Source organism: Clostridium folliculivorans (assembly GCF_024341905.1).
GTDB lineage: Bacteria > Bacillota > Clostridia > Clostridiales > Clostridiaceae > Clostridium_AR > Clostridium_AR folliculivorans.
Map to the genome: position 1 here is coordinate 230687 of NZ_BQXY01000005.1, position 57671 is coordinate 288357.

General features: G+C 32.0%; 54 protein-coding genes (2 of these 54 running past the window's edge). 34 read left to right on the top strand and 20 right to left on the bottom strand.

The window, feature by feature from the left end; genetic code table 11:
- The 7 genes from OCU55_RS15810 to argF all read left to right on the top strand — a co-directional run.
- Positions 1–773, top strand: partial view of an argininosuccinate synthase gene (locus OCU55_RS15810; RefSeq protein WP_261853262.1) — the 3' portion only. It extends 433 nt beyond the left edge of the window; the window shows 773 of its 1206 coding nt (coding positions 434–1206); its start codon lies beyond the left edge, outside the window; it ends in the stop codon at positions 771–773.
- 10 nt (positions 774–783) lie between these two features.
- On the top strand, positions 784–2166 hold the full coding sequence (argH, locus tag OCU55_RS15815) for an argininosuccinate lyase (protein WP_261853263.1): 1383 nt from the start codon (positions 784–786) through the stop codon (positions 2164–2166).
- A gap of 118 nt (positions 2167–2284) precedes the next feature.
- Positions 2285–3328: an N-acetyl-gamma-glutamyl-phosphate reductase gene (argC, locus tag OCU55_RS15820; protein WP_261853264.1), complete on the top strand. Its 1044-nt coding sequence runs from the start codon at positions 2285–2287 to the stop codon at positions 3326–3328.
- Positions 3329–3515: 187 nt separating this feature from the next.
- Complete coding sequence (argJ, locus tag OCU55_RS15825; protein WP_345795597.1) at positions 3516–4739, top strand: bifunctional glutamate N-acetyltransferase/amino-acid acetyltransferase ArgJ; 1224 nt, start codon at positions 3516–3518, stop codon at positions 4737–4739.
- 160 nt (positions 4740–4899) lie between these two features.
- Positions 4900–5757 (top strand): acetylglutamate kinase, encoded by an 858-nt coding sequence (gene argB / locus OCU55_RS15830; RefSeq protein WP_427847063.1) that lies wholly within the window; start codon positions 4900–4902, stop codon positions 5755–5757.
- 133 nt (positions 5758–5890) lie between these two features.
- The gene (locus tag OCU55_RS15835; RefSeq protein WP_427847065.1) at positions 5891–7063 is read left to right on the top strand and encodes an aspartate aminotransferase family protein; all 1173 of its coding nucleotides are present in this window, start codon (positions 5891–5893) and stop codon (positions 7061–7063) included.
- A gap of 134 nt (positions 7064–7197) precedes the next feature.
- Positions 7198–8130 (top strand): ornithine carbamoyltransferase, encoded by a 933-nt coding sequence (argF, locus tag OCU55_RS15840; RefSeq protein WP_261853267.1) that lies wholly within the window; start codon positions 7198–7200, stop codon positions 8128–8130.
- A 334-nt stretch (positions 8131–8464) separates the two neighbouring features.
- On the opposite strand, the gene namA is transcribed toward argF, so the two are convergent.
- Positions 8465–9481: an NADPH dehydrogenase NamA gene (gene namA, locus OCU55_RS15845; protein ID WP_261853268.1), complete on the bottom strand. Its 1017-nt coding sequence runs from the start codon at positions 9479–9481 to the stop codon at positions 8465–8467.
- Positions 9482–9623: 142 nt separating this feature from the next.
- Between namA and OCU55_RS15850 the strand changes: the two genes are divergently transcribed.
- Positions 9624–9959: a winged helix-turn-helix transcriptional regulator gene (locus OCU55_RS15850; RefSeq protein ID WP_261853269.1), complete on the top strand. Its 336-nt coding sequence runs from the start codon at positions 9624–9626 to the stop codon at positions 9957–9959.
- Between the two features lie 201 nt (positions 9960–10160).
- Here the strand turns inward: OCU55_RS15850 and OCU55_RS15855 are convergent, their stop codons facing one another.
- From OCU55_RS15855 to OCU55_RS15915, 13 genes are all read right to left on the bottom strand, one after another.
- Positions 10161–11339: an acetyl-CoA C-acetyltransferase gene (locus tag OCU55_RS15855; RefSeq protein WP_261853270.1), complete on the bottom strand. Its 1179-nt coding sequence runs from the start codon at positions 11337–11339 to the stop codon at positions 10161–10163.
- Between the two features lie 165 nt (positions 11340–11504).
- Entirely contained in the window at positions 11505–12074 is a 570-nt protein-coding gene (locus tag OCU55_RS15860) for a TetR/AcrR family transcriptional regulator (protein WP_261853271.1), read from the bottom strand.
- 105 nt (positions 12075–12179) lie between these two features.
- Positions 12180–13022: an alpha/beta fold hydrolase gene (locus OCU55_RS15865; protein WP_261853272.1), complete on the bottom strand. Its 843-nt coding sequence runs from the start codon at positions 13020–13022 to the stop codon at positions 12180–12182.
- A gap of 2 nt (positions 13023–13024) precedes the next feature.
- A complete protein-coding gene (locus OCU55_RS15870; RefSeq protein WP_261853273.1) occupies positions 13025–13501 on the bottom strand; it encodes a helix-turn-helix domain-containing protein in 477 nt (158 codons plus the stop codon).
- A gap of 430 nt (positions 13502–13931) precedes the next feature.
- Complete coding sequence (locus OCU55_RS15875) at positions 13932–15227, bottom strand: IS30 family transposase (RefSeq protein ID WP_261853274.1); 1296 nt, start codon at positions 15225–15227, stop codon at positions 13932–13934.
- Positions 15228–15571: 344 nt separating this feature from the next.
- Positions 15572–16228, bottom strand: coding sequence for a 7-cyano-7-deazaguanine synthase QueC (gene queC, locus OCU55_RS15880; protein ID WP_261853275.1), 657 nt, complete (start codon positions 16226–16228; stop codon positions 15572–15574).
- A 31-nt stretch (positions 16229–16259) separates the two neighbouring features.
- Positions 16260–16850 carry a GTP cyclohydrolase I FolE gene (folE, locus tag OCU55_RS15885; protein WP_261853276.1) on the bottom strand — a complete coding sequence of 197 codons (591 nt, stop codon included), beginning with the start codon at positions 16848–16850 and terminating at the stop codon, positions 16260–16262.
- 4 nt (positions 16851–16854) lie between these two features.
- Positions 16855–17520, bottom strand: a complete 666-nt coding sequence (queE, locus tag OCU55_RS15890) for a putative 7-carboxy-7-deazaguanine synthase QueE (protein ID WP_261853277.1) — start codon at positions 17518–17520, stop codon at positions 16855–16857.
- A gap of 1 nt (position 17521) precedes the next feature.
- Positions 17522–17953, bottom strand: a complete 432-nt coding sequence (gene queD, locus OCU55_RS15895) for a 6-carboxytetrahydropterin synthase QueD (RefSeq protein ID WP_261853278.1) — start codon at positions 17951–17953, stop codon at positions 17522–17524.
- 15 nt (positions 17954–17968) lie between these two features.
- Positions 17969–18730: an acyl-CoA dehydratase activase gene (locus tag OCU55_RS15900; RefSeq protein WP_261853279.1), complete on the bottom strand. Its 762-nt coding sequence runs from the start codon at positions 18728–18730 to the stop codon at positions 17969–17971.
- A complete protein-coding gene (locus tag OCU55_RS15905) occupies positions 18730–19728 on the bottom strand; it encodes a 2-hydroxyacyl-CoA dehydratase family protein (RefSeq protein WP_261853364.1) in 999 nt (332 codons plus the stop codon). Before OCU55_RS15905 ends, OCU55_RS15900 begins: the two co-directional genes overlap by 1 nt.
- Before the next feature lie 445 nt (positions 19729–20173).
- The gene (locus OCU55_RS15910) at positions 20174–20620 is read right to left on the bottom strand and encodes an ImmA/IrrE family metallo-endopeptidase (RefSeq protein WP_261853280.1); all 447 of its coding nucleotides are present in this window, start codon (positions 20618–20620) and stop codon (positions 20174–20176) included.
- Between the two features lie 11 nt (positions 20621–20631).
- Complete coding sequence (locus tag OCU55_RS15915) at positions 20632–21072, bottom strand: helix-turn-helix domain-containing protein (RefSeq protein WP_261853281.1); 441 nt, start codon at positions 21070–21072, stop codon at positions 20632–20634.
- Between the two features lie 224 nt (positions 21073–21296).
- Between OCU55_RS15915 and OCU55_RS15920 the strand changes: the two genes are divergently transcribed.
- The 3 genes from OCU55_RS15920 to OCU55_RS15930 all read left to right on the top strand — a co-directional run bounded on the left by OCU55_RS15920 (position 21297) and on the right by OCU55_RS15930 (position 22751).
- The gene (locus OCU55_RS15920) at positions 21297–21479 is read left to right on the top strand and encodes a sporulation protein Cse60 (protein ID WP_261853282.1); all 183 of its coding nucleotides are present in this window, start codon (positions 21297–21299) and stop codon (positions 21477–21479) included.
- A 181-nt stretch (positions 21480–21660) separates the two neighbouring features.
- On the top strand, positions 21661–22095 hold the full coding sequence (locus tag OCU55_RS15925; protein WP_261853283.1) for a sigma-70 RNA polymerase sigma factor region 4 domain-containing protein: 435 nt from the start codon (positions 21661–21663) through the stop codon (positions 22093–22095).
- Positions 22096–22379: 284 nt separating this feature from the next.
- A complete protein-coding gene (locus OCU55_RS15930) occupies positions 22380–22751 on the top strand; it encodes a ribosomal maturation YjgA family protein (protein ID WP_261853284.1) in 372 nt (123 codons plus the stop codon).
- 110 nt (positions 22752–22861) lie between these two features.
- Here OCU55_RS15930 and OCU55_RS15935 read toward each other — a convergent pair whose 3' ends face one another.
- Entirely contained in the window at positions 22862–24151 is a 1290-nt protein-coding gene (locus OCU55_RS15935; protein ID WP_261853285.1) for a tetratricopeptide repeat protein, read from the bottom strand.
- 373 nt (positions 24152–24524) lie between these two features.
- Here OCU55_RS15935 and OCU55_RS15940 point away from each other — a divergent pair, with 373 nt between their 5' ends.
- A complete protein-coding gene (locus OCU55_RS15940; protein ID WP_261853286.1) occupies positions 24525–27173 on the top strand; it encodes an SH3 domain-containing protein in 2649 nt (882 codons plus the stop codon).
- A gap of 170 nt (positions 27174–27343) precedes the next feature.
- On the opposite strand, the gene OCU55_RS15945 is transcribed toward OCU55_RS15940, so the two are convergent.
- A complete protein-coding gene (locus OCU55_RS15945) occupies positions 27344–27973 on the bottom strand; it encodes a hypothetical protein (protein ID WP_261853287.1) in 630 nt (209 codons plus the stop codon).
- Between the two features lie 365 nt (positions 27974–28338).
- Here OCU55_RS15945 and OCU55_RS15950 point away from each other — a divergent pair, with 365 nt between their 5' ends.
- Positions 28339–28770 (top strand): phage holin family protein, encoded by a 432-nt coding sequence (locus tag OCU55_RS15950; protein ID WP_261853365.1) that lies wholly within the window; start codon positions 28339–28341, stop codon positions 28768–28770.
- Positions 28771–28929: 159 nt separating this feature from the next.
- A complete protein-coding gene (locus tag OCU55_RS15955) occupies positions 28930–29970 on the top strand; it encodes an N-acetylmuramoyl-L-alanine amidase (RefSeq protein WP_261853288.1) in 1041 nt (346 codons plus the stop codon).
- Between the two features lie 189 nt (positions 29971–30159).
- Here the strand turns inward: OCU55_RS15955 and OCU55_RS15960 are convergent, their stop codons facing one another.
- On the bottom strand, positions 30160–31395 hold the full coding sequence (locus OCU55_RS15960) for a chitosanase (protein WP_261853289.1): 1236 nt from the start codon (positions 31393–31395) through the stop codon (positions 30160–30162).
- Positions 31396–32413: 1018 nt separating this feature from the next.
- Between OCU55_RS15960 and OCU55_RS15965 the strand changes: the two genes are divergently transcribed.
- From OCU55_RS15965 to hisJ, 4 genes are all read left to right on the top strand, one after another.
- Positions 32414–32572, top strand: a complete 159-nt coding sequence (locus OCU55_RS15965) for a hypothetical protein (protein WP_200267822.1) — start codon at positions 32414–32416, stop codon at positions 32570–32572.
- Between the two features lie 490 nt (positions 32573–33062).
- Positions 33063–34343, top strand: a complete 1281-nt coding sequence (locus OCU55_RS15970) for a helix-turn-helix domain-containing protein (protein ID WP_261853290.1) — start codon at positions 33063–33065, stop codon at positions 34341–34343.
- Positions 34344–34428: 85 nt separating this feature from the next.
- Positions 34429–34572, top strand: coding sequence for a hypothetical protein (locus OCU55_RS15975; RefSeq protein WP_261853291.1), 144 nt, complete (start codon positions 34429–34431; stop codon positions 34570–34572).
- A gap of 342 nt (positions 34573–34914) precedes the next feature.
- Positions 34915–35757, top strand: coding sequence for a histidinol-phosphatase HisJ (gene hisJ / locus OCU55_RS15980; RefSeq protein WP_261853292.1), 843 nt, complete (start codon positions 34915–34917; stop codon positions 35755–35757).
- 114 nt (positions 35758–35871) lie between these two features.
- On the opposite strand, the gene OCU55_RS15985 is transcribed toward hisJ, so the two are convergent.
- Positions 35872–36717, bottom strand: a complete 846-nt coding sequence (locus OCU55_RS15985; protein ID WP_261853293.1) for a hypothetical protein — start codon at positions 36715–36717, stop codon at positions 35872–35874.
- A 396-nt stretch (positions 36718–37113) separates the two neighbouring features.
- Complete coding sequence (locus tag OCU55_RS15990) at positions 37114–37293, bottom strand: hypothetical protein (protein ID WP_261853294.1); 180 nt, start codon at positions 37291–37293, stop codon at positions 37114–37116.
- 231 nt (positions 37294–37524) lie between these two features.
- Here OCU55_RS15990 and OCU55_RS15995 point away from each other — a divergent pair, with 231 nt between their 5' ends.
- From OCU55_RS15995 to OCU55_RS16055, 13 genes are all read left to right on the top strand, one after another.
- A complete protein-coding gene (locus tag OCU55_RS15995; RefSeq protein ID WP_261853295.1) occupies positions 37525–37887 on the top strand; it encodes an ArsR/SmtB family transcription factor in 363 nt (120 codons plus the stop codon).
- Between the two features lie 121 nt (positions 37888–38008).
- Positions 38009–40357, top strand: coding sequence for a heavy metal translocating P-type ATPase (locus OCU55_RS16000; RefSeq protein ID WP_261853296.1), 2349 nt, complete (start codon positions 38009–38011; stop codon positions 40355–40357).
- Positions 40358–40853: 496 nt separating this feature from the next.
- Complete coding sequence (ilvN, locus tag OCU55_RS16005; protein WP_261853297.1) at positions 40854–41381, top strand: acetolactate synthase small subunit; 528 nt, start codon at positions 40854–40856, stop codon at positions 41379–41381.
- A gap of 307 nt (positions 41382–41688) precedes the next feature.
- Positions 41689–43284, top strand: a complete 1596-nt coding sequence (gene cimA, locus OCU55_RS16010) for a citramalate synthase (RefSeq protein ID WP_261853366.1) — start codon at positions 41689–41691, stop codon at positions 43282–43284.
- Between the two features lie 14 nt (positions 43285–43298).
- The gene (leuC, locus tag OCU55_RS16015) at positions 43299–44558 is read left to right on the top strand and encodes a 3-isopropylmalate dehydratase large subunit (RefSeq protein WP_261853298.1); all 1260 of its coding nucleotides are present in this window, start codon (positions 43299–43301) and stop codon (positions 44556–44558) included.
- A 14-nt stretch (positions 44559–44572) separates the two neighbouring features.
- Positions 44573–45061 (top strand): 3-isopropylmalate dehydratase small subunit, encoded by a 489-nt coding sequence (gene leuD / locus OCU55_RS16020; RefSeq protein ID WP_261853299.1) that lies wholly within the window; start codon positions 44573–44575, stop codon positions 45059–45061.
- Between the two features lie 431 nt (positions 45062–45492).
- Positions 45493–46572: a 3-isopropylmalate dehydrogenase gene (leuB, locus tag OCU55_RS16025; protein WP_261853300.1), complete on the top strand. Its 1080-nt coding sequence runs from the start codon at positions 45493–45495 to the stop codon at positions 46570–46572.
- 136 nt (positions 46573–46708) lie between these two features.
- Positions 46709–48367 carry a dihydroxy-acid dehydratase gene (ilvD, locus tag OCU55_RS16030; protein WP_261853301.1) on the top strand — a complete coding sequence of 553 codons (1659 nt, stop codon included), beginning with the start codon at positions 46709–46711 and terminating at the stop codon, positions 48365–48367.
- 9 nt (positions 48368–48376) lie between these two features.
- Entirely contained in the window at positions 48377–50038 is a 1662-nt protein-coding gene (gene ilvB / locus OCU55_RS16035; protein ID WP_261853302.1) for a biosynthetic-type acetolactate synthase large subunit, read from the top strand.
- A gap of 171 nt (positions 50039–50209) precedes the next feature.
- Positions 50210–50347, top strand: coding sequence for a hypothetical protein (locus OCU55_RS16040; protein WP_261853303.1), 138 nt, complete (start codon positions 50210–50212; stop codon positions 50345–50347).
- Positions 50348–50418: 71 nt separating this feature from the next.
- Positions 50419–51945, top strand: a complete 1527-nt coding sequence (locus OCU55_RS16045; RefSeq protein ID WP_261853367.1) for a 2-isopropylmalate synthase — start codon at positions 50419–50421, stop codon at positions 51943–51945.
- A 1-nt stretch (position 51946) separates the two neighbouring features.
- On the top strand, positions 51947–52948 hold the full coding sequence (gene ilvC / locus OCU55_RS16050) for a ketol-acid reductoisomerase (protein WP_261853304.1): 1002 nt from the start codon (positions 51947–51949) through the stop codon (positions 52946–52948).
- 497 nt (positions 52949–53445) lie between these two features.
- On the top strand, positions 53446–54018 hold the full coding sequence (locus OCU55_RS16055; protein ID WP_261853305.1) for a manganese efflux pump MntP: 573 nt from the start codon (positions 53446–53448) through the stop codon (positions 54016–54018).
- A gap of 297 nt (positions 54019–54315) precedes the next feature.
- On the opposite strand, the gene OCU55_RS16060 is transcribed toward OCU55_RS16055, so the two are convergent.
- The gene (locus OCU55_RS16060) at positions 54316–54837 is read right to left on the bottom strand and encodes a ferritin (RefSeq protein ID WP_261853306.1); all 522 of its coding nucleotides are present in this window, start codon (positions 54835–54837) and stop codon (positions 54316–54318) included.
- A gap of 512 nt (positions 54838–55349) precedes the next feature.
- Between OCU55_RS16060 and OCU55_RS16065 the strand changes: the two genes are divergently transcribed.
- From OCU55_RS16065 to OCU55_RS16075, 3 genes are all read left to right on the top strand, one after another.
- Positions 55350–55985, top strand: a complete 636-nt coding sequence (locus tag OCU55_RS16065) for a redox-sensing transcriptional repressor Rex (RefSeq protein ID WP_261853307.1) — start codon at positions 55350–55352, stop codon at positions 55983–55985.
- Positions 55986–56237: 252 nt separating this feature from the next.
- Positions 56238–57020 carry a short-chain-enoyl-CoA hydratase gene (locus OCU55_RS16070; protein ID WP_261853308.1) on the top strand — a complete coding sequence of 261 codons (783 nt, stop codon included), beginning with the start codon at positions 56238–56240 and terminating at the stop codon, positions 57018–57020.
- A 258-nt stretch (positions 57021–57278) separates the two neighbouring features.
- Positions 57279–57671, top strand: the start of a protein-coding gene (locus OCU55_RS16075; protein ID WP_261853309.1) for an acyl-CoA dehydrogenase. The gene runs 747 nt beyond the window's last position; the window shows 393 of its 1140 coding nt (coding positions 1–393); it begins with the start codon at positions 57279–57281; its stop codon lies beyond the right edge, outside the window.

Here is a 57671-nt window from a genome sequence, read left to right on the forward strand (position 1 = left end):
CTTGGAGAGAATGGGATATTAAGTCAAGAGACGAAGAAATAGATTATGCTATAGCAAAGAATATTCCTATAACTTTAACAAGAGAAACAAACTATAGTAAGGATAAGAACTTATGGCATTTAAGCCATGAAGGTTTAGATTTAGAAAATCCAGAAAATGAACCAGACTATGATAAGATACTAGAACTTTCAGTATCTCCTGAAAAGGCTCCAGATGTTCCTACTTATGTAACTTTATCTTTTGAACAAGGTATTCCTACGAAGATAGATGGAGTCGAATATGGTCCAGTTGAACTTATCAAAAAGCTTAATGAAATAGGCGGCAAAAACGGAATTGGTATCATAGATCTTGTTGAGAATAGACTAGTAGGTATGAAATCAAGAGGAGTATATGAAACTCCAGGTGGAACGATTTTATATTATGCACATAAAGAACTAGAAACCTTATGTTTAGATAGAGAAACATCCCACTATAAAGAATTAGTTGCAACTAAGTTTGGAGAATTGGTTTACTTTGGTTTATGGTTTACTCCTTTAAGAGAAGCACTAAGTGCCTTTGTAGATAAGACACAAGAAACAGTTACTGGAGATGTGAAGTTAAAGCTTTATAAAGGAAATATAATTAATGCTGGAATAACATCACCATATTCTCTTTACAGTGAAGAAATAGCAACCTTTGGAGAAGATCAAGTTTATAACCAAAAGGATGCAGAAGGATTTATAAATCTATTCGGATTACCAATTACAGTTAAGTCAATGCTTTCAAAAAAATAGGAGGTAAGTTATGAAACTTTGGGGTGGAAGATTTCAAAAGGAAACAAACAGTTTAGTTAATGCATTTCATTCCTCTATATCTTTTGATTATAGATTATATGAAGAAGATATAAAGGGAAGCATAGCTCATGCAAAAATGCTTGCAAGCTGTAATGTTATTTCTTTTGATGATATGGAGAAGATTGTTGAAGGGCTTAAAAATATTTTAGCAAACATAGAAAATGGAAAAGTTAATTTTTCAGAAGATGCTGAAGATATACACATGAATGTAGAAACAATGCTTATAAGCAGCATAGGTGAAGTTGGTAAAAAGCTTCACACAGGAAGAAGTAGAAATGATCAAGTAGCATTGGATTTAAGAATGTATGTAAAAAAAGAAATTGATAAATTGAAAAACTTAATATTGAAGCTTGAAAATTCAATATATAAGATAGCATCTGAAAATGTTGATACCATAATGCCTGGATATACACATCTTCAAAAGGCACAGCCCATAACCTTTTGTCATCATTTGTTAGCTTATGGAGAAATGTTTAAAAGAGACTATTCAAGACTTGTGGATTGCTATAACAGGATGAATGTATCCCCACTTGGAAGTGGGGCTTTAGCAACTACCACTTATCCTCTTGACAGATACATGGTAGCGGAAGAATTGGGGTTCGATGACGTTACTATGAATAGCTTAGATGGTGTATCTGACAGAGATTATGTAATAGAACTTAATAGCGCTTTAGCAATAATAATGATGCATTTATCGAGGTTTTCCGAGGAAATAATTCTTTGGTGTACTGGAGAATTTGGTTTTATAGAGCTTGATGATGGATTTTCTACAGGTTCCAGCATAATGCCACAAAAGAAAAATCCAGATGTAGCAGAGCTTGTTAGAGGAAAGACAGGAAGAGTTTATGGGGGGCTTATAACTCTACTTACAATGATGAAGGGACTTCCTCTAGCTTATAACAAGGATATGCAGGAAGATAAAGAGGCTATTTTTGATAGTTTAGATACAGTTAAGTTATGTATAGATGTATTTAGTGATATGCTTTCAACGGTGAAGGTTAATAAGGGTAGAATGAGAGATGCAGCTGGTGAAGGATTTACCAATGCTACCGATGGAGCAGATTATTTAGTTAAAAAAGGGATGCCTTTTAGGGATGCTCATAAGGTGATTGGACAGCTGGTTTTTTATTGCATTGAAAAGAAAACAAAATTGGAAAATCTAACTTTAGAAGAATTCAAGGAGTTTTCAAGTTTATTTGACAAAGATATTTATGAAGCTTTAGATCTTAAAAATTGTGTTGAAAGAAGAGAAGTTGTAGGAGGACCGAGCAAGTCATCCGTGAATATACAATTAGATAATTTAAAATATTTTATTAAAAAAGAGCAGAAATAGAAATGTAACATTTCAGTTTGAAGACTATTTTTAAAACTCCTCTTAGTTTTAAGAGGGGGATTTAAAAATATGAATTTGTATATGAAGTTGATACATTTATAGATAAGGGGGACGTTAAGTGAACAAGTTAAGGGTTGGAATAATAGGTGCTACTGGATATGTTGGGATAGAGCTTTTAAGACTGCTTCTTACTCATAATGAGGTTGAGGTTACAGCAATAAGCTCTTCCTCTTTTGAGGGGAAAAATATAACAGACGTATATCCAAATCTTTTGGGATATACTAATTTGAAATGTGAAAATACTGATGAGGTTGTAGAAAATAGTGATCTACTTTTCTTAGCACTCCCTCATGGATTAAGTGAAGAAATAGCAAATACTGCAATAGCAAAAGGTAAAAAAGTAATAGATTTAGGAGCAGATTTTAGACTTGAAGATGAAAGCGAATATGAGAAATGGTATGGAAAGAAATATTTATATGGAAGTCTTCATGAAAAATCTGTTTATGGACTTTGTGAAGTAAATAGAGAACTTATTAAAAAATCACCTATAATAGCTAATCCGGGGTGTTTTCCAACATCTATAGCATTAGCTTTAACTCCCTTACTAAAGCATAAGCTTATTAAAAAGGATGGAATAATAATTGATTCTAAATCTGGAGTAACTGGAGCAGGAAGAGGGCTTTCATTAACTTCTCACTACCCAGAAAGTAATGAAAATATATCTCCTTACAAGGTTGGAGGAGTTCATAGACATATTCCTGAGATAGAGCAAAGCTTAGGTAAAGCCTATGGTGAGGAAATAAGAATTGTATTTACACCACATCTTATACCAGTAAATAGAGGAATACTTTCAACTATATACTGCGAATTGAATGAAGAAGTGAGCTATGAAAAAGCTTACGACACTTTAGTGGAAGCGTATAAAAGTGAGAAGTTTGTTAATATAGTACCTAAAGGACAGACAGCTTCGATAAAGTCAGTGACCTTATCAAATAACTGTCAAATATCAATTCATTTTGATGAAAGAGCAAATAAGCTTATCCTATGTTCTGTGATAGATAATATGCTAAAGGGAGCCGCAGGTCAGGCTATACAAAATATGAATATAATGATGGGCTATGAAGAGAATAAGGGGTTAGAATTTTTAGCACCAGCATTTTAACTTTTTAAGAAGTTATATTCTAAGATGTACCACTTCGATCTGAAATCTATTATTAAAACTCTCACGTGTTCTGGTGATGGAATTTAAAAATAATAGATTTTATTACGAAGTGGTACATACATAGATAAATTTGTGGATAAGTATACTTTATAATGAAAATTTGTTAGTGATTTTTTTAAGAGGAGGAATAGAAATGGATATATTAAAGGGTGGAGTTACAGCACCGAAAGGTTTTGTAGCTTCAGGTATACATTGCGGATTAAAGAAGAAAAAAGAGAAAAAGGATTTGGCACTTATATATTCAGAAAAGATATGTGATGCAGCGGCAGTTTATACTCAAAATAAAGTTAAAGGAAGCCCTATATTAGTTACTGAAAAGAACTTACTTGATTATAAGGCTCAAGCAATTATAGTAAATAGCGGTAATGCAAATACCTGCACAGGAGAAGATGGAATAATAAAAGCTAATAGAATGGCTGAAGTAACTGGTGAGAGACTTGGAATAGACAAGGAGAATGTTATTGTTGCATCTACTGGAGTTATAGGTGTTCCTCTTAATATAGAAGCAATAGAAAACGGAATGGATGAGCTTGTAAACAGCGTAAATAGAAACGGAAACATAGATGCAAGAGAAGCTATAATGACTACTGATACGATAAAGAAAGAAGTAGCGGTATCAATAAAGGTTAGTGATAAAAAAGTTACTATAGGTGGTATGGCAAAAGGATCAGGAATGATTCACCCTAACATGGCTACTATGCTAGGATTTATAACTACTGATGTCAATATAGATGGAAAATTGTTAAAAGAAGCTATTTTACATGCTACTAACAAAAGCTTTAATAGAGTAAGTGTTGATGGAGATACAAGTACAAACGATATGGTAGCAGTTCTTGCAAATGGTATGGCAGGAAATGAAAAGATTACAGATAAAGATGAGAGCTATTATAAATTTTTAAACGCATTGACTTTTGTATGTACAGAACTTGCTAAACTTATAGCTAAAGACGGTGAAGGTGCAACTAAGATGATTGAATGCTATGTTAAAGGTGCTTTAAATGAAGAGCATGCAGTAGCTTTAGCAAAATCAGTAATTCAATCAAGTTTAGTTAAGACTGCTGTATTCGGTGCAGATGCAAACTGGGGAAGAATATTATGCGCTCTTGGATATTCAGATGAACCTTTAGAGGTAGAAAAGGTTGATGTATCTTTTGATAGCATAAAAGGATATTTAGAAGTTTGCAAAAATGGTATGCCAGTACCTTTTAGTGAGGAAAAAGCAAAACTAGTACTTGGAGAAAGCGAAATATCTATAATAATTGACTTAAAGATGGGCGAAGAAGAAGCTGTCGCTTGGGGCTGTGACCTAAGTTATGAATATGTAAGAATCAATGGAGATTATAGAACTTAAAACTATTCGTAAGTGCTTTAGTACCATATTGAAATTAAGGTATCACTCCATCTGGTGCCTCAATGAGCTTGCTCATATAGTATCACCTGTAGTAACACCTTAATTTCAAGAATTAATCCTAAGAATAGTTAGAACTTATTATTATAAAGAGGTGACAGCTGTGAGCAGTATAGATTTTAAAAAAGCCAATACGCTTATCGAAGCTCTTCCATATATAAAAGAATATTATGGTAAAACTATAGTAATAAAATATGGTGGAAGTGCAATGAAAAACAAGACTCTTAAAGAAGCAGTTATAAATGACTTGATACTTATGAGTTGTGTTGGAATAAATGTAGTTTTAGTACATGGCGGTGGTCCAGAGATAAATATATTTCTAGAAAAAATGGGGAAAAAGCCAAAGTTTATAAATGGTTTAAGATACACTGATGAAGAGACAATGGATATAGTTCAAATGGTGCTTGCAGGTAAAGTAAACAAAGAGCTTGTATTTCTTATAAATTCTTTAGGTGGAAAAGCTATTGGATTATGTGGTATTGACGGAAATATGCTTATAACTGAAAAAGTAAAAAGTGAAGAGGATTTAGGTTTCGTTGGAGAAGTAAAAAAGGTGAATACAGAAATAATAGACAACAGTTTAAAGCAAGGATATATATCCGTAATAGCAACTGTTGGTATAGGTGAAGATGGAAAAGCCTACAACATAAATGGGGATATAGCTGCAGCTAATGTAGCTTCAGCTCTAAAAGCAGAAAAACTTATACTTCTTACTGATGTACCTGGACTTCTAAGAGATCCAAGTTCAGAAGAAACTCTTATTTCAGATATTAGAGTAGGAGAGATTCCGGAGCTTATGGAAGAGAAGATAATAAGCGGAGGAATGATACCTAAGATAAACAGTTGTGTTGAGAGTATTAGAAATGGAGTTAAGAGGGTTCATATTCTAGATGGAAGAATGCCGCATTCTGTTCTTATAGAGTTGTTCTCAGATGAAGGTATAGGGACTATGATTCACTAATATAGTACATCACTGACATTAATCAGCAGTTAATATTATTAATTAATATCATATAGCAGTTTAGATCTTTTAGAGACTCTTTGTATTAAAATGGTTTTGATTTAATAGAGTCTTAAAGTAAATAGGAGGTGCAATAAAAATGGATTTTAAAGAGAAATGGAATGAGTTCTTCATGGATACTTATGGACAATTACCTATAGCTCTTGTTAAAGGTGAAGGTAATTATCTTATAGATTCTGATGGAAAAAAATATATAGATTTTACTAGTGGTATAGGGGTATCTTCTCTAGGCTATGGTAATGAACAATTAAAGAAGGGATTAAAGGATCAGATTGATTTACTTTTGCATACTTCAAATATATTTTTTAATCCAGTAGCTATAGAAGCTGCAGAAAAGCTAGTAAATGCAAGTAAATTAAAGAAAGTTTTCTTTGCAAACTCTGGAGCAGAAGCAAATGAAGGTGCTATAAAGCTTGCAAGAAAATATAGTTTTGATAAATATGGTGAAGGAAGAGGAAAGATAATTTCTTTAAAGCAATCTTTCCATGGAAGAACTCTTGCGGCATTGAAGGCAACAGGACAAGAGAAATTTCATAATTATTTCTTTCCATTTCCAGAAGGTTTTGTATATGTAGAAAAAAATAATATAGAAGCCCTAAAGGAACAGCTTGATGGAACTGTATGTGCTGTAATGATGGAAGCTATACAAGGAGAAGGCGGAGTATTTCCTTTGGATGAAAACTTTGTAAAAGAAGCAGTTGCATTATGTAAGGAAAAAGATGTGTTAGTAATATTTGATGAGGTTCAGTGTGGTGTAGGAAGAACAGGAAAATTCTTTGGTTTCGAGCATTTTAATGTTAATCCAGACATAGTAACCCTAGCCAAAGGATTAGGTGGTGGACTTCCTATCGGAGCAATTTTAGCTGGTGAAAAAACTGCTGGAGTATTCAAAAAGGGAGATCACGGTTCAACTTTTGGAGGAAATCCAGTAGCACTTAAAGGTGCAAGTGTAGTTCTTGATGTGGTAACCAGTGAAGGCTTCATAGATGAAGTTGCTAAAAAGGGTGAACTTATAAAGAACATAATAGAAGGTTTTAATATTCCAGGAGTAAAAGAAGTTAGAGGAAAAGGGCTTATGTTAGGTATTGAACTTGAAGGTGAAAGCAAAGATGTTCAAGAAAAAGCTTTGGCTAAAGGAATATTGACTCTTACTGCAGGAGCAAAGGTTTTAAGACTTCTTCCACCATTAACTATAACTGAAGAGGAAATAAAAGCTGGATTAGAAATTCTTAAAGAATGCTTTTAGTGTAAAACTAAGGCTACATTTAATGGGTGAGTTGAAATTTAGGTGTCATACATCCAATACTTTAATGAGCTGTGCAAAGAATTAATATTATTAAATTATTGCTTTATAAATAAAATATCTTGGGGGGATGAGTTATGGAAAATAAGCATTTACTAAAGCTAAATGATTATACAAAAGAAGAAATAATGGAAATACTAGAACTTGGGGAACAGCTTAAGTATGAAACAAAGCATGGTATACCTCATGATCATCTGTTAAAAGGAAAGACTTTAGGAATGATATTTGAAAAATCCTCTACAAGAACTCGTGTATCCTTTGAGGTTGGTATGTACCAGTTAGGCGGTTCAGCTTTGTTCCTAAGCTCACATGATATACAACTTGGAAGAGGAGAACCAATAAAGGATACAGCGAGAGTTCTATCTAGATATTTAGATGGAATAATGATAAGAACCTTCTCCCAAAAAGATGTTGAAGATCTAGCAGAATATTCAAGAGTACCTGTAATAAATGGACTTACTGATGAAGAGCATCCATGCCAAGTACTAGCGGATTTACTTACAATAAAAGAGTTTAAAAGGAAATTTGAAGGGCTTAAGGTTGCTTTTATAGGTGACGGAAACAATATGGCAAATTCTTTAATGGTTGGATGTTTAAAAGTGGGAATGAGTATAGGTATCGCAACTCCAAATGGTTATGAGCCACCTGAACACGTAATAAAAAATGTAAAGGAAATAGAAGCGTCTTCAAAAGGAATTGTTACCTTTGCAAGCGATCCAGTGGATGTTGTAAAAGATGCAGATGTAGTTATAACAGATGTTTGGACTAGTATGGGGCAAGAGCAAGAAACAATTAAAAGAAAAGAAGCATTTAAGGGATATCAGATAAATAGTGATCTTATGGGAATAGCTAAGAAAGATGCTATGGTCCTCCACTGTCTTCCAGCTCATAGAGGAGAGGAAATAACAGAGGACATACTTGAACAGCATGCAAAAGAAATATTTGAAGAGGCAGAAAATAGACTTCATGCACAAAAGGCTGTTATGGTTAAGTTGATGGCAAATAAATAAGCTAGGATACTTTTATAAGTAATAATATTAAAGCGGTAATGCATAATTTTATATGCAAACTATGATTATATAAATAGAACTTTGAGATTAATGAAAATTAGTCACAAAGTTCTATTTTTTAGGGGAAAGTATAGTGGATTATATTTCCATAGTTGTGGATAAATTTTAATATGAAACCATAAACATATGAATATAAAAAGAAGAATATGTCGCTTGTAAGATTCCTCATATGTATTTGGAAGGGTAGATACACAAAAATGCCCTATATGATAGAAACTTTTATATCGTCTATCATATAGTGTACATTTTAAGTGGATTCAGAGATTTTTTTATATTAGTTGAAGGATCTTAGATATTGCTTAGGATAATCAATCTCTACATGTTTTTCTCTGGCTTCATTTAGAACCAAGTAAGGATTTCTTAAAAGTTCTCTTCCAATTGCAACTAAGTCTGCTCTTTTATTAGATATTATTTCTTCTCCCATATTAAGATCTGTTATTAAGCCAACAGCTATAGTTGGTATGTTGCATTTTTTTCTAATTTCATTTGAATAATTAACTTGGTATCCAGGGTATACAGCTATTTTTGCTGGAACTAATCCGCCAGTACTTACATGGACTATATCAATATATTTTTTAACTTCGTTTATTATTTCAACCATATCATCTAAGGTTATGCCACCTGCAGTATAATCATCTGAAGATACTCTAAGTGAAATCGCCTTATTTTCTGGCCAGACTTCTTTAATAGCATGCAATATCTCTTTAAGGAATTTAGTTCTGTTTTTAACATTACCACCATATTCGTCTGTCCTTAGGTTTGAAAGTGGTGATAAGAATTGATGTATTAAGTAACCATGAGCTCCATGTATTTCAATTGCATCAAATCCAGCTTTATCAGCTCTTTGAGCAGCTTCTTTAAACTTTGTTATGATTTGTTTTATATCGTTCATAGTTAATTCTCTAGGCAATAAGCTAGCTTCATCAAATCCAATTTTACTTGGAGCAACTGCTTCACTAAAATTTCCTGTATATTTTCTACCTGCATGATTGAGTTGTATAGCTATTTTAGAACCATATTTTTTTACACCATCAACAATGTTTTTTAACCCTTCGATGTGATAATCATTCCAAATACCTAAATCATTATCTGAGATTCTACCATTTTCAGTTATGCCACTAGCTTCTACAATAATGAAGCCCACTCCACCTATTGCTCGAGTTATATAATGAGTATAGTGGAATTCATTAGCTTTGCCATCTGTATCTGCAGAGTACATACACATAGGTGGCATAACAATTCTATTTTTTAAAGTGGTATTTTTTAAGTCATAATTACTAAAAATATTCATGTATTTCATCTCCTTAATATAAAGTTATTGATTAATGTTATTATAGTATATATACTATAAATTAGGAAGTAGTGATATATTAATCATATAATTTCAAAAAAGTAAGTAATGTGGTAAATCAATGCATGAGGAGAGAAAAAATATGTCTGAAATCAAACTGGAGCGAGGAAACTCTTCAGATAAATGTCCAATAGGAGCAGCAATAGATATAATAGGTAGTAAGTGGACGTTTTTGATAATAAGAGATTTATTAATAGATGGAACTTTGCGATTTGGTGATCTATTACGCTCACTAGATGGAATAAGTCCTAAGACCTTATCTGTAAGGCTTAGGGAATTAGAAAAAGTAGGATTGGTAGATAGGATGGTATATGCAGAGATTCCACCTAAGGTAGAATATAAGCTTACTGAAAAAGGAAAAAAATTAGAAACTGTATTTATAGAATTAAAAAGATGGGGACTTACAATCGTTGAATAGCTTCATGAAATAAAGAAAGCACATATATTGATTTTAAATATATATGTGCCTTTAAAAATTATCATTATATAGTGGATTTTATATAATAAATAGTCTTTATAATTTTATTCAAAAATATTTGTGGGCATTATTAAATTCATGATTGTATAAGTATGCCTATTAGATAAGTGGATTTATCTAATTTATTTAAGCTAGAATAGTTTATTCTCTTTCTACTATCATTGCAGTTCCTTGTCCGCCACCTATACATAAAGTTGCTAGTCCTCTTTTTGCATCTTTGTTTTTCATAGCGTGAAGTAGTGTAACCAGTATTCTTGCACCTGAAGCTCCAATTGGATGACCTAGAGCTATGGCTCCACCGTTGACATTTACTTTACTCATATCAAGATTTAAATCTTTAGCGATAGCAATACTTTGTGATGCATAAGCTTCATTAGCTTCAATTAAATCTAAATCTTCTGCTTTTAAATTAACCTTATCTAAAGCTGCTTTTGTTGCATAGAAAGCACCATAACCCATTATTGCTGGATCAAGTCCTGCAGAACCATAAGATGCTATTTTAGCAAGAGGTTTTATTCCTAATTCTTTAGCTTTATCAGCACTCATTATAACTAGTGCTGCAGCACCATCATTAAGTCCTGAAGCATTACCAGCAGTTACAGTACCATTTTCTTTAAATATTGGTTTAAGTTTAGTTAGAGCTTCTATAGTGTTTCCGAATCTAGGGAATTCATCTGTATCAAATATAATTTCACCTTTTTTAGTTTTTATAACAACTGGAACTATCTCTTCCTTAAATTGACCACTCTTAATAGCTTCTTCAGCTTTTTTTTGAGAAGAAAGTGAGAATTCATCTTGTTCTTCTCTAGTTACATTCCATTGTTCTGCTACATTTTCGGCAGTTACTCCCATATGATAATCATTGAAGGCATCCCATAACCCGTCTTTTATCATTTCATCTACTAAGTTATTGTGGCCCATTCTGTAACCCCATCTTGCATTTTCAAGTATAAATGGAGCTGCAGACATGTTTTCCATACCACCAGCCACTATAACGTCAGCGTCACCAGCTTTAATTATTTGCGCTGCTAGGCTTATGCTTCTTAGGCCAGAACCACAAACTTTATTAAGAGTTAAAGCTGGAATTTCTACTGGCAAACCTGCTTTTACAGCGGCTTGTCTTGCTGGGTTTTGTCCAAGACCAGCTTGAAGAACATTACCAAATATAACTTCGCTAATTAATTCAGGTTTTATTCCAGCTCTTTTTACAGCTTCCTTTATTACAACAGCTCCTAAATCAACAGCAGGAACATCCTTAAGAGTTTTTCCGTATGCTCCTATAGCAGTTCTTACAGCACTAACGATTACTACATCTTTCATAATAAAATACCTCCAAAAGTTTATTTTTTTTATAATATTGAAATAAAATACGCCTATCATAATAGACTGGTCTGTCTGTTATTGTGAAATTAATTAGCACTCAAATTACTGAGAGCCAATTAATAAATCTTATGTATATTTATATTAGGATTAAAGAGAGTTTCTTTAGTCTTTATAGATTGAAATTAGATCATCTGACATTCTTCTTAATGTATTTATATCTTTGCTTAAACGATAATACACTAGATATCCTTCGTATATAGCAAATGCACGGTTGGATAGAGTAAGTACTTTTTCTTCAGGAACTTTAGAAAATCTAAGAACCTCAGCGAAAATATAAATTAAGTTATTCATGGACTTAGTATAGTATTCTGCAAGATCTGGTTCAGAAAATGCTATCTCAAGTCCTAGTACTGCAAAAGGGCATCCAAAATGCTTGTTATTTTCTGCACCAGAGATCATTGTATTTGTTAGAGTTTTTATAAAAGCTTCCCACTGATTACCCTTAGCAGAGTTTAATACCATCTCACCAATTTTTCTTTCATAATAATCAGAAACACTTATCGCCAAATCTTTTTTACTTTTAAAGTGAAAGTAGAAGGAGCCTTTAGGCAATCCTGTGCCTTCTAAAATGTCGTTTATTCCAGTAGCATTATAGCCTTTTTGTATAAATAAATTAGCTGCACATTCTATTAAGTTATTTTTTGATTGTTCACCTTTTGTGTTCTTAACCATGGTTTTGTCTCCTAATTAGAAATATATCTTACAATTCATATAATAGACCAGTCTGTCTACTAAGTCAAGTTAAATTTTTAACAATAAAACACTAATCGATAAAGATTAGTGTTTTATTGTTAAAAAATCTATTATATCTGATTTGATGTTGGTTATTGCGTGACCAGTATTCATCAAAAAATTTATATCTGCTTTAGGAAGCAGTGTTTTTAAGCGGTCAGCAGTTTTAATTGAGTGTAACATTATATCTTTATCTCCTACGAATAGGGCAAGTGGCATCTTGAGTTTCAATAGCGCTTCATCAGAAAATATAGGTATTGGCTCATAACGAAAATTGAAGCTTTTCCTAATGATTTTTTGATATTTAAGCATTGTAGTTGGAATAGGTTTATTTCCATTTACTTTAGTATATAGTTTTTCCATGCCTTTCTCACCTTGAAGACTATGTAGTATTGCTTTAAACATAAAAGATGTTTTTTGAGGGCCAATTCCAGAAGGAGATATTAATATAAGTTTATCAACTCTGTTTGGATAATTTACTGCAAACTTTATTGATAACCATGCACCTAAAGAAATTCCTATAATACTTGTAGTACTTATAGAAAGAGAATTAAGCACTGCATAAAGCCAGTCTGAATAAGCTGAGCTTTTTAAAGAAAATTGTCTTTCATCACTTTTACCAGGGTCACCGGGTATATCAATTGCATACACCCTATAATTCTTAGAATACTCACCTATATCACCTACCCACATAGCTGAATTCATACCTGCGCCATGGAGTAATATAAGGGGAGGGGAATCTATTTTTCCTGAAGCTATTATAAAAGTACTACCATAATTAGTATCGATATAAAGCTCTTCGTAATTCAAATTAGAAGCTTTTAGTATTTTATCATACTGTTCAATAACTTGTTTTTTCATAATATTTGATTTAAATGCTGTTTTCATTTTCATTTCTCCGTTAATAGTTTTATGAAGCTTAATACTTCTTCTGTAAATTTGATATCACCCCATAATAGTACTCTTAATCTATTTTCTTTTTCCGAATACTGCATTTTTATAGTTGAAAGTCCTAAATTAGGGTCTTTGCTGTTCATTAGGGCTAAAAGAGAATTTGATATTCTGTTATATTCATCTATATTCAACTCGTTTATGTCAACAACTGAAGATACATTAATTTTATTTTGACTGTTAGATGAAGTTGATTTACTTGTAGAGAATTCTATAAGATTTTCTTCCTCTTTCGTTCTATCTATTTGAATATCACTGTTCTCCATGAATAAGCTTAGATCATGACCAGAGATTCGCCATTGCTTACCAACCTTAGCAGCTCTAAGTTTTCCTTCGGTTATAAATTTTCGTATTGTTTTGTGGTGCATACCAAGTATTTCAGCAACCTGGTCAATGGTATAAAGTTTTTCTTCCATAATAATCATTCCTTTGCTAATTGAGTATGGCTTAATTATAGATTAGTTAAATGTATAAGTCAATAAAAATACTGCTATTTATTATACTTTGTTGCTATTTGTTGTGCTTTGAGGATTGAAAGAGTAGTGAATGGTGAATTGTAATCCGAACTTCCCATTTGTAGCCCAAGAATCCCATTTTGAAAACGAAGTTCTCGTTTTGTAACCAAAAGTCCCGTTTTGAAAACGAATATCCAATTTTGTAAGCCAAAATCCTGGGTAAGATACTCTTTTTTTGAGAAATTCTGCTATAATTATGATACTAACACGTAAAAAAGTGCATACTAAAGAAAAGGTCGTTTTTCGTTCGATTTTTTGTAATCGGAAAATCCACCCTTACTGCAGTCATATAGAATGTAAAGTATGCTGGTGGCAATTGGTTGTTTACGTGTTATTGTTTGAGAAGTACTGGTTTTAAAATGATTTTCTCAGCGGCTACTGAGAAGCAATTTAACCGGTGTAGTAAATCTTCTCCATAGTAAAAGCTGAATGCCTCATATGGGCTCTTGTTGTTCAGCTTTTTTCTTTTGTATGAATTTACATGGTTCATCATAAGACATATGTCATTTTGGGTTAATGATTCGAAATGAGTCCCTTTAGGGACAATCCTCCTCACCAATTCATGATTAACCTCTATTGAACCCTTTTGATATGGACTACTTGGATCGCAGTAAAATATATTAGTTCTTCTAAGCCCATCTGGGCCAAATTCAATGGCTTTAGGATTAGAAAACTCACTGCCATTGTCTGTCAGGATGACTGGGAACAGGTTTTTAAATTCTTCTTTTCCTATTGCTTTATAAATGTGTTGAAACACATCAATAACTGACTGCGAGGTGTTTGAATCACGCAAGAATGCCAGCATAAGACTGGTATCCACGAAGTGAAGAGTTAATAGAACCTTTCCACCTTTGCTTCCAATGACGGAATCCATTTGGACTACAGAAAGCTCTGGATGCTTTTCCATAAAAGCTTGAAAATCTTTATAGTTACGATTAACGCGGCATCCTTTATCAACTTTAAATTCTGGTTTCTTATAGCGAGGGCGATATTTTACCTTACGGGGTAAGTCAATGTTACGTACATCGAAGAGACATGCATCTATGTAGTTATAGAGCGTTTTTTCGCTGCACATGAGTTTATCAACATGATTGACATAAATCTGGTGTATCGACTGCCCTTGTTTAATCAGTGGTGAAATCAAAGTATTCAGTCTTGCAAGCTCCGCTTCACTAGAGAGAATTCCGCTTCTAGACTCTGATATGGTTTCTTTAAAGGTAGACTGAGCATCCTCTGCATAATACATCGTCTTTCTAAGGGTACATTTAGTTAACTGTCCACATGCGTTGCAAACATAAGGTGGTTTAAATTGACTTGAGCAAATTTCTTCTTCAAAGTCCAAACATTTGTCGTTACAATTCCGGCAAAGTTTGCAATACTGTGCAGAAGGATGAGTGCAATCTTCTTTTTTACAAATCCGCTTCTGTTTGCAGCCCGAACGGCCCTTACAGGCATTGTACGGCCACCCGCTACATCCAGTTTTTATTTCGATTGCATGCTTTTTAATCTCCTTAGCAATAGTAGTACTATCTTTCTTCAATCTCTGAGCTATTGATCCAAAAGAAAGATTTTCTTTCAAACACGCCTGAATATCAAGGCGTTCTTCGTAAGTCAAATACTTAGACATGATTGCCTCCTTATCTGCCACCAGCACAACAAGGATATCAATCACAATAAATCATTTCAATCATCAAACAAAAAGAAGACCAACCATTAATCTTGATTAGTCTTCTAAATATTAACATTTGTAAATGAAAAATCTATACCGTACTTTACAATACAAACTCTATAAACTTGATTAGAAATAAATTCTGCACTATGGAATTTCATTTTACAATTAAGGAAAATTTGCAAAATAAAAAGCTTACACTAAAGCTATAATAGTGTAAGCTATAATTTATATTGTAGTTTCTCTTATTAAGTTTTTATGCTCAAATAGATTATTGAAATTAAGTGGTTATGCAGGAGTTTTTATAAAAAGTTATTCTTAAACTCTAAATAACCATTCTTTCTAAGTTTGCAGGCAGGGCACTCTCCGCAGCCATTTCCTTTAACACCATTATAACAAGTTAAGGTTTCATTTTTCACTATATCTAGAACCCCTAAGTCATAAGCCATCTTCCAAGTCTGAGCCTTGTTTATCCACATCAAAGGTGTAAAGATCTCAAATTGATAATCCATAGCTAAGTTTAAAGTTACATTTAGAGATTTTATAAATACATCTCTGCAGTCTGGATATCCGCTGAAATCACTTTGAGAAACACCAGTTATAATTGTATTTATTCCTCTTTGTTTTGCAAACACAGCTACAAAAGTTAAGAATAATAAGTTTCTTCCATCTACAAAGGAATTAGGAAGTCCTTCAGTAGGTGCGTTTTTATCAACAGTTATGTCTTGTCTAGTTAATGAATTAGGAGCTAATTGGTTTAATAGGTTAAGGTCTAGGATATGATGTTCGATGCCATGTTTTTTACATATATCTTTTGCACATTCTAATTCTAATTTGTGTTTTTGATTGTAATCAAAAGAAACTGCTATAACTTCTTTGAATTTTCTCTTTGCCCAAAATAAACAAGTTGTACTATCTTGTCCACCACTAAATACTACTACTGCTTTTTGCTTATTCATAATTACACCATCCTCTTAATCTTATATATTTTTACTTAGTATAAAGCATCATAAGTTTATTATTTAAAATTGGATCAGTATTAAATCTACCTCGTAGGGTAGTAGTTATAGTTTTAGTTCCAGGTTTTTCTATCCCTCTAGTAGTCATGCAGCCATGTTCACCTTGAATTATTACAGCTACATCCTCTGATTCGGTTATTTTTTGAAGAATTTCAGCTATATCAGTTCCAATTCTTTCTTGAAGCTGAAGTCTTCTTCCTACAATATCAGCTATTCTGGCTATTTTGCTTAAACCTATCACTTTTTTGTTAGGAACATAGGCTACTGCAACCTTCATATTGTACATTAAAGCTAAGTGGTGTTCGCAGTGACTAAATATTTCTATGTCTTTCATAAATACTAAATCGTTATTGTTGTTCTTTATATCTAAATCATCTTCAAAAGTAACATTGAACATAGATGCAATATCATCATTTGTATAGTTCATACCGTTAAAAACATCTTCATACATTTTAGCCACACGTTTTGGTGTATCCTTTAAGCCTTCTCTTTCAGGATTGTCACCAAGGGCTATTAAAATACCTCTTATATGTTCTTCAATTGCTTTTATATCAATTGCCATATTTTTATACCCCTCTCTTTGATGGCTCCCAAATTATTTTGTGAAGCTGAACTTGAAGATTAACACCATTCATCTTGTTGTTCTTCATAAACTCTACAATACTATCTAAGGAGATTTGTCCAAATACGGGACTAATATATACGTTTGTTTTTTCAACTAAATCATATCTATCAATTATTTCTTTAGCCTTTTCTAAATCTTCAGAACTTCCAGAAACAAATTTAACAGTATCGTTTTTTGTTAGGAATTTAAAATTATCTAAGTTCATTTGCTTTTCCATATTGCTTGACGGAAGCTTATAATCCATAGTAAAGCTTGGTGGATTTTCGACTTTTGAGAAAGTATCAAGCAGCACACTACCATTTGTTTCAATCTCGATGTGAAGTTCCTTATCTTTAGCTAGTAGTTCCAGTAATTCAACTATTCCTTCTTGAAGAAGTGGTTCACCACCAGTTAGAGTTATATTTTTAACCTCTGTGGATTTTATATAGTTATATATTTCTTCTGAAGACATAAGATCATAGGGAGCGTTTTTTTCATTAGCCCATGTTGTATCGCAATAACTGCAATTTAAATTACAGCCTGCAAATCTTATAAAAATAGCTAATTGACCACATCTACGGCCTTCACCATTTATACTTACAAACTTTTCAACAACCTTAAAATTCATATTAGTTAACCCCACTTTCTTCATATCTAGCACTATTTGTAGGTGTTTCATAAACTGTAGCGCTCTTAACGTTGTAGCCTTTTTCCTTCATTGTTCTATAAAAGAAAGCTGCAAAGTTTTCTGCTGTTGTTCTAAAATTCAATTCTATTATCTTAAAACCGTCTTCCTTTAGACAGAATAAGCTTTCTTCTCTCATAGATCCTTTTTCTATTATCAACGCATGATCGTAATAATCAACCATAGCCTTAACATCGTTTTTTAAATCACCGAAATCTATTACCATTCCTTTAAGCTGACCCTCAGACACTAGAGTTTCAGCCTGAACTTCTATTTCAACCTTCCATCTATGACCATGAATATTTGCGCATTTTCCTTCGTACCTTGAAAGAAAGTGAGCACTATCAAAGCTGTGTTCTGCTTTTAAAGTATACATGTTTCTCCCCCTAATCTATTTTAAAAACTTACTTCCATAGTAACAACAGCCAATTGCTCCATTAAACTGAGGCTCTTCTACAGAAATTATTTCTTCGTAATCATTCTTTAAGTAACCTTTTATAGCAGAGTTGTTAGCAACACCGCCGGTTAGAACCAATTTATCACCTCTAAAGTTACTTAAAAGAGGGCGCAATCTCTTGTACATGGAGTAGTTAACTCCTGCACATAATCTTTCTACGGCAACTCCTTCTGCTATTTTTCCTATAAGTTCTGATTCTGAGAATACAGCACAAGTAGAATTAAGATCTACAGGATTTTCGGAATACTTACTCATCTCTTCGAAAGAAATTTCAAGAACATTTGCCATGTTTTCTAAGTATCTTCCACAGGAAGCAGCACATTTTTCATTAAGTTCCAAGTCGGTAGTTAAACCTTTTTCTATTTTGACTATCTTAACATCCTGTCCGCCAACATCTAATAGTATAAAATCCTTTAAAGAACTCTGATAGATTGCTCCGTAAGCATGAGCCTTTATTTCGTTTATTTGAGTAAATAGCTTTAAGTCAGTGTTATTCTTTCCGTAACCTGTAGATACAGCCCTATCAAAATGGCCAATCTCTAGTTTATCTAAATCAACCACTATTTTACCGTCCATGTGGCAATAATCTCTGTAAAATCTCATGGTACTGATTTTCTTCTTTAGCACTATGGCGCCGTCTTCCATCATTACGATCTTAACCTCTCTGCTGCCAAGATCTATACCTAGAATTCTCATTAGTTAGCCTCCTTTAAATCCAATAGCATATCAAGAAAAGCCTCTAACCTAAGCTTAGTTCTTGCATCTAAAGTATTTAATTTATCACCTTCGATATTCAATATAGGAATATCAAGTTTATTCTTTATAATTATATCTTCAACAGCTCTATAGCAGAAAGCTTGGGTGTAGTGGATTATCCCATCTAGCTTTCTTTCTTCTATTTGCTTTTTCAGTTCTAAGATTCTAAATTCAGTGTTATATGGGTAAGTATAGTCATAATATTGCTCATATATATTTTTTGCTTCAACTCCTCTAGGAAAAGCAAATTCTCTTTGAACCTCATTATATACAAAGTGAGCATTGAAGTTTTCAACAAAACCATATATATCAGCGGTCATTGGAGGAACCCCTATGTAGCCAAGGCGAAGCTTCTTATTTATTGGTTCCCTTGTTCTTATTTCATTTATTGCTTTCTTTAGATCAGCCTCAAAAACATCAATATCTCCGTTAAAATCACTTAAGCTAACTTGATGAAGATGGTTTTCAAATCCATTGGCTTTACAGTCTATATAAGTTAATTCGTCTACTTCTTTTCCAAGAGCTCTAACTTCATTTAATCTTTTTCTAACAGTTTCAACTTCTGCTTCTTCAACATTGAAGTGATCCATAAGTTTCTTTATTTCTCTTTCAACATCTTCTAGGCTGTGGCTATGTGGAAAAGAGAAGGGGTGTACCTTTATTCCTTTTAATTGAAGAACTTCAATTAAAGCTTTAGTATTGGAGCAGTCACCTTCCATAACGCCAATTACTTCTTTTATACCGTTTTCTAAGCAAGCTCCATAGAGGCCTTTAATCCAAGTGCACATACTTTTTGGAAAGCCATCTTTTTCAGCCATATCTATATATTTTAAATAGTTATCAGACACTACAAAAACATTATTTAAATCCACTGGTGTGTATCCAGCAGCAATAAGAACTTCTATAGGAACTGTTGTTGTTAAACCTATCTTCTTAATTTTAAATCCCCCTTAACTTGTACAACTCGAACCATGATTTGTTTTAATTACTAAACAATAAAAAAAGGATTTTACTAAACTTTATTAACTTATAGATATTGATTCAGAGCTTAGTCACTCCAGAATACAACATATATAAGTTAAGTTTTTCGTAAAATCCTATGACATACTTTTTAGTTTAAAAAAGGGCGTAAAAAGCCCATAAACAAAAACACTACCTAGACGGGTAGTATACGTCCTAGTTTTGTTTATAGACAGGATGGTTACGAACTGTCTTTATTAAATTATATAATTACGTACTTTACTATAATATAGGATATGCAACAAGTCAAGATAAAAGTATGATATATCAGAGAAGTATTAAAATCACTATTTTAACTACAAATGAAACTATATAAATTTTATAATATCTAAATATAGCCATTTTAAATACTTTGATATCCTTTTAATAATCAGTTATTAAATAGGATAGTTCAGGAGAAATGCCAATACAGCTTGCTATTTGGTCAATAGACATTGATTCTAATTCAACCTTGTCAAAACTTACATTAAGCATTTTGAAAGCAAAGTAATTAGCTTGTTTTTCGAATTTACCAAGGTTTGTAAAGTTCTTATTAAAGGCAGCCTGACAGATTTGTGTATGAAGTAGGGCATGAGCTAATTCGTGGAATAATATAAAAGCTTCCATAGTATCTTTAATATCATTTCTAATGAATACAATTTCTTTATCATTAAAGTCACGATAATAAAAGCTATCGTTACCTCTCAGTAAAATATTAGATGCTTCAATTTTATGTATTTTTATTTCTAGATAGTCATATAGTTCATAAACATTATCAGTATTATAATTTTCTCTAATTCCTGAAATTATATCATCGATCCAAGAATACATATAATCACCCTTTACTTCTTATATTTAAGCCCCAATAATTGCAGTTGATTTAATAGTTCATTTGCAAATTGTACCATTTCATCATCTGAGAGTTTCTTTATGTCAAATCCGCCATAACCCATAATAGCTGGTTGTTTTAGGATAAATTTCATTGCTTCTTCAGCAGTTTTAAATTCTCCAGTGTCATTTAATGAAGAATCATCTTTAACATTTAAATTTCTGTCCTCTGAGTCAGAAAGTTCAGCGCTTTGAGTAGAGTTAAGCTTCATGATTTCATCTATGCTTACCTCAAGTGCAGCAGCTAGTTTTTCTAAGGTATTAACTGAAGGGTTTTTTTTCTCATCTCTTTCTAAAGCACTAATATAGCTTGCATTAACCCCACTCAATCTGGATAATTCATTAACCCCAATCTTTTTAGCTTCTCTTATAGCCTTTATGTTCTTGCCGAACACAATAATCACTCCTTTATACGTATTAACACAATATATGCTTATAGAATATATTATATCCTATCAGAACATGAAGTCAATAGAAAAACAAAGAAAAATCGAACGTGTGTTCTTAAAACTTGATATAAATTCCAAAAATCGCACTTTTTTAGGAAATAAGCAATTAGTATATTCTGATAGAACATGATATTATATTCTCAAAGAATACAGAAAGGATGGAGAATTTAATGACTAAAGTTTTAGAATTAAAGAGAAAGAGAGATTTAACAGAGGAGATTAATAAATTTATAATAGATAATCCTAGTATTAAGATTATCGACATAAAATACTCAATTAGTAGTTATGTTGAAGCTAGTAAGGTTAAGAGCTTTAGTGGAGCTTTGATAGTATATGAAGAAAGTGATATTTAAGGTGCTTCTTCAGGACATCTATTTTAATATTAATTAAATCTAAAGATGAAACACTTCAATCCGAAAATATAAATTTTATTATGAAGTGGTACATCAATAAACATAGAAGAGTAAGCGGTAATGTCTTAAATAATGATATGGTATATAAAAATTTGAAAATTTATAAGTAAGAGGTGATGAGATGGGGACAAGTGATAAGTTTAAAAAAATAGAGGCAATGCTTTATAATTACAAACAAACTGAGGTTGAGATTAAAAATATTGATTTGGATATAGAAGAAGTGAGAAATGAGTATAGGGGAGTGGGAGCAATGGTCTATGGTGAGAGGACAAGCTCTACTAACAAGATTTCATCCTCTGTGGAAAATGAAATAGAGTATAAGGAAAACAGGATAAGTTATCTAACTTCATTAAAAAGAAGTAAAGAAATCGAACTTGAGAGGTTAAATAATGTACTAAGTATATTAAGTGAAGACGAATATAAACTGATAGAACTTAGATATTTTAAAAAGTTGCAGTACAAGCAGATTGCAGATATTATCTGTATGAATGATATATATATAATCGATAAAAAGAAGAAGATAATAAATAAGCTTATCCCACTAATGAATATTTAATATAATAGTGGATAGTATCAAGGAGCATACATAAGTTTGGTTAATACAAATTTATGTATGCTCCTTTATGTATAACTACTTAAATTGGAATATGTGTAATTATATCGTATATAAATTCTTAAGGTGTAGGTCTATAATTATAGTATGTGAAAGAAGATTTGTAATACAGTGGATCGATAACAAGAGTTATTAGTAAAAGTAATTTATAAAACATTTAAATTAGGTACAATTAAACTAACAAGCTAACAATTTATATATTAAGTTATTGAGAGTAGGTAGAAGTAATGAAGATAAATATAAGATACATACTAAGTTTTATTATTTTATTTATAATAGAAACCCTTATTGCACTTTATGTGCACGATGCGATAGTCAGGCCATATATAGGGGATATACTTGTGGTTATTCTACTATATACATTGGTTAGAGGGATCATAACAAAAAGAATAAAATTTTTACCAGTGTATCTATTTTTATTTGCATCAGCAGTAGAGGTAATACAATATTTTAAATTTATTGATTTATTACATTTACGAAGTAATAGAGTGGCTTCAGTTATACTAGGAACATCTTTTGATATAAAGGATATTTTGTGTTACCTAGCTGGAAGTATAATTTTGATTATGTGGGAGCAGTTTGTAGATAGAGAAATTTAGATTTTATATATTAAAAGAACTTAGTTTATGGCTAAGTTCTTTTTTCTGTAAAGAGAATTATAAAATTTTTATACTGATTAAACCTAGATATTTCAATGATTTCAGAAGTTTCAGTGAACTTCGTTATATAAATCTAGGAAGACCGAATTGCCCCTTATCTTATCAAATATGCAATCATCAAGATAGTCATAATAACAAATAAGTTTTTCTTTTGCTATATTTAAATTACTAAAACATTCATCAAGATTATCTTCGTATAAGTTTATAGCAGCTGAAACAATATAAAAATCGCCATTATCAGGGTCAATTTCTATAGCCTTTTCTATATTTTCTCTAGCAAGTGGTATATTCCCTAGCTTGTACAGTATATGAGCATAATTTTTATAGGCTTCCGCTAATGTATTATTAATTTCTATGGATTTCGTAATATCTTCTAGAGCTTCTTCATATTTATTAAGTCTAATTAATACAAAAGCTCTATTGTTTAATGTTACATTATTGTTGCTATCGAAACTTAATATTTTATTTGAAACAATAAGTGCAGAATTAAAATCAAAACTTTCTACATATGATTCCCATAGTAAGCTATTAGTCTTGATATTATCATTAATAGCTATAGCTTTTTCAGCTATAGAAATAGCTTTATCGTATTCTTTAAGTAATATATGATTATTAACAGCCATGATGTAAAGGAGTATTTCATTGGGATGTATTTTTATGTAATCATACAACAAATTTAAAGTATCTTTAATTAGATTTACCTTACCATCTGTAGAGCTATTTCTCATATAGTAAGAAATATTACTAGGATTAAAGTCTATAAACTTTTCCATATCGTTAACAGCCAAGTTATATTTATTTGTGTAAAAAAAGCACATTGCTCTAATGTAATAAGCAAATTCGTTATTGTTTACACTATTTAAGTAAGTATTCATATCTGATAAAGCATTCTCAAAATCATCAATTTCGAAATAAGATTTACCTCTTAAATAATACGCATCTATATTAAGATAGTTAAGCTCTAGAATTTTTGTACAATCATTTATTACATTATTATAATTTTTAAGTGTAAAGTTACATAATATTCTAAAATAGTAGGTGTCAACATCACTATCACATAGTTCTATTGCTTTATCTAACTCATCAAGGGCTAGAGTAAAGTCTCTATTATTATAGTACAATTGACCTTTTAAGTTGTGTGCATAGAAATGTTCAGGATATATGTCAATAGCTTTATCATATAATTCAAATGCTTTTTCAACATTTCCTGAGCCAAGATATTCAGTTCCTTTTAATATGTACATATTGTATTTTCTTATGATTTCTTTCTTATTACCAGCGCGATTTAGTATAACTACAAATGCAACAAAGATAAGGATGACTATTATTATGAAGATCATTTTACCACTCCTAATATATTGGGATTAATACTTATTATACCATTATTCTAGCTGATATTAAGGCTGTTATAATAGAGGTTAGTAAAGTTGATACATTTATGTGATAAATGAAAATCTAATAAAAATCTAATATTATTCTTATAAACAGCTTATTACATACCTTAGTTTCCATGTGTTAGTATTACATCATAGAAATTGTTTAAGAGCAAAGCACTTAGTTAATCGCTAGGTGCTTTTTCTTTTGACTAAATTTTCTAACGTGAAAGGATGTGATGCTTATGAGGTTATAACTTTACAAGCAATTAGAAACACAAATTTTAGTTAAACAAATTATTAAAAACTTAAAAAACAAAATTAATGGAGGAATGAAAAAATGGCAAAAAATTATCCAGATATAAAACCAGGACAAATAGTTTCAGGAGGATTTACGTATCCAAATAATGCTCAAGTAGTAGGAGATGTTCTTTATTTAAGGGATGCAAATGGAAATGTAATTTCAGGAAGGCAAGTAGACAATGGTGACAAGATAACTGTTCTTGATGTAGGTTATACTAAGCAGATTACATTAATACAATACCCAGCAGGAACTGCAGTAAGACAAGGGTATGTTACCAACTCTACCAATATAATAAAGTATCTTAATCAAGGGGCTTGGAAGAATGGTTCTACATCAGAAACAGTATATGATGAAAATGATGCGGTGCTTGGTTCGTTAGATCCATACGAAGTAGCAACACCATTATATAAAGCTAGTAATGGAAAGACTCATGTAGTATACAATACTAGCAAAGGAGCAAACACAAAGTCGGGTTATGTTGTATATGGTGGTGGAACTGGTTCAACAAATCCTACAGGTGGTATAGTTCCTGGAGAGGTAGTACCAGGTGGATTTACTTATCCTAACAACGCACAAGTAGTAGGTGATGATCTATATTTAAGAGATGCAAATGGAAATATGATATCAGGAAGACAAGTATCCAATGGAGATAGAATTACTGTATTAGACGTAGGGTATACTAAGCAACTAGTTTTAGTTCAATATCCAGCAGGAAGTGTAGTAAGACAAGGATATGTTACTAATGCTACAGCGTTAATAAAATATGATAGACAAGGTGAATGGCATAATGGATCAACGGCAGAAGAGGTGTTGGATGAAAATGGAGCTCATTTAGGTTCATTAAATCCATACGAAGCTGCAACACCATTATATAAGAAAAATGGAATGACACACGTTGTTTATAATACCGATAAAGGACCAAATACTAAGTCTGGCTATGTTAGATATGAAGGTAGTGCAATAAATCCTATTACAATACCTCAAGTGTCTGCATCTGGTGCTCAAAGAATAGTGTATGGTACAAGTGGTAAAGGAAGAGATTTAGCAGCCTATAAGATAGGTAGTGGAAGCAATTCTTTAGTATTTGTTTGCGAACAGCATGGTTTTGAAGATCATTGGGATAGAGATGGAATTGAATTAGTGTATATAGGAAATGATTTAATTACTTCGCTTGCCAATAGTTCAACAAATGGATGGACTGTATATGTAATACCGTCAGCTAATCCAGATGGACTTATAGAGGGATATACAAATAATGGTCCGGGTAGATGTACGATTGTAGGAGCAGTAGATACTAACAGAGATTACCCTATAGGATTTACTCCTCATGGAACTACAAGAAATTGGACAGGTGATGCACCTTTAAGTGTTTCTGAATCAAGAAGTTTGAAAGGTTTTATAGAAAGAATAAATAACGATACTTTAGGAGAATTAGTTGTAATAGATCTTCACGGATGGGAAAATGATGCTATTGGTAATACTGAGATAGGACAATATTTTATTAATCAGTTTGGTTTTACCCAAAAAACTGGGTATGGAGAAGATAGCGGATACTTAATTGCGTGGGCTAAATCTATTGGAGCAAAAGCAACTTTAATAGAACTTCCATCAAGCGCATATAGCCATAGTGATGTAGTAAGTGGAGGATATTCACAAAAGATAGTAACTTCAGTGAAAAATTTAATAAAATCTATGGGAAATAACAGTATTAGTGATGAGGTTCCTTTATTTGTAAAGGGACAAGTAATAGATGTTAATTCTACTCTAAATGTGAGGAGCGATGCAAACATCTCTTCAAGTATTATTGGATCATTATCTCCAGACGCATATGTTCAAATAGTAGCAGAAAAATATTACTGGTATAAGATACAATATTCAAGTGGATTTGGATATGTTAGTAAGGATTATATACAAATAATAAGAGATGGGGTTCAGCCACCTGATACTGAAGATGAAAATGAATACTGGATAGAAGATACAATAAGACGTGGCTGGGGGCCAATTACAGAAGAAGAATATTACAGAAGAGTTAATGAGATTTTTGGAAATAACCTACAACAATATTTTCTTTCAGATCTTAATAAAAAAGATGATTTTGATTATACTCCTTCACAGTCAGATATAATTTCTCTGTGTAATGCTTTCTACAATAACGAAACATCTGCTTACTTACTAGGAACAAAGGAATACGATACTAATAAGCCTGGATTTATGAGAGTGTATGAATATGATTTGAATGGTACAAGACGTTTAATTGATGAATATAAACTTAAGTCTGCGCCATCTATACCTGAGCGAATTAGTGTTGGCTTTAGTAAAGGAGCGAGATTGCAGTTTTTAGAAGGCATAGATAAAGCATTTAATTTAGCAGGAGTTACAGTAGGAACTTTTGCAGATCTAGTAAAACTTGAAAAGGAAGGTTATATTCATTCTTTAAGAGATGTAGCTGTAGCTTTAGCTGTTACAACAGTGCATAATGGATTAACTACATGGGTTTGTGGAATAATATCATCAACGGTAGCAACTATTGCTGCGCCTGAATTACCAGTAGCGAGCTCAATTATAGGAGGAGTATTTGGTGCTGTTGCCGGCTATGTTATATCAAAAAAATTAAGTGATGAAAAGACAGAAGAATATCTTACAAATAAAATTGAGTGGTTACTTAAGTTGCTATTTGGAGAGTAGAAAAGTAATCTGATTGCAAATAAATTAATCAAAATAAGTTAATTTATTTTATCACAAAAAAGCAGTGTGAGGAATTTATTAATAATAAATTATATTCACACTACTTTTTAAAATATCAATTTTATATAAGAATATTTAAAATGTGAAATCAATTAAACACTTCACAAATATTATTTATACTTATTTTTCATGACTAGATAGAATTTGTGGAAGCCTGATATAGTAGGAATAAGCAGATAGGACGATAACAAAATAATTATGCCAAGAGGAACGCTTCTAAATGTTATATGCTTTGAAATAGTAATTCCAATTGCTGCGCCTAAAGAACCTATTAATCCTGCAAATTTTTTGTTGTGAGTTTTCCTAACGTAAGTATTTTTAATTTTAATCCTTATATTTGAGATAACTGCAACAATAATGACAACATATATCAATAAGCTTATCCCAATAATTGTATAGGCTAAATCACTATCTAATTCGTAAATGAAAATTTGTGAAGACATAAAAAAATAAAAGATTGAACTTCCTATTAATGAGATAGCAGTATATAGGTGGAATAGGATGTTTATTCTATTTACGATAATATAAAATACCAAAGAAAATATATCGAAGATTACAACGGAAATAATAAGGAATAGAGTAAAATCTTTTGAAGTAGAAACTCCTGTAGTGTTATAAAGAGAAAAAAGCATATAATTAAAGACATTTATAATTAAAGCGATGCCTACAATTAAACTTCGTATTGACGCATTGTCTGGTATTTCTGTATATATATCAATAAACTTATTTCTATTTCTCATGATATCCTCCTTGGGAGAAATTCCAGGTACTCTTATGGTTTCATAGTTATATGATCTATTTTTTATGGTCATTGCTAAGTTTTAAGACAGAGCTAAGAAGTTCTATTTAATTATAGAATAAACTAATAAATACCAAAAGTATATGATAATTTAAGAATGTAACAAAAAAATTAGAATATAATTACTATAAATTAATCAGTGTAAATTAATTTTTCGAATTAAAGAAGTGTAATTAGTGGTTTGTAAAGTTTTTGAAGAATATGTACTAAATAAGCTTTGAAAACGGATTGTTATAATAAGATATTTAGTTATAGGTAAGTACTTTTTGTTTTGCAAATTAATATATAAGAAAGGAGGCATAAGAAATAGATAAACAAAATATACTAACATCAACAATAGCAGCCATAGGAACAGTAGCAACTTGGATTTTTGGTGTATGGGATACTGCTCTTATGGTGTTAATTGCTTTTATGATACTGGACTATACAACAGGAGTTATAAAAGCTTATATAAACAAGATAATTTCTAGTGATGTAGGGCTAAAAGGAATAGCTAGAAAGTCAGTTATATTCATAGTTCTTATTGTAGCAGTTCTTTTAGATAAGCTTCTTAATACTGGCACATGGGTATTTAGGACCTTAGTGTGCTATTTTTATATAGCAAATGAAGGCATAAGTCTATTAGAAAACTGTGTGGAACTTGGACTACCTGTACCAGAACAGTTGCAAGATGCTTTAGTTCAGCTTAAGGATGGTAATAGAAAAGAAATGAAAAATAACAATGAAGAGGCTCGTTAGAGTCTCTTTTTTACTGTATAGAAAAGTACAAATCTTTAGTTACTTAAACTCAGTGATTTAAACTATATTAAGATGAGCTTTTTATAAATTAGATTAGGGTTAAGTGCTATTTTAGAATTAAATATGAATTGAAATTTAAATGAAAGGAGGCATTAGTAAATGAAGATAGCAATAAGAGGTGGTCATAATTTTCAAGCGGTAGGGGCATCAGGAATTATTGATGAAACTACAGAAGATCGAAAGGTTAAAGATGCTGTTATAAAGTATTTAAGAGCAGCAGGACAAAATGTTTTAGATGTGACTCCAGGAGAATGTGACCAAAATACAGATTTAGTATATGGAGTAAATAATGCAAACAGTTTTGGAGCAGAACTTTTCGCGTCAATACATTTTAATAAAGCCTACGATAGTTATAATGGAGCTATCGGTACAGAAATTTGGATATATTCTACTGGAGGACAATCAGAACCTATTGCAACTAGTGTAGTGAAGAAGATAGCATTAGAAACAGGCTTTAGAAATAGAGGAGTCAAAACTTCTACTACGTTATATGAACTGAGAAAAACCTCAATGCCTGCGATGATAATTGAAGTGTGTTTTGTAGAAGCTACAGAAGATGTAAGTATATATAAAGAAAAAGGACCTGATTTTATCGGGAAATGCATAGCTGAAGCTATAATTGATAACACAACAGCTGAAGTTAAAGCTGATACCAAACAAAATGTTCAAGGTATTCATCCCGAAGTTACGAATAATATAAGAAATCAAAGCAGTTTTAGCACTAACGCAACTGCTCTAGTTGCCTTAGATGCGAGAGATAAAGGAGAAGCTTCTTATATTGACATAGGAGAGATATATGCTAGCGAAAGAATTCAGATATTAGCTGAAGTTTGTGATAAAGAGTATTTTTTACCAGTTATTTATTGGAAGGATACCTTAAGCAAGACATCTGAAAAAGTATGGGTAAATTCAAAACAAGAGGTATTAGCTATAGATACAAATGCAACTGTGGTTAATGTAGTCACTGAATTAGATGCAAGATATGAACCTTCTCCAGAAAGTATAAAAATGGGATATATTAAAAATGGAGAAAGGGTATTTGTTCATAAAGTAGTAGGCAAGTATGTATTAGCTACTTATTTTGCTGGTGTTGGATATAAGACTGCTTATTTTACTGGTAATTATATAAAAATAGATTGAAGAAGAGCTTAGAAGAATTACCTTTAGATTTTTTTGAACTTTAAGCATTATAAAAATCCACGATTGACTATACAGTTCTAAAGTACTCTGATTTTAAGTGAATTAGAAAAAATGCACCTCAAAATGTCAGTAGAATTGTCCAACATTAGAGGTGCATTTTTTATTTATTGACTTAGTTTTATTATGATATTACTGAGCTGCCTTTATAGAAAAAGTCTCCCAACCACTTATGGAATCTCTATTAGCATATAAAACGCCACCATTATTATAATCAGCGCATACATATTTATTATTTGCCATAGCTTGAAGTCCAACATTTCCATCACTTAAGATTACTAGCTTGAATTTTTCCCAACCATCGATTGTGGTACTTCTTGCAACTAGTTTTGTACCGTTATTTAAATCTGCACAAACATATTTGTTATTGATTTTTGATAGTAGAGATATTGTTCCATCACTATTTTGTATTACCTGGAATTTTTCCCAATCTCCAGCGGTTGTTCTATTTGCAACTAGAGGGTTGTTACCATAGTTATCAGCAGATATATAACTTCCATTATATACTGAAGTTATTGAAGACCATTGAGTTGGAACTGGTGTAGGATTTGTGGTAGAAGTGGTAATTGTAAAATTGTCCCCATAACAAGTAACTGTTAAAGGTGCAGTAAGATTTACGTTATTATTTGCTAAAAGTGTTTGATAAACTTTAACTCTGTCTTCAGAACCATTCCAAGCTGGATCTGATACAAGTATATTGTATCTTATGCTTAAAAATTTGCTTAGCCAAGTCTTTTCAGAGACTCCTGTCTTAGGTGTTCCACCAACGGCTTGAGTTGTTTGATTCATTATGTCTCTTGCGCCATCTTCGCCATGGTTTATAAATGCGTCATAAAGCTCGCCCTTTGTTATTGGCAAAGTTGCGCCTATTTCAGAAGCTGCTGCTTGAGCTGGATTCCAATACAACCTATCTACTAGATTATGCTGAGCTGTTTGGAAAGCAGGATCACTTGCACAAGATGCAAAATCAGCAGGAAAACCTGAAAGTCCAGCAGTACTGCTTTGCATACCATCTGGATGAGGCATAGCATCTATGGCTTGAAAAGCAGGTATATATTTAACTAATTTATTACTAGGGTTAAGTTTTTGATATTCTTGTAAAAACATTGTGCCGTCATAAGTACCGCTACAAAATCCAGGGAAGCCGAAAGTGTATCCTCTTCCATCCCCTATATTTTCACAATAATTATATTTTAGAGTTGTAGTACTGTTTTCAAAGATAGAAGTAAGCTTGTACATTACTTCCACGGAAGGACTTGAAAATGTATAAGCTTTAGCAGGTATAACTGAAGCCAATACAAAAAGAAAAGATAAAGCTAAGGTCGCTAGAGTCTTTTTAGAACTTGTCCACTTTTTTGATGCCTCCATTTATAAATCACCTCATATTTTATTTTTTACAACATCTTCTTTTAAATAAGTTTTAAACAATCCTTTACTTCATAAATTTTGAATTTGGGTTGAAAATTCAAAATTAAAAAACGTACCTAGTATCATAAAGTAACTAAGTTTAATTTGTTTATTTGAACTTCTCTCTACCTGTAAAACATAATATTTCGACAAAGTATAGCTTATTTTGCAAAAAGTTAAGTTTTTGTTATATTCTAAGTATTTATATGGAAATTTGTAGAGTTTTAAATTTAATTTATAGATAGTGAAAGATGCTGTATATTTTAGAAGAAATTTTGTAATTATTAATCTAATAATAAGAGTTTTACGATTTTATTGTAGACATATGAAGAATATGCAGGTTACAAGCGGTATAAGTTGTAGTATATTTTGACAAAAGAATATTCGGTAGAAATGTAAAAAACCCTCCTTTCATGCTATGAAATCATTATTTTAAGAATAAATCTGACATAAAATTGAAAAAAACAGGTAAAAAGGATTGAATAAAAAAATATATTAACAGAAGTGACAATGTTGTGTATCATTACAAATTTAATTATATCAATCCAGATTTTTCTAGTCAAGATGCTTATAAATATATAAAATTATTACAAGATATAAGGTTAAAACTTTTAATTCTGCGGTATAAAAAGACAATTTATAATATAAATAGATAAAGAAAGAATATATAAAATATTGATTTACTATATTGTTAGCATATGGAGTTTTTAATAAAAAGTCATCATTATAATACTTTTAATCTGTAGCATAATATATATATAACATTCCAGAAGTATTTTAGAATTCAGAGCTTTCAGTAGTGGTTTTATGTGGTGAAAGTTATGAAAATCTGGAGTGTAGTATTTTTCCAAAGCCAAAGATGCATTTTCAATCTAACTTTATTGTATAGTGAAAGTTTCTATATGTTCACGACATAAAGCTTTATAGATAAGATGCATCTAGACACCATAAACTATAAAAATTTGTGGAGGTGCTAGCAATGAATAGTAGGCATAGAAGAGAGTATACAGAAAAGACTTTTAAAAAGAATGGTACAAAAACACAGAATCAATGGGCTAAAAGTAGATTTCCTACCACAATAGAAGAGCCAAGCAAAAACAAAAGTGGAGTAATGGCAGAGGAACAAGGTTGGACATAAGATACTAATTTGTTTAAAGGTTCTAGTTATATTTATTATAGCTAGAACTTTTTTTGTATTGGAATTTATGAAATTTATCAGCTAGCTAAACCTATATATTTCAATGGTTTTAGAAGCTTTTTATGGTTATGGAGTAAAAAGTAAAACTTATTCGACTACCAGATTTTCCTCATATGCATTCGGAATGGTAGATGCGGAAAAAGTTCACTGAAGAAGGTCGCTCCAGCGACTTTTTGAATTTAAAAATAATGTCGCTAAAAAGATTACAGATGTTGTGAAGTTTTGTGACAGAACTCGTGGTAATAACATTAATTTAAGATAACTGAAAAAATAATCATAATTCAGGTGACAAGAAAATACAAATACATGAATAAATAATCCCCAAAAAATTAACATTTTTTCATATATTTTTATGATTTTTTATTAAAAAGCAGTTATAATTATATAGTATATAAGTGATCAGGCAATTGTTGGCTAAGGGGGGATTAATTTGGAGTTTTACAATCCAAGTGAAAAGATAAGACAGATGAGAAAAAAGTTCAGAGTTAATCAAGCCGCACTAGAGGGGGTTAACATGACTAGAGCCTTCATCAGTATGATGGAGAGTGGTAAGAGAAATGTAAGTAAGGCAAGTTCTAAACATCTTGCAGAAAGATTTAATGAAATAGCAAAAAGAATTTCTGTAAACTTAGATTTAGACGAAGAGTATTTTTCACGACAACCGGAGGAAGATGCTAGATATTATATTGAAAATGAATTAAAAAATGAAAATAGCCATAAAAAGTTAGAAGAACTTATAGAGGTTGGTAAGAAATATAATTTAGATGATTTATTAGCTACAGTATATAAGTTAGACGGAGAGAAGTATTTTTCTGAGAAGGAATATGCTAAAGCCTTTGAGTGTTTTTCTTTTGCTTTAGGCAAATATAAAGAGTTGAAGGATGATGCATCTCAAGTATATATCTATAATATTTTAGGTAATTGTAAGGCATCGATTAATGCTCAAGAAGATTCTATCTTTTATTATAAACAAGCAATATTTTATGCTAAACAAACGGATAATGAAAGATATTTTTACAGAGCTACTGTAAATCAAGCCATATCTCATTTTTACACTAAAGAATACGAAAAGTGCATAAATATAATCGATGAAAGGATACTTTCAAATAGAGAAAAAGTTGAATATAACATTTTAACTGATGCAAGGATAATTAGAGCCAATTCATTAAATTTTGTCGATAAACGAGATGAAGCTATAAAGGAATATCTAAGCTTGATTGAAGAAAACAAGGATAAAAATGATGTTTTACTAGCCTATTCATATAATAATATAGGTGAATATTATTACGCTAGTGGAAATTATCAAGAAAGCTTAAAGTATATTAGTGAGGCTCAGAAATTAAAAAATAGAGTAAGCAAAGAATCTCTTGCTAATACATTAAATACAAAAGCAAAAGTTTTCTTTAAACAAGGCTTATATGATGAAAGCATTATGATTTTTGAACTTGCAGTAAGTATGGCAGAGCAATATCAGAAATATGACATGCTTTTTGAGAATAATAGAGATTTGGTAAATGCATACGAATCGAGACAAGACTACGGTAAGATAGAAGAAACTATTAATAGATTTTTAGAAATGTTAGATAATAATGGTGTTGAACAAGGTAAAAGTTATGCATTATATAAGTTAATAGAGGTAGCTGTTAAACAAAATGATAGTAACAAGGCTATTACTTTATTGAATAGATTACAGACATTACTTGTAAAATAAATATTGTTAAATTTATCAAAAATAGTGCAATTTATTAAAAAAAGAATTATAATAGTAACATAGTTAGTAAATGGGGGTAATGAGAATGAGAAATAAAGTTGCAAAGATTATTTTTGGTGTTATTTTATTAGGTGCAATTATAATTCCTTCCTTTGGAACAATCAGCACTAATGTAGGTGATAGGGGAATCACAATCCTATCATATGATTCACCTGAAAGATCTAATTAAGATCTCTAAAAGTCAGAAAGAGCGAATGTGTTCTTTCTGACTTTTTGTTTTTATGTTCACGAGAGTATGTTGAACTATAAGTAAAGTAGGTTTAAACTTCTAATTTTGAAATAATTAGAAAAAAATTTCTAACATACTTAATTAATCAGTCTAAAATATTTACGTGAATTAGATATTAGTTAATTAAGTTAACTAATCTAATAAAATAAAATGAAATAAAAGTTTTGTTATTAATAGGGATTATAACTACAAAAATCTATAGCTAAGCTCTCTTCTTATAATTTATAATATATAATAAGCATAAGCTTTATTAGTAGCAGTAAGCATAAGGGAGGGAGAATGATGGATCTATTTAATTACCACATGCACAATCACTATTGTGATGGAAAAGGAGAGCCAGAGGACTTTGTTAAAAGAGCTATTGAACTAGGTTTCAAAGCTATAGGTTTTTCTAGTCATGCACCTGTAGCTATACCTAACGAGTGGACGATGAATCAAGAAAACTTATCTAAGTACGTTGAAGAAATAATGACATTAAGAGAAAAATATAAAGATAAGATAGAGATTTACCTGGGACTAGAAATTGATTATATAAAAAATCTTATGGGACCAGGGGATGAAATATATAAGACTATTCCACTGGACTATTGTATAGGATCCGTTCATTTCATGCCTATAAAGGATACTGGAGAGTATTTAACTGTCGATTATAATGAAGATGAGCTAAGAAGTATAATCGAAAATGGTTATGATGGCGATTCGTATAAGTTTATTCAGGCTTATTATGCTTTTATTAGAGAAATGGTAGAAAGTAGTAGACCAGATATAGTCGGACATCTGGATTTAATTAAGAAGTTTAATAAGAACAATTTATTCTTCAGAGAAGATGATCCAAGATATGTGGAACAAATTGAAAAGACCTTAAAGGTAATAAAAGAAGATGACATCATTGTTGAGGTAAATACTGGTGGAGTAACCAGGGGATATATATCAGAGTATTATCCAAGTGAATGGATTATAAGAAGATGCAAGGAACTAGATATACCTATGAATATAAATAGTGATGCTCACGTAGTTGATAACTTAGCTGGATGCTTTAAAGAAGCAGCAGAGCAGTTAAAGCAAAATGGAATAACTGAACAAAAAGTTCTTCTTGGACATAATTGGGTATATAGCAAGCTGTAATTTATGAGATTGTTCTAAAACTATTTATATAGTTTTTAGTACAATCTCTTTTTTGATGTATTAGGAAAAACAGATGAAAAAAACTCACTTGAGAAAGTAATTTCACTGGCTTTATTACTCACTTCTAACATTGGAATAATATGTTGAATTAATACATTTATCTATTGTTTTATAATCATTATGGCAAACAGCGCTGTCGTAAGTTAGTTTGTAGAATTTTATAACTTTATCCTGGTCATTAATAAAATCATAGCTTTTAAAAAGAGTAAAATATATTTCTGTTTCATAGGACTTATTGTCTAAGTTTATATATTCCAATACTATATCATCATGTTTATCTAAAAGTTCTTTAATTTTTGTTAAGTTACCACATTCCATATATATATCAAGCATATTACAAGAAGCAACAAGTTTATTTTCTATTTTATCACTTGAAGCAAAAAGAAGTTTGTGTATGCTTACAGCATTATCTAAAAGTCCTTTTTCCTTAAGTATATTTGCTTTTAAGGTTATCAAACTAAATGAATTAAAGTCGTTTATGTCGAAATTGCTCTCGAATAAAAGGATGTTTTCTAGTGCATCATCAAGATTTCCTTCAACTTTTAGAGCTAATATATAATTTAAAAGTAGTTTGCCTTTCTTAGAGCTGCAAATATTTAAATCGATATCAAGGGTCTCAGTCAATATTTTTTTTGCTTCACATATCTTATTAAGCTTTAATGCTAAAGTACTTAGGCATATCGCAATTTTTGCCTTTAGATTATCATCACAGGTAGCTTCTAGTTCGTAGGCCTTACAAAAACATATATAGGAGTGATATATTTTCCCTTTTGATTTAAGTTCATCGCCTAGACTTACATAAAAAGACAAAGACTCCTCTTCATTATCTACCAAGTATGATAAATCATCATTTTCTATTAAAATTTCATCAATTTTAGAATCATATAATTTAAAACGCATTTTATATCTTCCTTTAGAATATATTTAGGTTAGAAATATATGACCAGATTAGTGGTTTTATTCGCAAAAACAGCCGCTAATAGAAATTTTACCATAAAAATACATTTTTATGAACAACTATTTACAAAATATGTAAAAATAACTATTATTAAATTAAGGGTATTGAGGAGGGATATTATGATAGATCCAATAGGAGAATGGGATTAGTGTAGTATTTGGCAGACGAATAAATTTTATTTTTTACTGTATCTCCATAAGAATATTCTGAAAGCATTGAGATATCTAGATTTAATTGGCATAAAGATTTTATGATTTTCTTTACATTGAAAAAGAGATTTCGAAATAGTTCCTCATACTATTTCGAAATCTCTTTTATTATTAGCTATTTGAAAAAATTTAGAAGCTTTTGTATTCTTCAGCAGATATTTCAGTAAAGAATAAAAGGGTAAAGTCATATTCATCTGTAGATTTTCTCATCTCTTTAATTTTTTCGAAAGGGTGCTTATCGCATACGGCGCTTTCAAAAAATTCACCAAGAGGATTTACCACTCTGTAACTAAAAAAATAATATTTCATAATCTTCTCCTAAAATAATGTAATTTTGAACATCTTAACAATTGAATTCTTATACATAAATTATAAATACATTAATATATGTAAAGCAACTCATTTGGTGTTTATTATAAAATTATAAAAAATAAAATAATTACTATTTTTAATTGACCATTATTAGTGTAAGTCATATAATAATATTAACATATGAACAATTGCTCATATGTTTGTTGGAAATTATTATGAGGTGATTATATGATAAATGAAAAGATTGAAAGTTGTAATTGTACCATAATACATGAAGATGTTATAAGGGAAGTAAATGATAAAATACCACAAGAGGAGACCTTATACGATTTATCAGAGCTTTTTAAGGTTTTTGGAGATAGCACTAGAATAAAGATAATTTGTGCACTTTTTGAAGCAGAGATGTGTGTTTGTGATATAGCAGCATTGTTAAAGATGACTCAATCAGCGGTTTCACATCAACTTAGGGTTTTAAAATCAGCTAGACTTGTTAAACACAGAAGAGAAGGGAAGATAGTATATTACTCATTAGATGATGAACATGTAAAAACTATTTTCAACCAAGGATTAGAACATATTACAGAAAGATAAATTACGATGAACATAACTACAGATATTCTGTTTTTATGTATTTCTGAAAATTATAGTTATTAAATACAATATTTTAAATTTAGATGAAAAGGCACAAGTTCTGCAAAGGGGGATAAACCAAATGGAAAAAGTAAAACTCTATCTGGATGGACTCGATTGTGCAAATTGCGCAGCTAAGATAGAAGACAAGATAAATAAATTAGATGAGGTGAAGGAAGCAAGTGTTAACTTTGCTAACGGAACTTTAATTATGACGGTGAACGAAGATGAAAAAGAAAGTATAATCTCAAAGGTTACAGATATAGTAGTGGCTCAAGAACCTCATGTTAAAGTAAGAAAGGCTACTAAAGCAAAGGTTAGTAAACCACTTAAAGCTATATCGGTTTGTAATGATGGATGCTGTGAAGATCATCAGCATGATGAAGTAAATAGAGCAGAAATTTTAGGGGCAAGAGTTAAACACAAAGAACCTATTCATCAGCATAGTCATAATCATGATCATAAAACAAAGGAACACACTCATAGTAATGCTGGACATAATCATGGACATGTAGAACATGAGCATAGTCATGAAGATGAAGAAGATGGGCATCATGGACACGATCATGAGCATGGTGGTGAGTTATCTAAGTTTAGAATTGGAAGGATAATAGCTGCCATAGTTTTATATGCTATAGGCTTTATATTTAATTTTAGTTTTTATGGTGAGCTTGGGATTTTCTTAGTTAGCTATGTTTTAGCTGGAGGAGATATAGTTCTATCAGCTTTAAAAAATATTAAAAAAGGCGAAATATTTGATGAAAACTTCCTAATGGTGCTAGCAACTGTTGGAGCTTTTGCAATAAAACAATTTCCAGAAGCAGTAGCAGTTATGTTGTTCTATCAAATCGGAGAAGCTTTTCAAGATATGGCTGTTGGTAGATCAAGAAAATCAATACAAGGACTTATGGATATAAGACCTGACTATGCAAATTTAAAACTTCCTTCAGGCGAGCAAAAGGTTGAACCTGAAAGTATAGAAGTTGGAGATATAATTATAGTAAAAGCAGGAGAAAGAATACCTCTAGATGGAATCATATTAAAAGGAGAAGCATCTATAGATACCTCGGCCTTAACTGGTGAATCAGTACCTAGAGAAGTAAAACTGGGAGATGAAATTCTTTCTGGTGCAATAAATAAAAATGGACTTTTAGAAGTGAAAGTAACAAAAACTTATGGGGAATCAACTGTTGCTAAGATATTAGATCTTGTAGAAAATGCAGGTAATAAAAAGGCTCAAACTGAAAAGTTTATAACAAAGTTTGCTAGATATTATACACCAGCAGTGGTTTTCGCTGCATTGGCTTTAGCATTTATACCACCAATAGTTACTGGAAGTCACAGCTTTTCACAATGGATTTATAGAGCACTTGTATTTTTAGTTGTTTCCTGTCCTTGTGCTTTAGTTATATCTATACCTTTAACTTTCTTTGGAGGAATTGGAGCGGCTTCTAAGCAAGGGATATTAATTAAAGGTGGAAACTATCTTGAAGCATTAAACAGGGTAAAGACAGTAGTCTTTGATAAAACAGGTACTTTGACAAAAGGTGTATTTAAGGTTTCAGCTTTAGAAAATAGAAATGATTTTACTAAAGATCAATTGCTTGAATTTGCAGCTTATGCAGAATTTTACTCAAACCATCCAATTGCAGTATCTATAGTTAGAGAATATGAAAAGTCTATTGATAAAAATAAAATAGATTCCTTTGAAGAAATATCAGGAAGAGGAATAAAGATAAACTTTGATGGACAAGAGATTTTAGCAGGAAATGGAAAGCTCATGGAGGATTTCTCTATTAAAACTGAAGTTAAGGATGTTGTAGGTACAGTGATTCATGTTGCAATTAATAAAAAATATGCAGGTTATATATTGATTGCAGATGAAATAAAACATGACTCTAAAGAAGCTATCGAATCTTTAAGAGCTATGGGAATTGATGACATTGTAATGCTTACCGGTGACAATAAGAAGGTTGCAGAATCAGTAGCTGAAAAACTATCTATAAAAAAGGTATACTCTGAACTTCTTCCAGCTGATAAGGTAGAACGATTAGAAAGTATATTTAGTGCTAAGCAGGAGAAGGATTCTATAGTCTTTGTAGGTGATGGAATAAATGATGCTCCAGTACTTGCAAGAGCTGATATCGGAATAGCAATGGGCGGAGTTGGCTCAGATGCAGCTATTGAGGCTGCTGATGTTGTGATAATGACCGATGAACCTTCTAAAATAGCAATGGGTATAAATATTGCCAAAAGAACTAATGTTATAGTTTGGCAAAATATAATATTTGCATTAGGAGTAAAGCTTGTGATTTTGGTACTTGGAGCTCTTGGATATGCCAATATGTGGGAAGCAGTTTTTGGTGATGTCGGTGTAGCTCTTATAGCTGTGTTAAATGCAATGAGAATATTAAAGGTTAGAAATAATTAACTGAATTGATTTTTAAAACCTATTCAATTATAAAAATGGCAATATAATATACGAATAAATATTATATTGCCATTTAATTTTTAAAAGTATTGACATATTGTAAGTTCACAAATAAAATCATAATTAATAATAAATTCAGAAAACAATTTGAATATATGCCCGTTAAAAATAAATGCGTTGACGGAGACAGTCATTTAGTTATTAAAAGCCACAGAGAGTCGAGGTTAGGTGAGAATCGATGTTTTTTCTAGGTGACAATCACTCTTGAGCAGAAACCTGAAAGCAATGGCGCGAGTAAGGAACTTCCGGTAAGCCCCGTTATAGGCAAGGGTTTGATTGAACCTGGTGATATCTTTTTTATAAGGCGGAGATGATAACATATCCCACTTTAAATGATTCATATCATTGGAGTGGGATTTTTTTAATCTTTTTTAATGGAAAAACCTATAAGATATAACTTAATAATAGAAAATAAGATATATAATGGGAGGTTGCGATGGAGAGACATGTATTATCTGTTTTGGTAAGAAATACAGCTGGAGTGCTAAGCAGAGTTTCAGGATTGTTTATGAGAAGAGGTTTTAATATTGATAGTTTATCCGTAGGTAAAACAGAAAATCCAGACTTTGCAAGGATGACTATAACCCTTATGGGAGGAGAAGAAACTTTAGATCAATTTATAAAGCAGTTAAACAAGCTGCAGGAAGTTATTAAAGTCATAAAACTTACACCTGACAATTCAGTTATTAGAGAACTTGTGCTTATAAAGGTCAAAGCTGATGCAGCGCAAAGAGCAGCTATTAATGATGTTGCTAAAATCTTTAGATGTAAGGTTATAGATTTGGATACAGAAACATTAACTATAGAACTTACTGGAGATGATAGTAAGATATCTGCATTAATAAAACTGATGGAAGAGTATGGTGTAAAGGAAATTGTAAGAACTGGACTAACAGCTATTGAAAGGGGAAGTAAAGATATAAATTCCTATGGGGACTACTTCGAAGAGGAGTATGTAGGTTAAAGATTTATATATATTCAAATAAGGATTCTATTTGTGGGGAACTTTAATAATTTTATGTCAGAAAATTATTTATAGTAAGAATTTTCAGTAAAAATTCGGGGCGTAAAAATGAAAAAATAATAAGCAATAAGCAGTAAAAAGGGGATTTTATATAAGGGTTTTAATTATGAAATGGTTCATCTTTAGATGTACCACTTCGGTCCTAAATCTATTTTTAAAACTCTCACGGGTTCTGGTGAGAGAATTTAAAAATGATAAATTTCATTACGAAGAGGTACATCCATATGGATATCAAATGGGGGAGTGAATTTTGAATAAAAAAATCTATATCTTAGATTCTACCTTAAGAGATGGGGCACAAGGACAAGGGATTTCATTTTCTCTAGAAGATAAAATCAAGATATGTAAATGCTTAGATGATTTAGGCATAGATTTTATAGAAGCAGGAAATCCCGGGTCAAATCCAAAGGATTTAGAGTTATTTAAATCTATGAAGAGTATTAAACTAAATCATGCAAAGCTAGTAGCCTTCGGAAGTACAAGAAGGGCTGGGACTAAGGCAGAAGACGATAAGAACTTAAAGGATCTACTTGATGCAGGAGTAGAAACAATAGTGATCTTCGGTAAGTCTTGGGACTTTCAAGTGAAGGACATACTGAAAACTACCTTAGAAGAAAACTTAGCTATGATATATGATTCTATAAAGTTTTTAGTTGATAAAGGGAAAAAGGTTATTTTTGACTCGGAGCACTTTTTTGATGGTTTTAAGAGTAATGAGGGATATGCTTTAGAAACCTTAAAGATTGCAAAGGAAGCTGGAGCAGAAGTAGTAGTTTTATGTGATACAAATGGAGGAACATTACCTTCTGAGATATCTAAGATTGTAAGTAAAACTAATAAAGTTTTAGGGGATAACTTGGGGATTCATTGCCACAACGATATGGGGATGGCAGTAGCAAATTCAATAATGGCAGTTGAACAGGGAGCTACCCACATACAAGGAACCTTCATTGGTATAGGGGAGAGATGTGGAAATGCCAACTTATCTACAATTTTACCCACTCTTATTTGTAAATACGACTATGAACTTAATGCAAGAAAGAGTCTAGATAAGCTAACAAAAATCTCAAGATACATTTCTGAAATATCCAATATAACGCTAAGTGATGATACCCCTTATGTAGGAGCTTCAGCTTTTGCTCATAAAGGTGGTATGCATATAGATGCAGTAGCTAAGGATCCAAAATCTTATGAACATATAAAGCCTGAGCTTGTAGGAAATAAGAGAAGATTTTTGGTTTCAGAGGTTAGTGGGAAAAGTACTATATGGAAAGAAGTTCAAAAGATCTTCCCAAATATAAAAAAGGATAGTGAAGAAGTAAAAGTTATAACTGACAAGCTAAAGGAATTAGAGTTTGATGGTTATCAGTTTGAAGGGGCGGAAGGAACTGTTGAACTAGTTATGAGAAAGGTTATAGGTAAGTATGAGCCCTTCTTTAAACTAAACCACTTTAAGATAATAGGTGAACAACCTTCCTTAAAAGGAACCTTCAGTTCAACAGCTTTAATAAATATAACAGTTGATGGTAAGACAGAAATCACTGCAGCTGAAGGTGATGGACCAGTGAATGCGTTAGATAAAGCTCTTAGAAAAGCCTTAGAAGTCTTTTACCCTCAGCTTAGAAGCGTAAGACTTGTAGATTATAAGGTAAGGGTCTTAGATTCAGAGAGTAATACAGGGGCAAAGGTTAGAGTTCTTATAGAGTCTACCGATGGAGTAGAAAAATGGAGCAATGTTGGAGTATCAAAGGATATTATTGAAGCTAGCTGGATAGCGCTAGTTGATTCAATAGAATATAAACTAATAAAAGATATAGAAAGAAAAGTAAGAACTTATTTTTAGGAGGTATTTTTAAAATGGGGATGACGATGACTCAAAAAATATTAGCAAGCCATGCAGGTCTTGAAACAGTAAAGGCAGGACAACTTATACAAGCAAAGCTTGATTTGGTTTTAGGTAATGATATAACTTCACCTGTGGCTATAAAGGAATTTAAAAAACTTGGTGATTCAGAAGTTTTTGATAAAGATAAGATTGCAATAGTACCAGATCATTTTACACCAAATAAGGATATAAAAGCAGCAGAGCAATGTAAGTTTATAAGAGAATTTGCACAGCAAAAGGAAATAACAAACTTCTTTGATATCGGTGAGATGGGAATAGAGCATGTTCTAATACCTGAAAAAGGATTAGTTGTAGCTGGAGATGTGGTTATAGGAGCTGATTCACATACTTGTACTTATGGAGCATTAGGAGCTTTCTCAACAGGAATAGGTTCTACAGATATGGGAGCAGGGATGGCTACAGGAGAATGTTGGTTTAAGGTTCCTTCAGCTTTGAAGTTTGTATTAAAAAATGAACCTGCTAAATGGATAAGCGGTAAGGATGTAATACTTCATATCATAGGTCTTATAGGTGTTGATGGGGCTTTATATAAATCAATGGAATTTACAGGGGATGGACTTAAGTATCTTTCAATGGATAGCAGATTTACAATGGCAAATATGGCAATTGAAGCAGGAGCTAAGAATGGAATATTCCCAGTAGATGAAAAAACAGTTGAATATATGAAAGAACATTCTACAAGAGAATATAAAGTTTACGAACCAGATGAAGATGCTGAATATGATGAGGTTTATGAGATAGATTTATCGGTGCTAAGACCAACAGTAGCTTTCCCTCATCTACCTGAAAATACAAAGACAGTAGATGAAGCTGGTGAAGTTAAGATAAATCAAGTAGTCATAGGTTCTTGTACAAATGGAAGATTAGAAGATTTAAGAGTAGCAGCTTCAATACTTAGAGGTAAAAAGGTTGCTAAGTATGTAAGAACTATAGTTTTCCCAGGAACTCAAAAGATTTATTTACAAGCTATGGAAGAAGGGTTACTGAAAGACTTTATTGAAGCCGGAGCAATTGTTTCTACTCCTACTTGTGGACCTTGTCTTGGTGGACACATGGGAATATTAGCAGCAGGTGAAAGAGCAGTTTCTACTACAAATAGAAATTTTGTTGGAAGAATGGGACATGTAGAGTCAGAGGTTTATCTAGCAAGTCCAGCAGTAGCAGCAGCTTCAGCATTGACTGGAGTAATAACTGACCCAGAATTAGTTTAGGAGGATTAGCAAAGATGAAAGCAAGAGGAAGAGTTTTTAAATACGGAGATAATGTTGATACAGATGTAATTATACCAGCAAGATACCTAAATACTTCAGACTTTAAGGAACTTGCAGCTCATTGTATGGAAGATATAGATGCAGAATTTGTTAATAAGGTAAACCAAGGAGATATAATGGTTGCCAACAAGAACTTTGGATGTGGGTCCTCTAGAGAACACGCACCTATAGCAATAAGAGAAAGTGGAATAAGCTGTGTCATAGCTTCTACCTTCGCAAGAATATTCTACAGAAATGCTATCAATATAGGACTTCCTATCTTAGAGTGTGATGAAGCTGTAGCTGGTATAGATGCGGGCGATGAAGTAGAGATAGATTTCAGTGATGGAGTAATTAAGAATCTTACAAAGCAAGAAGAATACAAAGCAGAGCCATTCCCTGAGTTTATGCAGGAAATAATAAAGAACAACGGGTTAGTAGGTTATATAAAGAATAAGGCGTAGGATTAAATGCATTGTATCATTAATTAGTTATTCATCCGATACTTTAATGAGCTTACGCAAAGAATTAATATGATTTTGTCATATTCCATGGCTAAAACTGTAAACTCACTACGTTCGAACAGTACAGTTTTTAACGCCACTCCATCTGAAAAAATCATTTAATTCTAATAGCTCGCTCATATAGCATCTCCTTAATAACTAATTAATTTGAACAATAGTCTTAAGCGTACACAAACATAAAAATATAAAAAGTTAACTATATAACTATTTATAAATTTAAAAAGTTAACTACATAACTATATAACTATTTATAAATTTAACTTTATAAATAGTTAAAAAGTTATGAACTTGAATTATCTATGTATTGAAATGAAAATAAAAAACGAAAAAGGCTTCAGCATTAGGCGTGAACATTAAAAGGGGGATTTAAGTTGACATATAAAGTAGCTGTAATAAAAGGTGATGGAATAGGACCAGAAGTCGTAGATGAGGCTTTAAAGGTATTAGAGGTAGTTGGGGAAAAGTATAATCACAAATTTGAATATAAATTTTTGCTTGCTGGAGGGTGTGCTATGGATGAAAAGGGCACTCCACTTCCAGAAGAAACTTTGGAAGAATGTAAGAAAAGTGATGCTGTGCTTTTAGGTGCTGTTGGTGGTCCTAAGTGGGATGATCCAAATGCAAAACAAAGACCAGAACAAGCTCTTTTAGGACTTAGAGGAGGACTTGGACTTTACTGTAACCTAAGACCAGCACTGCTATATTCATCACTAAGAGCTGCATCACCTTTAAAGGATGAAGTTATTGGTGAAGGAATAGATTTTTCAGTGGTAAGAGAACTTACTGGAGGAATCTACTTTGGCGACAGAGGAAGATTTGAAGAGAATAATGAGCAATATGCTTATGATACTGAAAAGTATTCAGTGACTGAAATAAGAAGAATAGTAAAAACAGCTTTTGATATAGCTTTAAAGAGAAATAAGATTTTGACTAGTGTGGACAAAGCTAATATATTAGAAAGTTCAAGATTGTGGAGAACTGTAGTTGAAGAAGTTGCAAAGGACTATCCAGAAGTTACTGTAAATCACATGTATGTTGATAATGCAGCAATGCAGATTGTTAGAAATCCAAGACAATTTGACGTTATAGTAACTAGTAACTTATTTGGAGACATATTATCAGATGAAGCTTCGATGATAACAGGATCAATAGGAATGCTTCCTTCTGCTAGCATAGGAGAAAACAACATGGGGATGTATGAACCTATACATGGAAGTGCACCTGATATAGCAGGAAAAGGACTCGCAAATCCACTTGCAACAATTCTATCTACAGCCATGATGCTTAGATTCAGTTTCAATCTTCAAGAAGAAGCTGATGAAATTGAAAAGGCAGTACTAAATGTACTTGAAGCTGGATACAGAACAGGAGATATATTCAGTGAAGGTATGAAAAAAGTTGGTACAAAGGAAATGGGAAGCTTAGTAATTGAAGAATTAAGAAAGAACTAAAGATGTACCAGTTCGAACCGAAAACTATTTTTAAAACTCTCACGGGTTCTGGTGAGAGAATTCAAAAATATAAATTTTACTACGAAGTGGTACATCCGTTTCAATAACAAATTATTTAAGTAATGGAGGAAGCGAAATGAGAAGTGATGTAGTTAAAAAAGGAGTAGAAAGAACTCCTCACAGATCTCTGTTTAAAGCAGCAGGTTTTACTGATGAGGAGATAGATAGACCGTTAATAGGAATTGTAACTTCACATAATGAAATAATTCCAGGACATACTCACCTAGATAAAGTGGTAGAGGCCGTGAAAAAGGGAGTACTTCTTGCAGGGGGAACTCCAATAGAGTTCCCAGTTATAGGAATATGTGATGGTATTGCTATGGGTCATATAGGAATGAAATATTCTTTAGCTTCAAGAGAAATCATAGCTGACTCCGTAGAATGTATGACAAATGCACATGGTTTTGATGGCTTAGTACTTATACCAAACTGTGACAAGATTGTTCCTGGAGTAATTATGGGAGCTCTAAGACTTAATGTACCTTCAGTAGTTGTAAGTGGAGGCCCAATGCTTGCAGGAAAGTTTAAAGGCAAGGATGTAAGTCTTTCTACTGTATTTGAAGCAGTAGGTGCGCACAGCAGTGGTAAGATGAGTACCTGTGATCTTAAAGAATTGGAAGAAAAGGCGTGTCCGACTTGTGGCTCTTGCTCAGGAATGTATACAGCAAATTCTATGAATTGCTTAAGTGAAGTTCTTGGTTTGGCTCTTCCTGGTAATGGAACTATACCAGCTGTTTATTCAGAAAGAATAAGACTAGCAAAGCATGCAGGAATGAAAATATTAGATTTAGTCAAAGCGGATATAAAGCCTAGAGATATAGTAAATGAAAGAAGTATAAGAAATGCTTTAACTGTGGATATGGCTTTAGGATGTTCAACTAATAGTGTACTTCACTTAGCTGCCATAGCTAATGAAGCTAAAGTAGAATTCGATTTAGATAAAGTAAATGAAATAAGTAGTGTAACACCAAATCTTTGTAAGCTAGCTCCTGCAGGTGGACATCACATAGAAGATTTATACTGGGCAGGTGGAATAAAATCCGTTATGAAGGAACTAGCAAAACTAGATTTATTGGATTTAAGCTGCGTAACTGCTAGTGGACTTACACAAGGACAGATAGTTGAAGCTGCCTCAGAAGCAGATCACTCTGTTGTAAAGTCAGTAGAGAATCCATACAGCAAAACTGGTGGAATAGCTGTACTAAGAGGAAATCTAGCACTAGATGGAGCTGTAGTTAAGAGATCTGCAGTAGTTGAAGAAATGATGGTGCATGAAGGACCAGCAAGAGTGTTTGATTCAGAAGAAGATACAATAGAAGCTATACTTGGTGGAAAGATAAATAAAGGTGACGTAGTTGTAATAAGATATGAAGGCCCAAAAGGTGGTCCTGGAATGAGAGAGATGTTATCGCCAACATCAGCCCTTGCTGGAATGGGACTTGATAAAAATGTTGCGCTAATAACTGATGGAAGATTTTCTGGTGCAACTCGTGGGGCTGCTATAGGTCATGTATCTCCAGAAGCTTATGAAGGCGGACTTATCGCTTTAGTAGAAGAGGGAGATAAGATTTTAGTAGATATACAAAATGGAAAATTAGAACTTCAGGTAAGCACAGAAGAAATAGAGGCAAGAAGAGAGAAATGGGTTTTACCTGAACCAAAAATAAAAGAAGGCTATCTCAGTCGTTATGCTAGACTTGTAAGCTCTGCTAGTGCTGGGGCAGTACTAAGATAGGAGGATCCTATGAGAATAAACGGCTCAGAAATATTAATCAATACTTTAATAGATGAAGGGGTAGATATAATCTTCGGCTATCCTGGTGGAGCTGTACTTAATATATATGATGCTATCTACAAAAATGAAAATAGGATAAAACATGTGCTTTCATGCCATGAACAAGGTGCTGCTCATGCTGCTGATGGATACTCAAGAGCTACTGGCAAGGTTGGTGTATGTCTTGCAACTTCTGGGCCAGGCGCTACAAATTTAGTTACTGGTATAGCAACTGCTTATATGGACTCAGTGCCTATGGTTGCTATAACAGGAAATGTTACAACTCCTCTGCTTGGTAAAGATAGTTTTCAGGAAGTAGATATAGTAGGCATAACAATGCCAGTAACTAAGCATAACTTCATAGTAAGAGATGTAGAAGAATTACAACAAACTATAAGGAAAGCATTTTATATAGCTAAAGAAGGTAGACCAGGACCAGTTCTTATAGATATTCCAAAGGATATTACGGCTAAGTTATGTGAATACGAAAGCAAAGAGCCTATTGAAGTTAAGAAAGAATACAAGTTTGTAACAGACAAAGCCTTAGCAAATTTTGCAGATTTTATAAACAAAGCAAAAAGACCTTTGATATTTGCAGGTGGTGGGGTTATAAGCTCAGGAGCTACAGAGATATTAAAAGAATTAGCTTTAAAAATAAATGCACCGGTAACAACTTCCTTAATGGCCATGGGAGCATTTCCTGGAGATAATGAACTTTACACAGGTATGATCGGGATGCATGGAACTAAAGCCTCCAATCTTTTGGCAACTAAAGCTGATTTAATAATTGCTATAGGAACTAGGTTTTCAGATAGAGTTGTAGGAAGTAGAGATCATATAAAGAATGCAAAAGTTATACAGATAGATATTGATCCAGCAGAGTTAGATAAGAATATTAAAACAGATGCCAATATTGTTGGTGATGTTAAATATACTTTGGAAAAGCTTATTGATCTCATTGATGAGAAAAGAAATGATCAATGGCTAGAGCTTATGAGAGAGTACAAAGCTTTAAAAGGTCATAAGGAAGATGCAGAAAACTTAACTCCAGAATTGCTCTTTAATAGCCTTTACAAGGATTTTGGAGAAGATCTTGTTATGACTACAGAAGTTGGTCAGCATCAGATGTGGGCTGCGCTTCATTACACTTTCTTAAGACCAAGAACCCTTATAACCTCTGGAGGTCTTGGGACTATGGGATATGGCCTTGGAGCTTCAATTGGTGCAAAGCTAGCTCTGCCACATAAAAAGGTTGTAAACATAGCTGGTGATGGAAGTTTTTCTATGAACGCTATAGAACTTGCAACAGCAGTTAGCAATAGAGTGCCAGTGGTAATAATCATATTAAATAATGGTTGTCTTGGAATGGTTAGACAATGGCAGAACTTCTTTTATGAAAGTAGATATTCTTATACAACACTTAACAGAGGAACAGATTATGTTAAACTAGCCGAAGCATACGGAGCAAAAGGCTTTAGAGTAACTGAGCCTTCAGAGCTTAATGAAGTTTTAGACAAAGCCTTTAACTCAGAAGTTCCTGTAGTTATAGATTACGTTATAAATATAGATAAGAAGGTATTTCCTATGGTTGCTCCTGGAGCACCTATAGATGACATAATATCTGAAGCGTAGGAACACAGATGTACCAATTCATAATTAAATTTATATTTTCAAATACCTTTAATTCTCCTAACACAACCTAAAGGAGTTTTGAAAATCGCTTTCTGATTGAAGTGGTACATCTACAATAGTACTTTGTTTAAGAGTATTTTGAAATTAATATGTTCCTACAGGAGATACTATATGATCAAGCAGTTAGAATTAAATGATTTTTGGAAGTTAAATGGCGTTAATAAACTGTATTGTCCGAACGTAGTGAGTTATACAGTTTTAGCCATTTCACTGGAGAAAATCATATTAATTCTTTGCGAAGATCATTAAAGTATCGGAGGTAGGAGCATATTAATTTTAGTACGATACTTAAACAAATCAAGAATAAAATAGGGGGTGGAATAGTGAAGAGAATCAAGATTTTTGATACTACTCTAAGAGATGGGGAGCAAACGCCAGGGGTAAACTTGAATCTAAAAGAAAAACTAATTATAGCAAAAAATCTAGAAGCCTTAGGTGTTGATGTAATAGAAGCTGGATTTCCTACAGCCTCCATTGGGGATTTTGAGAGTGTTGCTTCTATAGCTAAAACTATCAAAAATTCTACAGTGGCAGCTCTTGCAAGAGCAACTAAAGGGGATATTGATAGAGCTTATGAGGCGGTAAAACTTGCAGAAAGTCCAAGGATACACACTTTTATTGCTACTTCGCCAATTCACCTAAAATATAAGCTTAATATGACTGAAGATCAAGTTTTGGAAAGAGCAGTGGATATGGTTAAATATGCTTCAAGTTTATGTTCTGATGTTGAGTTCTCAGCTGAGGATGCTTATAGAAGCAATCCAGAATATCTTATTAGATTATTTACGGAAGTCATAAAAGCAGGAGCTAAAGTGATAAATATACCTGATACTGTTGGCTATGCACTGCCAAATGATTATGGTAGCTTTATTAAAAATATAATGGATAACGTTAAAGGTATAGAAAATATAGATGTATCAGTTCATTGTCATGATGATCTAGGAATGGCTGTGGCTAATTCCTTAAGTGGTATAATGAACGGCGCAACTCAAGTGGAATGTGCTATTAATGGACTTGGTGAAAGAGCAGGAAATGCATCTCTTGAAGAAATAGTTATGGCTATTGAAACAAGAAAAAGTTACTTAGATATGGAGACTGGAATAAAGATAAATGGAATATGGAGAAGTAGTAAACTTGTTTCTTCTTTAACTGGAATTGTGGTTCAGCCTAATAAGGCTATCGTAGGTGAAAATGCTTTTGCTCATGAATCTGGAATACACCAAGATGGAGTTTTAAAGGAAAAATCAACATATGAGATAATCACACCTGAATCCATAGGCAAGGTTCAAAATAATAATATAGTTCTTGGTAAACATTCAGGTAGGCATGCTTTTTCAAACTATTTAAAAGAAAATGGTATTGAGATGGATGAAGATGCTATAAATGATGCTTTTGATAAATTTAAAAAGCTTACCGATAGAAAGAAGAATATTACCTGGAAGGATATAGAGGCGATTATAAATAATAATGCCAATATAGCCGAAGAAACTTATAAATTAATTTCTTTCCAGACACTTGGAGGTAATAGAAGTATACCGACGACTACTGTTGAGATTGAGTTTAATGGGGAAATTTTAAGAGAAAGTTCAGTAGGTGATGGTACTGTCGCTTCAGCATTTAAAGCAGTTGAAAGGGCTATTAATATACCAATAAAGCTTAAAGATTACACTATACAATCAGTTAGTGGCGGGGAAGATGCACTGGGAGAAGTGACTGTAAAGATTGAAGAGGCAAATAATATATTTGTAGGAAAAGCTCTCTCAGGCGATATTATTGAAGCTAGCATAAATGCATTAATAAATGCAGTAAATAAAATGATAGAAAAAATAGAAAAGGATGGGGAATAAGATGGTAAAAATGTATTATGAAAAAGATGGGGACTTAAGTTTATTAAAAAACAAAAAGGTTGCTGTAATTGGATATGGAAGTCAAGGACATGCTCATGCTCTTAACTTACATGAAAGTGGAGTAGATGTTACTGTAGGATTATATAATGGAAGTAAGTCCTTAGAAAAGGCTCAAGCAGCAGGACTTAAAGTAGCTACTGTTAAAGAAGCTACAGAAAACTGCGATGTAATTATGATATTAGTCCCTGATGAAAAACAAGCAAAGCTATATAAGGAAGAAATAGAACCAGCTTTAACTGAAGGTAAGGCATTAGTGTTTGCACATGGTTTCAATATTCACTATGGACAAATTGTTCCTCCTGCTTTCGTTGATGTATTCATGGTAGCTCCTAAAGGACCAGGACATATGGTAAGAAGAACTTATACTGAAGGTTCTGGGGTTCCATGTCTTATAGCTGTACAACAAGATTATTCTGGAAAAGCAAAGGATTATGCTTTAGCTTATACTATAGGTATAGGGGGAGCAAGAGCTGGTGTGCTTGAAACTACTTTTAAAGACGAAACAGAAACAGATTTATTCGGAGAGCAAGCTGTACTTTGCGGAGGTGTTACTGAACTTATAAAGGCTGGATTTGATACTTTAGTTGAAGCTGGTTATTCTCCAGAAAATGCTTACTTTGAATGTCTACATGAAATGAAGCTAATAGTTGATTTAATGTATCAAGGTGGAATGAGTACTATGAGATATTCAATAAGTGATACTGCAGAGTATGGTGACTATGTAACTGGAACAAAGATAGTTACTGAAGACACAAGAAAAGCTATGAGAGACGTTCTTAAAGATATACAGGATGGAACCTTTGCAAGAAACTGGTTAGTTGAAAATGCAGTAAACAGACCTTACTTCAATGCTAAGAGAAGAATGGAAAAAGAGCATCCAATTGAAAAGGTTGGAAAAGAATTAAGGGGCATGATGAGCTGGATAAAGACTGATTTAGACTAGTTTCACAGGTTACCATAAATTACTACAGCTTTTATTTGACAAAAAAACAAAAAAAACTACAAATCGTGTTGACATTAGACCAATAATTAAATATAATGGTCTTCGTTGAGAATACTTTCAGGCATAAGGGAGTAGCAGACAACATTTAATGTTGTTGCAGAGTCAACATACTGATGCTTTTCATCTGGCTTTGTATTAAATTGTGAGACTTATGTATAACGAGGGTTGCGTTATACATAAGTCTCATTTTCTTTTTATTCTTTAGGAATTTATTATCTAATTAGATCTGTGGATAAATATGCGTAACAGGCTTAAAAGATAATATAAATTAAAGGATAAAAAGAGAATAAGCATATCTATAAATCTAAAAAGGATGCTCTAAGAGTTAAATAAAAATAGAGTTTTCTACAATTTTACTGAATTTTTATATTTACATATTAAAGTTTTAAAAATCTACGATAAAATTTCTATTAAAACCAATTATTTTAGGGGGGCTTATGAACGTATTATCAATTTTTCTAACTGGACTAGCTTTATCAATGGATGCTTTTGCTGTAGCTCTTACTTTAGGAATAAAAGCAACAAACAAAGATAAAAAAAATATAGCTTTAAAAGCAGCACTATACTTTGGAGGGTTTCAAGGGGCAATGCCACTCTTAGGATGGATACTAGGAATAAATTTTACACAGTATATACAGAAGTTTGATCATTGGATTGCATTTGCCTTACTTTCAATAATTGGTGGAAAAATGATTCTAGATGTTATAAGAGATGAAGAAGATGAAGAGAAAGAACAATCAGCTACGACTAGTAATAAAGAGTTTGTACTGCTTGCTATTGCAACAAGTATAGACGCATTAGCTGTTGGTATAGGCTTTGCTTTCCTAAAGGTTAATATACTTAATGCAGTTTTAGTAATAGCGTTAACAACCTTTGTGGTTTGTTTTATGGCGGTATTCATAGGAAAGAAGTTTGGAGAACTACTAAAATCTAAGGCAGAGTTATTTGGTGGAGTTATATTAGTAGTAATAGGGACTAGCATATTGCTTGAACATTTACATATATATTAGAAGTTATATATAAGATGAAAATAAAGATTGATAGTATATTAACAGAATCTAAACAGTTATATTTTTAACAGTGTTATAAATAAGAACATATATTGATAACTTTATAACTAAACATATATTTTAAAAATTATTTTAGGTTTAGAATTATCAATACTTAATAGAAGCAGCTGAAACTAAATTTAGGACAGCTGCTTTGTTTTTTGGATATTTTTAAAGATATTATTGAAATTAGGTGGTTATAAAGCACCGGATGGCTAATCGATTGATTTCAACACGGTGCTTTAGCAGTATATATTTTTATTGAGCAGATGTATCTGCTGCAGGGGCGACATAAACTCTTTGGGCCAATTCCTCATCTAACATATAAAGAGCAGCGGGATTTGATTGTGCTCTCCTAAGTTTTTTAATTATCTTATTAAAATTATCTTCTTCTTCTACTTGCTCATCTATAAACCATTTTAATAGTGATATAGTAGAATGCTCTTTTTCTTCAGCTGCTATATCGGCAAGATTATATATTCTTCTTGTAACTTCTTGTTCATGCTCATAGCCTTTTTCAAAAACATCAACCATATTTTCAAATTTTAGCTGTGGTTTATCTATAGATTGAAGGGTCACGTCGCCATTTTTTTGATATACATAATCATAAAATTTCATAGCATGAAAAAGCTCTTCTTGAGCCTGAATTCTAAAAAAGTTGGCAAAGCCATCTAAGTCCTCAGATTGGGCATAAGCAGCCATAGCTAGGTAAGAATATGATGAATAAAATTCATAATTTATTTGATCGTTTAAAGCTTTCATTAAGTTGTCTTGTATCATTTGTATCCTCCTTCTAAATGAACATTATATTTATGGTAAGTAATTGATACAATAATTATGTATTAACGCGTTGTTTGAAATTGCAATGTTCTGCTGATTAGTTAGGGGTAAACTTAAAATAATTTTACGAAATAGTATTACTTTAAGAATGTTTTTTAAATAATAATTTTTTTCATATTTAGGTATATATCTTTATATACACAATAAATTATTATCATAAAGCAACAATATAATTCTTATCTAAAACAATTTTATGACTAAGATATAGATAAGTTTAAGTTAAATGTGGTAATATATATAAGGAATAGAGTAGTATAGTGGATTTTATTACTCTTTAGATAAATAAAATTTTTAAATTTGTGGGTAAATTAAAAATGAAACAATAGGATTTATTGGCCTGGCAGATGAACAAAGTTCAGAAAAACAGGTGTACAAAAAATATACGGCTAAGTTTTTTAGCGATTTTATAGAATTTGATAACTTATTTGTTAATTTAAGAAGAGGTGACATAAATGGAAAAGAAGAAAAATATATCTATGGCTGTCATAAAGAGACTACCAAAATATCATAGATATCTATTAGAATTATTAAAAAATGATGTTGACAGAATTTCATCTAAAGAATTAAGTGAGAAGATAGGATTTACAGCATCACAGATAAGACAAGATTTAAATTGCTTTGGTGATTTTGGCCAACAAGGTTATGGCTATAATGTAAGAGATTTATACAATCAAATAATAGCTATTCTTGGCCTTCAGAGAGATTACAATACTATAATAATAGGTGCTGGAAACATAGGTCAGGCGCTTGCAAACTACACTCAATTTGAAAAACTAGGGTTCAATCTTCTTGGAATGTTTGATGCAAACCCAAGATTGACAGGCATTAGAATAAAAGACGTAGAAATAAAAGATATTGACGGTATTAAAGATTTTTTAAAAGAAAATCACGTTGATATTGCAATTTTATGTGTTCCAGATAACAATGCTCAAAAGGTTTGTGATGAATTAGTTGAAAATGGAGTAAAGGGCATATGGAACTTTGCGCCTATAGATTTAGTAGCTCCTAAAGACGTAATTGTAGAAAATGTTCATTTAAGTGAAAGTTTACTAACATTGGCATATTTAATCAACGAATCCCAAAGTTAAATAATAAATACAAATACTAGTTTAAAAATTGTTAAAAAAGACACAAAATATATTGCAAATATATTCTTAAACAAGTATAATCATAATTGAAGTTTACGAGCTTCAATTATTTTTTGCTTTTGCTTGTTATAATATTAACAAGCGTCGAAAAGATTTAACAAATTTAGTAAGCTTTTTATTGTAATATAAGATTATGCAAATAAAACTTATATGCTTTGTTAAGAATATAACTACTTTAAGGAGGCCAAAACAATGGAATTAAAAAATGTTATCCTTGAAAAAGAAGGAAGTATTGCTATTGTGACAATAAACAGACCAAAGGCTTTAAATGCACTTAACTCAGAGACATTAAAGGACATAGACACAGTTGTATCAGAACTTGAAAAAGACAAAGAAGTTTATGCTGTTATATTAACAGGAGCTGGTGAAAAATCTTTTGTTGCTGGTGCTGATATATCTGAAATGAAAGACTTAAATGAAGAGCAAGGTAGAGAATTCGGAGCTTTAGGAAATAAAGTTTTCAGAAGGTTAGAAGTACTGGACAAACCAGTTATTGCAGCAATTTCAGGTTTTGCTTTAGGCGGAGGCTGTGAACTTGCTATGGCATGTGATATAAGAATTGCTTCTGAGAAAGCAAGATTTGCTCAACCAGAGAGTGGTCTTGGAATAACTCCTGGATTTGGTGGAACACAAAGACTTCCTAGAATAGTTGGACTTGGTAAAGCAAAAGAATTAATATACACTGGAGATATGGTTAATGCTGCTGAAGCTTTAAGAATAGGCTTAGTTAATAAAGTTGTACCTCTAGAAAGCTTAATGGATGAAGCTAAAGCTCTTGCTAACAAGATAGCTCAAAACGCTCCAATCGCAGTTAAGTTATGTAAAGATGCTATAGATAGAGGAATGCAAGTAAGCATTGATGAAGCTATAGTTATAGAAGCAGAAGACTTTGGTAAGTGTTTTGCAACTGAAGACCAAAAAGAAGGTATGGCTGCATTTGTTGAAAGAAGAGAAAAGAACTTCAAAAACCAATAATTAAATTTATGGCTTTTTGAAAAAATCTTTAATTCATATTTAAATTTAAAGATATTAGTAAATACTAGACGGAGCAAGTTAAATTGCTCCGTGAATAATGAACATATATAAAAGAGTAATTAATAGTTGCTCTATACTTAAATAATATTTATAATATGCACAATACCTAATAATTGTGTATGCAGAATAATAATGGCAGGAGGCAGAACAATTAATGGTTGTTCTGTGCTTAAAAAAATAGCAGGAGGGAATAAATAAATGGATTTCCAATTAACAAGAGAACAAGAATTAGTAAGACAAATGGTTAGAGATTTTGCTCAAAATGAAGTTAAGCCAATAGCAGGTGAAATTGACGAGACTGAAGAATTCCCAATGGAAAATGTAAAGAAAATGGCATCTCTAGGTATGCTAGGAATTCCTTTCGATAAGAAATATGAAGGTGCTGGCGGAGATGTTTTATCATACATCCTAACAGTTGAAGAATTATCAAAAGTTTGTGGTACTCACGGTGTTATAGTATCAGCTCATACATCACTTTGTGGATCAGTAGTTAACGAATTTGGTACTGAAGCTCAAAAAGCAAAATATCTTCCAGACCTTGCAAGCGGAAGAAAAATTGGTGCATTCGGATTAACTGAACCAGGTGCTGGA

Excerpts from the sequence above, each read along its gene's own strand:
- OCU55_RS15920 (WP_261853282.1), top strand. The coding sequence starts at position 21,297 with ATGACTAAAGTTTTAGAATTAAAGAGAAAGAGAGATTTAACAGAGGAG.
- OCU55_RS15850 (WP_261853269.1), top strand. The coding sequence starts at position 9,624 with ATGTCTGAAATCAAACTGGAGCGAGGAAACTCTTCAGATAAATGTCCA.
- OCU55_RS15945 (WP_261853287.1), bottom strand. The coding sequence starts at position 27,973 with ATGAGAAATAGAAATAAGTTTATTGATATATATACAGAAATACCAGAC.
- argF (WP_261853267.1), top strand. The coding sequence starts at position 7,198 with ATGGAAAATAAGCATTTACTAAAGCTAAATGATTATACAAAAGAAGAA.
- ilvC (WP_261853304.1), top strand. The coding sequence starts at position 51,947 with ATGGTAAAAATGTATTATGAAAAAGATGGGGACTTAAGTTTATTAAAA.
- OCU55_RS16060 (WP_261853306.1), bottom strand. The coding sequence starts at position 54,837 with ATGATACAAGACAACTTAATGAAAGCTTTAAACGATCAAATAAATTAT.
- OCU55_RS15860 (WP_261853271.1), bottom strand. The coding sequence starts at position 12,074 with ATGGTTAAGAACACAAAAGGTGAACAATCAAAAAATAACTTAATAGAA.
- folE (WP_261853276.1), bottom strand. The coding sequence starts at position 16,850 with ATGGCAATTGATATAAAAGCAATTGAAGAACATATAAGAGGTATTTTA.
- OCU55_RS15910 (WP_261853280.1), bottom strand. The coding sequence starts at position 20,620 with ATGTATTCTTGGATCGATGATATAATTTCAGGAATTAGAGAAAATTAT.
- OCU55_RS15995 (WP_261853295.1), top strand. The coding sequence starts at position 37,525 with ATGATAAATGAAAAGATTGAAAGTTGTAATTGTACCATAATACATGAA.
- OCU55_RS15975 (WP_261853291.1), top strand. The coding sequence starts at position 34,429 with ATGAGAAATAAAGTTGCAAAGATTATTTTTGGTGTTATTTTATTAGGT.
- OCU55_RS16065 (WP_261853307.1), top strand. The coding sequence starts at position 55,350 with ATGGAAAAGAAGAAAAATATATCTATGGCTGTCATAAAGAGACTACCA.
- queE (WP_261853277.1), bottom strand. The coding sequence starts at position 17,520 with ATGAATTTTAAGGTTGTTGAAAAGTTTGTAAGTATAAATGGTGAAGGC.
- OCU55_RS16055 (WP_261853305.1), top strand. The coding sequence starts at position 53,446 with ATGAACGTATTATCAATTTTTCTAACTGGACTAGCTTTATCAATGGAT.
- OCU55_RS16070 (WP_261853308.1), top strand. The coding sequence starts at position 56,238 with ATGGAATTAAAAAATGTTATCCTTGAAAAAGAAGGAAGTATTGCTATT.
- OCU55_RS15900 (WP_261853279.1), bottom strand. The coding sequence starts at position 18,730 with ATGAGAATTCTAGGTATAGATCTTGGCAGCAGAGAGGTTAAGATCGTA.
- queC (WP_261853275.1), bottom strand. The coding sequence starts at position 16,228 with ATGAATAAGCAAAAAGCAGTAGTAGTATTTAGTGGTGGACAAGATAGT.
- OCU55_RS15875 (WP_261853274.1), bottom strand. The coding sequence starts at position 15,227 with ATGTCTAAGTATTTGACTTACGAAGAACGCCTTGATATTCAGGCGTGT.
- leuD (WP_261853299.1), top strand. The coding sequence starts at position 44,573 with ATGAAAGCAAGAGGAAGAGTTTTTAAATACGGAGATAATGTTGATACA.
- OCU55_RS15965 (WP_200267822.1), top strand. The coding sequence starts at position 32,414 with ATGAATAGTAGGCATAGAAGAGAGTATACAGAAAAGACTTTTAAAAAG.
- OCU55_RS15955 (WP_261853288.1), top strand. The coding sequence starts at position 28,930 with ATGAAGATAGCAATAAGAGGTGGTCATAATTTTCAAGCGGTAGGGGCA.
- leuC (WP_261853298.1), top strand. The coding sequence starts at position 43,299 with ATGGGGATGACGATGACTCAAAAAATATTAGCAAGCCATGCAGGTCTT.
- OCU55_RS15855 (WP_261853270.1), bottom strand. The coding sequence starts at position 11,339 with ATGAAAGATGTAGTAATCGTTAGTGCTGTAAGAACTGCTATAGGAGCA.
- OCU55_RS15935 (WP_261853285.1), bottom strand. The coding sequence starts at position 24,151 with ATGATCTTCATAATAATAGTCATCCTTATCTTTGTTGCATTTGTAGTT.
- OCU55_RS15960 (WP_261853289.1), bottom strand. The coding sequence starts at position 31,395 with ATGGAGGCATCAAAAAAGTGGACAAGTTCTAAAAAGACTCTAGCGACC.
- ilvN (WP_261853297.1), top strand. The coding sequence starts at position 40,854 with ATGGAGAGACATGTATTATCTGTTTTGGTAAGAAATACAGCTGGAGTG.
- namA (WP_261853268.1), bottom strand. The coding sequence starts at position 9,481 with ATGAATATTTTTAGTAATTATGACTTAAAAAATACCACTTTAAAAAAT.
- queD (WP_261853278.1), bottom strand. The coding sequence starts at position 17,953 with ATGTATACTTTAAAAGCAGAACACAGCTTTGATAGTGCTCACTTTCTT.
- OCU55_RS15865 (WP_261853272.1), bottom strand. The coding sequence starts at position 13,022 with ATGAAAACAGCATTTAAATCAAATATTATGAAAAAACAAGTTATTGAA.
- argH (WP_261853263.1), top strand. The coding sequence starts at position 784 with ATGAAACTTTGGGGTGGAAGATTTCAAAAGGAAACAAACAGTTTAGTT.
- OCU55_RS16000 (WP_261853296.1), top strand. The coding sequence starts at position 38,009 with ATGGAAAAAGTAAAACTCTATCTGGATGGACTCGATTGTGCAAATTGC.
- OCU55_RS15985 (WP_261853293.1), bottom strand. The coding sequence starts at position 36,717 with ATGCGTTTTAAATTATATGATTCTAAAATTGATGAAATTTTAATAGAA.
- OCU55_RS16040 (WP_261853303.1), top strand. The coding sequence starts at position 50,210 with ATGATCAAGCAGTTAGAATTAAATGATTTTTGGAAGTTAAATGGCGTT.
- OCU55_RS15870 (WP_261853273.1), bottom strand. The coding sequence starts at position 13,501 with ATGGAAGAAAAACTTTATACCATTGACCAGGTTGCTGAAATACTTGGT.
- ilvB (WP_261853302.1), top strand. The coding sequence starts at position 48,377 with ATGAGAATAAACGGCTCAGAAATATTAATCAATACTTTAATAGATGAA.
- ilvD (WP_261853301.1), top strand. The coding sequence starts at position 46,709 with ATGAGAAGTGATGTAGTTAAAAAAGGAGTAGAAAGAACTCCTCACAGA.
- hisJ (WP_261853292.1), top strand. The coding sequence starts at position 34,915 with ATGGATCTATTTAATTACCACATGCACAATCACTATTGTGATGGAAAA.
- OCU55_RS15925 (WP_261853283.1), top strand. The coding sequence starts at position 21,661 with ATGGGGACAAGTGATAAGTTTAAAAAAATAGAGGCAATGCTTTATAAT.
- OCU55_RS15940 (WP_261853286.1), top strand. The coding sequence starts at position 24,525 with ATGGCAAAAAATTATCCAGATATAAAACCAGGACAAATAGTTTCAGGA.
- OCU55_RS15990 (WP_261853294.1), bottom strand. The coding sequence starts at position 37,293 with ATGAAATATTATTTTTTTAGTTACAGAGTGGTAAATCCTCTTGGTGAA.
- OCU55_RS15930 (WP_261853284.1), top strand. The coding sequence starts at position 22,380 with ATGAAGATAAATATAAGATACATACTAAGTTTTATTATTTTATTTATA.